Genomic DNA, 53,131 nt, shown 5'->3' on the forward strand with positions numbered 1-53,131 from the left:
CGGGGGCGGTTTTTGTTTGCCCCCACCGGCTGGGTGCCGCCGCACCCTTCCCCCCCCCGCGTGGGGGGGGGGGGGGCCCCCCCCGCGGTGGCGGGGCCGAGACTGGGCCCCGTGCCGGCCGTCGCCCCCTCCGTCACGGCGCCGATGGCGCCGCGCCACCTCCCCCGCACGCTTCGCTACGGGGGAGGAGTTTGGCTCGCAGCCCTTGCTAAGGGCTCGACGGATCGCCGAACCTCGCCTAGGTTTGCGCGGAACAAGAGGGGAACGCGCATGAGCGGCGACATCCGTATCGGCATCGGCGGCTGGACCTTCGAGCCCTGGCGCGGCCACTTCTATCCCTCCGACCTGAAGCAGAAGGAAGAACTGGCCTATGCCAGCCGCCAGCTGACGGCGATCGAGATCAACGGCACCTACTATTCCAGCTTCAAGCCCGACAGCTGGCGGAAATGGCGCGACGAGACGCCCGACGACTTCGTGTTCGCGGTGAAGGCCTCGCGCTTCACCACCAATCGCAAGGTGCTGGCCGAGGGCGGTGAGTCGGTGGGCAAGTTCCTCGACCAGGGCCTGACGGAGCTGGGCGACAAGCTTGGCCCGATCCTCTGGCAATTCATGCCCACCAAGAAGTTCGACGAGGCCGACTTCGGGGCGTTCCTGGCCCTGCTGCCCAAGGAGAAGGACGGCCTGCGCCTGCGCCACGCGGTCGAGGTGCGCAACGACACCTTCATGACCCCAGCCTTTCCGGCGCTTCTGAGGGAGCACGGCGTGGCCGGCGTCTACGCCAAGCACTTCGACTATCCGGAGTTCGCCGACGAGGCCGCCGACTTCGTCTATGCCCGCCTGCAGACGGGCTCTGACGCGGTGGCGACGGCCTATCCTGAGGCCGAGCTCGACCAGTGGGCCGACCGCCTGAAGACCTGGGCCGCCGGCGGCGCCCCGGCCGACCTGCCGCGAATCGACAAGGCCTCGGTTCCTGCCGCCAAGCAGCGCGACGTCTTCGCCTTCATCATCCACGAGGGCAAGGTGAACGCGCCCCACGGGGCGATGGCGCTGATCGATAGGGTCCGCTGATCCTTCTCCCCTTGCGGGAGAAGGTGTCATCCGAAGGATGACGGATGAGGGGTCTCTCAGACGCAAAACGCCGCGACAGATGAACGGCCGTCGCGGCGTTTCTGTGCGTGCAACCCCTCACCCGACCCGCTACGCGGGCCACCCTCTCCCGCAAGGGGAGAGGGGTCACCCCGCAGCAGCCGCCGCCATGTCGCGCCACGGGCGCGCTTCCTTCCTGAACCGCGGGTGGGTCTTGGAGAGGCGCTTATCGAGTTCGGCCAGGGCTTCGCGGGCCTCGGCCTTGCGGCCGGTCTCGCCCAGGAACACCGCATAGCGGGCCATGCCCTCGAAGCCGGGCAGGTGGGCGGCGGCCCAGCGCAGGGAGACGTCGGCCTCTTCGTTGCGGCCCAGCGCCGCCTGGGCGCGGCCGAGCGCCAGGGCGGTCTGCGGCGTGCGGCTCTTTTCGCCCTGCTCGCCCAGGGCCTCCAGCAGCGGCAGGGCCTCGGCCGCGCGGCCCAGTTCGAGCAGGCTGTTGGCGCGCGCCAGCATCAGGGCCGGGTCGTCGGCATAGTGGCCTTGCAGGGCCTGGGCGTAGATCCGCTCGGCCTCCTCGTGCTTGCCAAGGCCGGTGGCGGCGGCGGCCAGGCGCGAGAGGTTGGTGACCGTGGGCGCGTCCTCGGCCTCGCGGCTGGCCTCGCGATATTCCCGCTGCGGGTCCAGCGCCTGGCGGGCGGCGGCCTTCATCTGCTGGGCCTTGGACCCGCCCATGAACTCCGGCGCGATGATGGCCAGCAGGTACACGATCCCGCCCAGCGGCTGGAACATCAGGATGATCAGCAGCCAGTACATCGCCTGGCCCGTGCGCACCACGTGGACGCAGAGGGCGATCGAGAAGATCAGCGACAGGCCGATAGCGGGGAACATCAACAGGGTCTCCGGATACGTCCCGGCTATGTGTGGCCCCCATGGCGGGGCGTCAATCCGCGAGGCCGCCCCAGGGCGAGGTTTCGCCGCCCGCTTCCGAGGGTTCGCGCGACGCCGCCTCTTGCGCGTCAACTCTGCGTCTGCCTAATGTCGTTATATTGCGAGAGTGCAATCCACTATGTGGGATTTCCTCGCGAGGCGCATAAGCAGACCGGGAAAAACCGGCGCTTTGGGTTGGAAACATAAGGGCGGGTCCAGAGAGGCGCCGCCGTCAGGAGGGACCTATGTCGTCGTCGTCCTTGTATGGTTCGCGTGCTCGCAGCCTGCGGACGGGCTGTTCCCTGGCCGTCCTGATGTCGGCGGTCCTGGCGGCCGGCGCGGCCAGCGCCCAGACAACGCCTCCGCCCGCCGGCGAGACCACCGAAAACGCGGTGGAGGAGGTGATCGTCACCGGCTTCCGCGAGAGCCTGAAGAGCGCCCTGAACGTCAAGCGCCAGTCCTCGGGCGTGGTCGACGCCATCAAGGCCGAGGACATCGCCGACTTCCCCGACGCCAACCTGGCCGAGTCGATCCAGCGCGTGCCCGGCGTGTCGATCACCCGCGTGGCCGGCGAGGGCCGCACCATCACCGTCCGCGGCCTGCCGCCGAACTTCACCCGCGTGCGCATCAACGGCATGGAGGCCCAGTCGACCAGCGGCGCCACCACCAGCGACCGCGGCGCCAATCTCGGCCGCGGCTTCGACTTCAACACCTTCGCCTCGGAGCTGTTCAGCGGCATCGCCGTGCGCAAGACCGCCCAGGCCGAGGTGATCGAGGGCTCGCTGGGCGCCACCGTCGACCTCGACATCGCCAAGCCGCTGGACCAGAAGGGCCGCACCTTCGTGGTCGGCGGTTCGCTGGGCTACAACGACCTGTCGAAGAAGAACGACAAGAAGCTCTCGGCCGTGCTCGGCGACCGCTGGGACACCGCCTGGGGCCAGTTCGGCGCCCAGGCCTCGCTGGCCTGGAGCAAGCGCGAGTTCCTCGAGGACCAGTGGGGCTCGGGCGGCTGGAACCCGGCCACGGTCGACGGCGGCTTCTGCACCCCCGTGGGGCGCCCCATACCGAACCCGGTGTTCAACGCCGCCAACGGCACCGATGCGGCCAACTGCGCCACCGGCGTGCCGCGCCCGGCCGCGAACGACACCCTCTACGACCTGGGCAACCGCTCGACCGTGTTCTTCCCGCGCCTGCCGCGCTACGGCCGCTTCCACCACGACCAGGAGCGCACCGGCGCCACCCTGGCCCTGCAGTGGAAGCCCAGCGAGCGCACCTCGTTCGGCTTCGACGCCCTCTATTCGAACTATGACGTGGTGCGCGAGGAGAACTGGCTTGAGGGCTTCTCCTTCGCCCGCTCGATCACCCAGAATGGCAAGCCGCAGACGGCCATCCGCGAACTGATCCTGCGCGAGGCCGGGACCAGCCAGACCGCCGGCGCCAACTTCGGCCTGCCGGTCTACGACGTGGCCTACGCCCGCTTCGACGGCGTCGACGTGCGTTCCGACACCCAGCACGACGAGTTCCAGAACGTCTTCCAGCAGTACACCTTCAACGGCAGGCACGAGCTGACCGACAACATCACCATCTCGGGCCTGGTCGGCTATTCGAAGTCGGACTTCGACCAGCCCAAGACCACGACGATCATGTTCCAGCGTCCCAATACGAGCATGACGATCGACTTCCGCGACGACCGCGACCAGCCCAAGATCACCCACGGCTTCGACGTCACCGACGCCAGCCTCTACAGCTTCGGCGCGCCCAACGCCGAGGTGCGCCTGTCGCAGATCTTCACCACCAACATCTACAAGACGGCCGAGCTGAACCTGGCCTGGGCCGTGGACGACGACCTGACCATCAAGTTCGGCGGCCACTTCCACGAGTTCTCGTTCGACACCTCGGCCCGCCAGCGCCTGAACAACTTCCTGGTGCCCACCCTGACCAGCGACCAGCTGAAGGCGGTGACCAAGGTCATCAGCGGCTTCGGCGGCAGCGGCATCAAGGACGGCGTCTTCCCCAGCAGCTGGGCGACCATCGACTACGACAAGTTCGTCGACAGCCAGAACCTCTACAGCGACAGCGGCATGTACGCGCTCAGCGCCAATGTCGGCGGCATCCGCCGCGTCGAGGAGAAGGTGACGTCCGGCTACTTGCAGGCCGACCTCAGGACGGAGATCGGCGGGCTGCCGGTGCGCGGCGACATCGGCTTCCGCATCGCCAAGACCGAGCTGCAGTCGATCGGCTACCAGATCCCCAGCCTGCCCAACACGCCGCCCGAGCGGGTGGCCGCCGACAACGACTATCTCGACGTGCTGCCGGCCGCCAACCTGGCGGTCGACGTGACCGACGACCTGGTGGTGCGCTTCTCGTGGGCCAAGGTGGTGTCGCGTCCGGACCTGGGCTTCCTGTCGCCCGGCGGCAGCCTGAACCTGACCGGCACGCCGTCGATCGCCTCGGGCAATCCCGACCTCGACCCGATCCGCGCCACCACGGTCGACCTGGGCGCCGAGTGGTACTTCGCGCCGGGTTCGGTGCTGGGCGTGGGCGTGTTCTACAAGGACATCGACACCTACGTGCAGAACCAGAGCCAGCAGATGAGCTTCCGCCAGACCGGCCTGCCGCTCGAACTGCTCAACGGCTCCAACCTCGATCCGGACAATTCGGTGTTCACCGTCACCCGCCCGGTGAACACGCCCGGCGGCCCCCTGAAGGGCTTCGAGGTCAACTACCAGCAGACCTTCACCTTCCTGCCGGGCTTCCTGCGCCACACCGGCGCGCTGGTGAACTACACCTATGTCGACTCCCAGATCGACTACTTCCTGGCGGCCGGCGGGGTGACCACCAACGACCTCGTGGGCCTGTCGAAGAACGCCTACAACGCCACGCTCTACTACGACGACGCCAAGCTCAGCGCCCGCATCTCGGCCTCGTACCGCGACAAGTCGATCGTCGCCCTGCCGGCCAACAACCCGCTGCAGGACGTCGAGGGCTACGACGCCAACCTGACCTTCGACATGGCCGCCTCGTACCAGATCAACGACCGCCTGAAGCTGTCGCTGGAAGGCCTGAACATCTTCGACCGCTTCAACCGGCAGTACATCGACTCCGACCGCGACAGCACCTTCGTCTACACCCATACGGGGCGTCAGTTTAACCTGGGGCTTCAGTACCGGTTCTAGGGTTTGATCCCTCTCTCTTAGGAGAGGGAGGGGCCCGCCGCGCAGCGGTGGGAGGGTGAGAGGTTACAGCCTCTCACCGCTTCCCTCGTCATCCCGGAAAGCGCCTGGTGGGTATCCGGGGCTCAGGGCCGTCGCACCGCGTCGGCCCTTTTCGTTGAGGGTGAGCCGAAGGTCGTTCCGCGCCAGCCAACTGGATAGTCAGCGCTGCGAAAGACGTGGTGTCGGACACCTCGAAGCGGTCGCCGGAAGCTTCCGAGAAGGGTGGCTAGCGGACGTTTGCCTTGGTCGCACCGAGTAGCTAGCTCGCGCCATAAGCCAACATTGGCGTACTTGCGGGAAGCGGACGCTCCCAGACGCCGAGCCTCAGTATAGCGCAGCTGCCCGCCGTTAGCCTCGGCGTTGGAAAAGATGATAGCCGCCCGGCACGCTTCGCACGCTTTCGGTCCGCAGTGGCAGGCACCGCGGGCACCGCAGGACATCAAGGGCCATGTAGTCGGCATCCTGATCGCCGACGGATCGGAGACCAAGGCGATTAACAAGCTGAAGGCCGCGTTCAAGAAGGCCGGCGCGGTAGCCAAGGTCATCGCCCTGATCGAGGCCGAGGGTCGCAAGGCCACGTCGGCCCGACGTCATCAAGGACGAGGCCTTTCGCCTCGGCCGCGTGGCCAAGCCAGTCAAGGACGTGGGCGGGCTGCAGCGCGGGCAGCCCCTCGGCAGCTCGATCGCTATGTCGCCGTCGCCAGGGGATCACTTGGCCGACAGATCACGCCAGCGCTGGGAAGGGATTTCGGCCGAGAGAATCAACTGCTTTGCAAATGTCGCATCCGCGAGCATCCGCCCCTGTGAGGATTCCCACAGGGGCATCCTGACAGACGTTATCGCGGCGATTTGAGTTTTGCGTAGAGCAATACACCCAGCACACCACACACGCCCCCCACGAACATTATGAGAATAAAGTACGGATTCATATGCCGATTACCTATCTCAGAAGGGGGTTGGATTGCCTCCGGAACTGGTCGGATTTCCTGGAGCCGTGATGCCGCCCGCAAACCCAGCAATGCCGCCGGTCACCATACCACCGACCGCGCCGGCAAGAGCTCCGACGCCCACGCCTACCAATACTCCCGGCCCGGTAATTGACGCAGCAACGCCGCCAGTGAGACCTCCGACGAAGGCCCCTCCGACGAGACCAACTCCGATTCCGTAGATCGCGTCTTCGAACTGATCAGTTGGTGTGCGTTCCTGCTGATAGGGTACGTCAATTGAAAGTCCACACCCGCTCAGCCGCACATAGTCGGTCCGGCCATCGCCATTGGTGTCGACTAAGCTCCAATCATTGGTGGGGCATTTGCCGCTTGAGTTGCTATCACCATCAAAATTTATCCAGAACGGCGAGGTTTGGCCCTGCGCGCTCCCGCCCGCAACCAATTCCATATCGTTAATCGACAAGACCCTCATAGGTTGCCTCTCCCTTCAGTCTTAGCCTTGGCGGCTCACTTGAGCCTGAAACCTCCCTCAGTGCGTGTCAAATTTATTCACTATCGCAAAAAGTGTTTTTGGATGAGGGCGCCTTTGGGGCCGATCGCAACGGCGCTGTCCGTGCCGCCGTTGCCGCGCCCTACGGGCTTGAATGCTCCGCGCTAATCTCGCTCACCGCTCTCTCTCTCTCTATTCCAACCTATAGGTCTGATCGCTAGCGAGATTGCGCCAGGCTCGCGCGCTCAGCGATGAAGGCCCGAATGTCCGCCAAGAGTCGTAAGCCGGAAGCAGCGGCTGCTCCGAAAGGGGATATCCTGCGCGCCCCACAGCTTGGCGCGGACTGGCCAAGTCGCGTGGCGTCAGCTTTGGCCGACGGTGAAACCTCTCACCCTCCCGCGCCTTTGGCGCGGGCCCCTCCCTCTCTCTAAGAGAGAGGGTTATTCGCGCGGCTTCTTCGGGTCGGCCTTGGGGGAGGGGGCCAGGCGCAGGACCTCGGCCTGGTAGCGCTCGTCGTCGCCGGCGGCGGCGAAGGGCAGGGCGTCGGTCACCGCGTCCAGCAGCGGGTCCAGCCACTGGTGCTCGACCTTGTGGAAGTCGCCCAGCACGTAGTGCATGACCATGGCCTTGTCGCCCGGGTGGCCCACGCCGATGCGGCCGCGGCGGAAGGCGTCGCCGATCTGGCTGGTCACCGAGCGGATGCCGTTGTTGCCCGCCGCCCCGCCGCCGGCCTTCATCCGGAAGCGGCCGGGGGCCATGTCGATTTCGTCGTGGAAGACGATGACGTCGGCCGGCGACAGCTTGAAGAACTTCATGGCCTCGCCCACGGCGCGGCCGGCCTCGTTGTAGTAGGTCTTGGGCTTGAGCAGCAGCAGCTTGACCGGGCCGTCGGGCGTGTCGACCTGCCCCTCGCAGGCCAGCCCCTGGAAGCGCGCGCGCCAGGGCGCCGTGCCCCATTTGCGGGCGATGGCGTCCACGGCCATGAAGCCGACGTTGTGGCGGTTCTTCTCGTATTTGGCTTCGGGATTGCCGAGGCCGGCGAGGATAAGCATCGCTTTGGTTCTCAGAAGCGCAAACGAAAACGGGCGGACCCGAAGGCCCGCCCGTCTCTATATCGGTTCGATCCGAAGACCGAGCGGATTAGCCTTCGACGGTGGTGTCGCCGGCGTCCGACTGGGCCGAGGCCGAGGCCTTCAGGGTCGCGATCACGAAGTCGCGGTCCACGGCCGGCTTCACGCCTTCCGGCAGCTTCACTTCCGAGATGCGGATGGTGTCGCCCAGGTCGTGCTTGGCCAGGTCGATGACCAGCTCTTCGGGGATCTGGTCGGCCGGGCAGGCCAGCTCGACGGTGTGACGGATCACTTCCAGCGAACCGCCCTTCTTCAGGCCCGGCGAAGTTTCGTGGTTCTTGAAGTGCACCGGCACTTCGATCTTGATCAGCTGGTGCTCGCCGACGCGGTACAGGTCGAAGTGGATCGGCTCGTCGGTGACCGGGTGGAACTGAACCGACTTGGCGATGACCGATTGCTTGTCTTCGCCGTGCTGCAGGGTGACCAGGTGGCCGAGCAGCTTGCCGGTGTAGAGCGCCTTGCGGAATTCGTTGGACTTCACCGCGACGTTCACGGGGTCCTTGTCGCCGCCGTACAGGACGCCCGGGACGAAGCCGGCGCGGCGGGTTTCACGGGCGCCGCCGGTGCCGGCGCGCTCGCGGATTTCGACTTTGAGGATGATCTCGGCCATGTGTGTTCTCTCTTGAGGGCCCATGCCCTCGGAATGCGAAATCGCCGCACAAGGCCGGATTGCCCCGCTCGGTCGACGTTTTCAGGAGGGCGCCCAATACACGAAGAGGGCCGCCGGTGCAATCCGGCGGCCCTCTTGCTGTCAGCCGGGGAGGCTGGATCAGGCTTTCTTCTTCTTGGCGGCCGCGGGCTTGGCGGTCGTCTTCTTCTTGGCGACCGGCTTTTCCGGCGGCGGAGGCGGCAGGGGCTCGACCGGCATCGGCGCGCCCGAGGCCTTGATGACGCAGGCGCCGGTGTCGATCATGATGTGCTGGCCCAGGCAGAAGATGTCTTCGTAGTGGGGCTTGGAGACGGCCAGGCACTGGTAGAGGTTCAGCTTGGCCATGTTCAGGCAGGAGGCGCTGCTGGGCTCGGCCATGATGGCGTCGATGGTGGCCATGTTCTCGTCGCCGGCGGCGCCCAGGGCGGCCAGGGCGGCCACGGCCATGCTGCGGATCACCAGCGGACGGTAGGGCGGCGGGGCCGAGCGCGGACCGGCCGGAGCGGCGGTCGCGTCGATGGCGGCGTCGATGCTGGCCGCGGCCGGCGCCGGCGCGGGCGGCGCGTTGACCGTCGTCAGGGCGGCCTGCTGCAGCTGGGCCACGTCGGCGGTGTCGGCCAGGGCGGGAATGGTCGAGGCGCTCTTGGCGTAGGCCAGGCGGCCGTCGCGATCGGTCACGAAGCCCTTGGACCAGGCCACGCGCTGCACGTCGTAGGCGGCCTGCTTCACCTTCTTGCCGGCCTGGTAGACCTTGAGGCCGTCGGCGCCGAGGGTGTCGATGATGCGGGCGGCGGCGGTGTCGCTGCCCTTGAAGCCCACGGCATAGGCCGGATCGGCGATCAGTTGATGGATCACCTGCTGGCGCTGGGCCGGATCGGCGGCGAAGGCGCGCACCGAGGCCACGAAGGTGGGATCCTGCAGGGCCAGCACCGCGCCGTACGACATGGCGCCGCTGAGGAAGTGCTTTTGCTCATAGCCGACGCCGACCTTCAGCGAGGCCTGGATCTGGTCGCCGTTCTGGAACGCTGCGTCGATGGCCCCGGCGCGCTGCATGTAGCCGCGGAAGGCGCTGGCGCGCTCGACCACCTTGCTCGACAGGGTGATCGGCGGCGGGGCCGGCGGGGCCTTGACGACGGGCGGGGGCGGCGCGGCGGGCGGGGTGGAGCAGCTGGCCAGGACGGTGGCCGCGGCGAGCGCGACGGCCGTGAGAGCGGCGTGCGGACGCAGGTTGAAAAGCATGCTGGCGACATCCCCGTATGACTGGAACCGGCATAACATCGCCGACGGGCGACATTGTGACAGTCAGTCCGTTAACCAGACTTTGACAAGCGGGGCTATGAGGCAATTTCCGCGAGAGCGCGGATTCCGTTGGATATTTCGCCGACAGTAAATGTGGCGGTGATGTGGCGCGGCGCCCGTCGGGGTTAACGGTGGAGCCTGGCTCCCACGCCGTAAAATCCCCGCGAAAGCGCGGACCCAGGCTTTTCTGAAACGCGGGGCGCTCGACGATAAAGCACCTGGGTCCCCGCTTTCGCGGGGATTGGTCGGAACAATAGGTCCCTTAGTCGAACAGCTTCGACACCGACTCTTCGTTGGCGATGCGGCGGATGGCCTCGCCGATCAGGGGGGCGCACGAGACGTAGCGGATCTTGGGGCAGGTCTTGGTGGTGTCGGAGGCCTCGATGGAGTCGGTGACCACCAGCTCGGTCAGAACCGAATTGGCCACGCGCTCGGCGGCCGCGCCCGACAGAACGCCGTGGGTCACATAGGCGCTGACCGAGACGGCGCCGTGGTTGATCAGGGCCTGGGCGGCGTTGCACAGGGTGCCGGCGGAGTCGGCGATGTCGTCGAACAGGATGCAGCGGCGGCCTTCGACGTCGCCGATGATGTTCATCACTTCCGACTGGCCCGGGCCCGAGCGGCGCTTGTCGACGATGGCGAGGTCGGCGTCGTCCAGGCGCTTGGCCAGGGCGCGGGCGCGCACCACGCCGCCGACGTCCGGCGAGACGACCATCAGGTCGTCGCCCAGCGGGTAGTTCTTGATGATGTCGTCGGCCAGCAGGCGCGAGGGCAGCAGGTTGTCGGTCGGGATGTCGAAGAAGCCCTGGATCTGGCCGGCGTGCAGATCCATCGTCAGCACGCGGTCGGCGCCCGAGCGGGTGATCAGGTTGGCCACCAGCTTGGCCGAGATCGGGGTGCGGCCGCCGGTCTTGCGGTCCTGGCGGGCGTAGCCGAAGTAGGGCAGCACCGCGGTGATCCGCTTGCCCGACGCGCGCTTGAGGGCGTCGATGCAGATCAGCAGTTCCATCAGGTTGTCGTTGGCCGGATAGCTCGTCGACTGGATGACGAACACGTCCTCGCCGCGGACGTTCTCGTCGATGGTGACGAACACCTCGAGGTCGGCGAACCGGCGCACCTGGGCGCGGGTCAGCGGCATGTCGAGGTACTCCGCGATGGCCTGGGCCAGCGGACGGTTGGAGTTGCCGGACAGCAGCTTCATTTTGGATTCTCGGGTGGGGGACGCCGTTGCCGGGCCTTCTAGCAGCGATCCGCCCGGGGGCAATCCTCTTAAGGCCCCAGGTTGCGCTTCATGACCATTTCGTGTCGTTCGGGCCGCACAGGCTGGGTCCTTCTCCCCTTGCGGGAGAAGGTGGCGGCCGAAGGCCGACGGATGAGGGGTTGAACGCCCTTTCCGCAAAGTTCTGGGAGACCCCTCACCCGACCCGCTTCGCGGGCCACCCTCTCCCGCAAGGGGAGAGGGAGCCAGATCAAGCTTCCAGCATGATCGCCGACAGCAGCCGGCCATAGTCCTTCTGGCCGTTCAGAACCGCGCGGCGGTTGGAGAAGAAGTGGTCGCCCTCCTCGCAGGTGTCGCGGCCGACCCATTCGCGCTGTTCGATCCCGGCCGTCCCGATGCGGTCGAGCACGAAGGCGGGCAGGTCGAAGTAGCGCTTCTCTTCGGTCTTGCCCGGCTTGAAGAACCGCTTGGAGCCGGGGCAGTCGGCCTCGAACCTGGCGAAGAACTCCAGGCCCACCTCGTAGGATTGCGGGCCGATGCAGGGGCCGACGGCGGCGACCATGCGGTCGGGGCGGCCGCCCAGCTCGACCATGGAGTCGACGGCGGCCTGCACCACCCCGTCCAGCGCCCCGCGCCAGCCGGCGTGGGCGGCGGCCACGACGCGGGCCTCCGGATCGACGATCAGCACCGGGGCGCAGTCGGCGTGCAGGGCGCCGCAGACCACGCCCGGCGTCTTGCTGACCACGGCGTCGCCCTGCGGCCGGGCGTCGCCCCACGAGCCGTCGGCGACGATGGCGATGGTCGAGTGGATCTGGAAGCAGGTGTTGAGGTCTTCGCGCTCGACGCCGAACCAGCGCGCGGCGCGGGCCCGGTTCTCGATCACGTCGGCCGGCTCGTCCTGGCTGCCGCGGCCGACATTGAGGCTGTCGTACAGCCCCTGCGAGACGCCGCCGTTGCGGGTGAAGAAGGCGTGGCGCAGGCCCGGCACGGACGCCAGCAGCGCAGACTGCACGGTGGGGAGCGGTGCTTTGGTCATGCCTCGTCCTCGAAGAGCGGGGGATTGAGCCCCGGCGCGCTCAGGCACGCGACCTTGAAGAGATCGCCCATCTGCGCCGCTCCGGTCAGGCGATCAAGCTGTCTTGCGACGACCTCGGCCCGATCGGGGCGCGCGGCGGCCAGGGCCTGGGCGCGAGCCTCGATGCCGAGGGCGCGCAGGAAGTCGCCCTGGGTGACCACCGGCGGGGCGCTCGCCCCGGCCTGGCGCGCGGCTTCCAGCACCGACGGGAAGTCGGCCCAGACGGTCAGGTCGGCCTGGCCGGGACTGTCCAGCGGGCCTTCCTTCCGGTGGGCGCGGATGGCCTGCAGGGTGTCGCCCGGCTCGCTCGTCGCGCGGCCGTAGTCGATCAGCAGCGCCGCCCCGCCGTCGCGGGCCAGGCGATGGCCGAGTTCCGAGCCCAGCGCGGCCTGGGCCGGCGAGGATTCGAGGATGGCGCCGACAGCAAGGTCCTCCCCCTGTGGGGGAGGTGTCGGCGAAGCCGACGGAGAGGGGGGAATCCTAGGCTCGGCGGCGGCTGAAAACGCCCCCCCTCCGGCCCTGCGGGCCGCCTCCCCCAGGGGGAGAGGATTTAGCGGCTTCAGCCCGAACGCCAGTTCCCCGTTATCGCCGAGGCCCACCACCCGTTCGGCCCAGCCGTCGGGGGTCTTCACGAACTGCCGCGCCGGCAGGCAGTCGAGCAGTTCGTTGGCGACCAGCAGCAGCGGCGCGCCGGCGGGAACCTCTTCCAGCCGGTCGGCCCACCGCACGCTCGCGCCGGCCAGCCGGTCCTTCTGGGCCGCGCGCAGCACCGGCGACACCTCGACCAGCCACAGGTCGGCGGCCTCCAGGAAGGCGGGCAGCAGGCGGCCAGCGCGCAGGATGTCGCTCATCAGCGTCCCGTCGCCGGGGCCCATCTCGACCAGGCGGAACGGCGCGGGCCGGCCCAGGCGGTCCCAGGTCTCCACCAGCCACAGGCCGATGAGCTCGCCGAACATCTGGCTGACGCCCGGCGCGGTGACGAAGTCGCCGTCCGAGCCCCCGGTCATCCCTCCAAGGGCCGGCCGGTTGGCGTAATAGCCGTCGCGCGGGTCGTGCAGGCAGCGGGTGAAGTATTCCGGGACGCTGATCGGGCCGTCCTGGGCGATCTGGGCCTTCAGGCGACCCAGCAGCGCGGGTTCTCGCAGGCTCAAGGCTGGACCGGCTCCGGGGCGGACGAGGGCGGGGCGACCGGCGTCTTCAGCGCCTTCCACAGCAGCCAGCCGCCGACCAGCAGCATCGGCAGCGACAGCATCATGCCCATGGTCAGGCCCAGCGGGAACTCGGGCATGCCCTTGTCGGGATTGCGCACGCCTTCCAGCGCGAAGCGGAACAGGCCGTAGCAGATCAGGAAGGTCGCCACGAGCGCGCCGCGGCGCTGCAGCCATTTGAAGCGCCAGACCAGCACCTGCAGGATGGCGAACAGCAGCACGCCCTCGAGAGCGGCCTCATAGAGCTGGCTGGGATGGCGCGGCAGCTCGCCGGCGGGACAGCCATAGGGATAGTGCGCCTGGCGGATGGTGTCGTTGCAGAAGATCACGCCCAGCGGGGAGTCGGTGACGCGGCCCCACAGCTCGCCGTTGATGAAGTTGGCGCAGCGGCCGAAGAACAGGCCGATCGGGGCCACCGGCGCCACCAGGTCGCCCAGCTTCAGAAGGTCGATGCGGTTGCGGTGGGCGAAATAGATCACCGCCGCGCAGACGCCCAGGAAGCCGCCGTGGAACGACATGCCGCCTTCCCACACCTTGAAGACGTCCAGCGGGCTGGCCGCCAGCGCCATGCGCTGCTCGGGGTTCACCAGCATGTAGAACAGGATGTAGCCGATGCGCCCGCCCAGGATGATGCCCAGGGTGATCCACAGCACCAGGTCGTCGACCTGCTCGCCGGTGGCGGTGGGCTTGTGGCCGCCCCAGGGCGTCGGCGACTTCACCAGCCGGACGGCGTACTGCCAGCCCAGCACGATGCCGGCGACATAGGCCAGGGCGTACCAGCGCAGGGCCAGCGGGCCCAGTTGCATGGCCACCGGGCCGATGTGAACGACGGGGTCGATATCGGGAAAGATCACGCCGTACGGCTCCGTTCGAGACAGATGGTCGCAGGGATACCCGCTTCGTGGTTCGCTTTCATCCCCCGCGCACCATATAAAGAACTGTGGGCGATTTGCGCCCGGCCGGAACCAAGATGCACAGCCAGAACCCCTTCCTCGACGAATTCGCCAAGTTCACCCAGGCCGCCATGGGCATCGCCCAGACCGCCGGCGACGAGGCCAAGACGGCTTTCCGCGCCCAGGCCGACCGCTGGGCCGCCGAGCTGGACCTGGTGCGTCGCGACGATCTGGAAGCCCTGAAGGCCCAGGTGGCCGCCCTGCAAGCCGAGGTCGCCGCCCTGAAGGCTGAAAAGTCCGCCGCCCCGAAAGCGGCGACGAAGAAGGCGACTCCGAAGGGTGACCAACCCGCGCAAAAGGGCGAATAAATCGTTTACCGCTCGCTCCCAGCGTGAACGCTGTTGTGGCCAAACGCGCGAAGCAGCTTAGACTCTCCTTTCGTGGGCGACACCCGGCGGGTCCCACGCCCGTCATCGCCCCCGGGGGCCAAAGGTTCTGATGGACACCCAACCCGACGACGACGTCCTGCTGGCGCTGGATCCCCTCGAGGTGGTCGAGCACGTGCTGGCCGCCGAAAACCTGACCTTCGACCGGACGGAGGATGGCGATCTCGCCTTCGCCCTGACCGGCGACTGGAAGGATTACGAGCTCTGGTTCGCCTGGCGTCCCGAGGCCGACTGCCTGCAGCTGTGCCTCTCGCTGGACCTGCGCGCCTCCAAGACCAAGCGTCCGGGCGCCTACGAGCTGCTGTCGATGATCAACCAGCGCGTCTGGCTGGGCCACTTCGAGGTCTGGACCGACGATGGCGAGGTGGTGTTCCGCCACGCCCTGGCCCTGCCGTCGGGCGAACGCCCGACGATGGCCCAGGCCGCCTCGATGATCGACGCGGCGGTGGAAGCCGCCGACCGCTTCTACCCGGCCTTCGACTTCCTGCTGCACGGCGCCAAGACCCCCGACGAGGCCATGGCCGCCTGCATGTTCGAGACGGTGGGCCAGGCCTGATCTTCCTTCTCCCCTTGCGGGAGAAGGTGTCGGCGAAAGCCGACGGATGAGGGGTGTCTCAGACTTTCGACGCCGCGACAGCTGATCGGCTGCCGCGGCGTTTTTGTGCGTGCGACCCCTCACCCGACCTCCCTCCGGGAGGCCACCCTCTCCCGCAGGGGGAGAGGGATCATTCTGGTGGTGACGCCGTCCCCGTGCCGCGCTAAGCGCCCTGCGACACCAGACACGCGGGAGCTTTGCCCATGACCCCCATCCTTCTGCTCGGCGCGGGCCGCATGGGCGGGGCCCTGATCGAGGGCTGGCGCAAGACCGGGGCGTTCGCGCTGTCCGACCTGATCGTCCGCGATCCGGCCGCCACCGACGAAGCCTTCCCCGGCGCGGTGGTCAATCCGCCGATCGAGGCGCTATCCGCCGCCAAGGTGGTGCTGCTGGCCGTCAAGCCGCAGATCTGGCGCGAGGCGGTCGCGGACGTGGTCCCGCACCTGGCTCCCGACGCCATCATCGTCTCGATCGCCGCCGGGGTGCGCGCGGCCGACATTTCGCAGGCCTTCGGCGGCCGGCGCGTGGCGCGGGTGATGCCGACGACCGCCGTCGCCATCGGCCAGGGCGCGGCCAGCCTCTATGCCGATACGGCCGAGGCGCTGGAGGCGGCCAAGGCCCTGCTGGCCCCGGTCGCCGCCACGGTCGAGCTGGCCGACGAGCAGCTGATGCACGCCGCCACCGCCGTCTCCGGCTCGGCGCCCGCCTATCTCTACGCCTTCATTGAAGCCCTGGAAGCGGCCGGCGCCGGCCAGGGCCTGTCGCCCGAGGACTCGGCGCGCCTGGCCCGCGCCACCATCGCCGGCGCGGCGGCCCTGCTGGCGGCCGGCGGCGAGGAGCCCGCCGAACTGCGCAAGCAGGTGACGTCTCCCGGCGGCACCACGGCCGCGGCGCTGTCGGTGCTGATGGGCGAGGGCGGTTTCGGGGATCTGCTGCCCAAGGCGCTGGCGGCGGCGGTCAAGCGCTCGGAGGAACTGGGAGGCTGATCCCCTCTCCCCTTGCGGGAGAGGGTGGCCCGCGTAGCGGGTCGGGTGAGGGGCCTCTCAAACACAAGATGCCGCGACAGCTGATCAGCCGTCGCGGCGTTTTTCGTGGGTGCGCCCCCTCATCCGTCGGCTTCGCCGCCACCTTCTCCCGCAAGGGGAGAAGGACTTATTTCGTCACGTCCACCAGCGCCTGGGGCGCCTTGCCCCGGGCCTGGGCCACGAACTCCACGGCCCGCACGATGTGGTCGGCGAACTCCCCGCCCAGCAGACGGGTGTGGGTGGCGCCGGCCACGTGGTCGACATAGCCGTGCTGCGAGGCCCGCGCCGGGGCGGCCTGCATGTCCTTCCACTGGGCGCGCTCGCCCACCCGGGCGCCGGCGGTGACCACGGCCACCGGCCATTCGGGCTTGAACGGCGGCTGCGCGCCGGCCTGGGCGGAGGCCTCGGCCCACAGCGTGACCTCCTGCGCCGAGGTGCGGTTGTGGCGGCCGTTGGCGAAGCCCCAGCGCTTTTCGGCCTTGGCGTCCGGCGGCAGGCCGATCTTGTCGCCCAGGCGGGTATAGACCAGCGGCTTGTAGAGCCCGGTCGAGGCGCCCAGCGCCGCCGCCCGCGAGATGAACACGAACGACTTGATGAAGCCCTTGGCGCGGCGGATCTTCGCCGCCTCCGGCGTGGCGGCGTCGACCAGGACGAGCCCGGCGACCTGGCTTGGATTGCGGCCGGCGTATTCGCGCAGGCGCAGGCCCGCCATCGAGTGGCCGACCAGGATGTAGGGACCCGTCTCGCCCGAGGCGGCGACCAGCTTCTCGAAGTCCGCCACGATGGCCAGGCCGTCGCGGGGCTTGGGGCCCTTGGGCGAATAGCCCATGCCGGCGCGGTCATAGGCGCAGGCGCGCCAGCCGGCGGCGGCCAGGGCGTCCTGGGTCGCGCCCCAATCGGCGGCGAAGCCGAAGGCGCCGGCTTCCAGCCAGACGGTCGGGCGATCGGGGTGGGTGGCCTCGCCCTCGCAGACGAGCCGCAGCTTACGGCCCTCGCCGATGTCGACGAAGGTTCCGCGCGGGGCCTTGTGTCCGACCGCGGCCATCACGCCGCCCGCCGCGACGAAGGAAACGAAGAGCAGGGTGAAGGCGGCAAGGGCGCGTCCGGCGTGCTTGAGCATGGGTCTCAATGTAGGGGCGCAGGATCGTTCGTCGAGAGCGCCCGCGACGTCCGGGCGCGGTTTATTTCCGGCGGATCAGTCCCTAGACTCGAAAGTCATGCGTCGCGTGCTGCCTTCCCTGTTGCTGGTCGCCGCCCTGGCCTCGTCGGCCGGGGCCCAGACCCATGCGCGCCGCGCCCTGTCGGCGCCCGCGCCGGAGGCGACGCCGGCCCCCAGCGCCCAGGCCGTGATCCCGCCGCCGATCCCGCTGCAGTCACCCCGGCCCGGCGCCGATCCGGCCGCCTGCAAGGCCGTGTGCGCCAAGACCTACTACTTCTGCCGCGCCAATACCGACGACGACAGCTGCCCCGGCGAATGGGCCCGCTGCGACGCCCGCTGCAAGGCGACGTTCGTCCGGCCGAACGGCAACTAGATCCTCCCCCTCTGGGGGAGGTGGCCCGAAGGGCCGGAGGGGGGACGTTTTCAGCTTTCGGGGCGCCGGCCGTCTCATCAGCCACACCCCCTTCGTCGCCTTTGGCGACACCTCCCCCAGAGGGGGAGGATCTTCTTGCATCCCCTCTTGCTCCGCGCTCGGAACGAGGCTCAAATCCTGACGGGGCGTCATTGACGCCGCCCAACAAAAGAGCCGCGCCTCGATGTCGAACATCGCCTATTTCCCCGCCATGCCGCCGCGCGAGGACAATCGCCCGGGCAAGCGCGAGCGCACCAAGACCGCCAACCGCCAGGCCATTCTCGACGCGGCCCGGCAGGTGTTCGGCGAGCTGGGCTATGACGGGGCCACGGTGCGCGACATCATCCGCCTGACCGGCTTGGCTTCGGGCACCTTCTACAACTACTACAAGTCCAAGGAGGAGGTGTTCGACGCCCTCGCCGACGACGGGGCGCGGCGCTTTCGGCCGCTGCTGCGCGTGGAGTTCGAGAAGGCGACCGACTTCGCCTCGTTCCTGCGCGGGGCCATGCGGGCCTATTTCGACTTCCTGGCCGCCGAGCACGAGACCTGGCGCGTCAACCGCCCGGCCGGCGAGACCCACCCCCAGGTCCGCGCCACGCCCGAGGTCACCGCCGTCTTCGCCGAGGTGCGCGAGGCTTTCGAGCGGGTGCTCGAGCGCGAGCACGCCCCTCCCGTGGATCTCGACTACCTGACCGCCGCCTGTATCGCCGTGGCCCGCGAGGTCGGCGACAAGATGCTGGAGCGCCGGCCGATGGATACGCAGGGCGCCACCGCCTTCGCCGTCGGCCTGATCCTCGGCGGCCTGCCGGCCCTGCCCAGGCCCTGAGAACGAAACCTCGTCCTTCGACAGGCTCAGGATGAGGTTTCTACTGCTGCCGGCCTGCCTGTAGTCCTCCCCCTGAGCTTGTCGAAGGGCGAGGGCGGTCCCACCGAAACCAACCAGAAAGAGCCCCCGAATGGCCGACGTCCAGAAGCTGGTCCTCAAGACGATCCTGTCGCTGCCGACCCCGATCCTGCGGGCGCTGAGCGGCGGGGGCGTCGTCTATCGCGGCGGACGCACCCTGGACCCGCGCTTCCAGTTCTTCGCCCACGCGGCCAAGGGCATGCCGTCGATGACCACCCTGTCGCCGGAAGAGGCGCGGGCGGGCAGCGCCAAGGGCCTGCTGGCGGTCTCGGGTCCGCCCGAGACCGGGGTGCGCAACGAGAGCCTCAGCATCGACGGCTCCGGCGGCCAGATCCCGATCCGCGCCTATCGCCCGGCCGAGCAGGACGCCGCCGCGCCGCTGATCGTCTTCGCCCACTTCGGCGGCGGGGTGATCGGGGATCTGGAGACCTGCCACGCCTTCTGCGGGATCCTGGCGCGCATCGCCAGGACCGCCGTGCTGTCGGTCGACTACCGCCTGGCGCCCGATCATCGCTTCCCCGCCGGTCTGGACGACGTGCTGGCCGCCTATCGCTGGGGCCGCGACAACGCCGCCCGCTTCGGCGCGGCGCCGGGGCAGGCCGCGATCGGCGGCGACAGCATGGGCGGCAACTTCGCCGCCGTGCTGGCCCAGGAGATGCAGCGCGCGGGCGAGGTCCAGCCGGCCTTCCAGCTCTTGATCTATCCCGCCGTCGACGTGGCCAGCGAGACCCCGTCGATGGCGGTCTATGCCGACAGCTATCCGCTGAGCCGCCCGATCATGGAGTGGTTCATGGGCCACTATATGGGCCCCGAGGCCGATCCGGCCGACCCGCGCCTGTCGCCCGACAAGACGCAGGACCTGACGGGCCTCGCCCCCGCCATCGTGATCACCGCCGGCTTCGACCCGCTGGTCGACCAAGGCGAAGCCTACGCCAAGCGCCTGATCGCGGCCGGCGTGCCCACCACCTACCGCTGTTACGACAGCCTGGCCCATGGCTTCACGGCCTTCACCGGCGCGGTGCCGGCGGCCGATGCGGCCTGCCGCGAGATCGCCGGGCTGGTGCGGGCGGAGATCGAGGGGCGGCGCGGCGCGTGAAAGCGCTGGTCGTCGAAAGCCTGGCGCCCGACTTCGCCGGCTGTGCGGTGCGCGAGGTTCCAACGCCCGCGCCCGGTCCCGGCGAGGTGCTGGTCCGCGTCAGGGCGGCCAGCGTCAACTTTCCCGACCTCTTGATGACCCGCGGCGAGTACCAGCTGAAGCCGGACCTGCCGTTCACCCCCGGCCTCGACTTCGCCGGCGAGGTCGCCGCCCTGGGCGAGGGCGCCGAGGGTCTGGAGATCGGCGCGGCGGTGGTCGGCGGCGCGCGCACCGGGGCCTTCGCCGAGTGTATCGCCGTGCCGGCCAGGGCGCTGAAGCCCAAGCCCGCGCGGCTGTCGTTCGGCGAGGCGGCGTCCTATGGCGCGGCCTATCTGACGGCGCGGGTGGCGCTGGTGCGGCGGGCGAACCTTCAGCCTGGCGAGTGGCTGCTGGTGCACGGCGCGGCCGGCGGCGTGGGCCTGGCGGCCGTCGACCTAGCCAAGGCCATGGGCGCGCGGGTGATCGCCGCCTCGGCCTCCGACGACAAGCTGGTGGAGGTCTCGCGGCTCTATGCGCCTGACGCTGTCGTCAACGTCACCGGCGGTTTCCGCGAGCGGGTGAAGGCGATCACCGGCGGGCGCGGCGCAGACGTGGTCTATGACCCGGTCGGCGGCGATGTCTTCGACGAGAGCCTGCGGTGCCTGGCCTTTGACGGGCGGCTGCTGGTGATCGGCTTCACCTCGGGGCGGATCCCGACCGTTTCGGCCAATATTCCCCTGATCAAGGGGGTCTCGGTGATGGGCGTGCGGGCCGGCGAGTACGGCCGCCAGTTTCCCGAGCGCGGGGCGCAGGACCAGGCCGCGGTCTGGGCGATGGCGGATGCGGGGACGATCCGGCCCCATGTCCATGCCGAGGTTCCGCTGGAGCGCTGGCGCGAGGCGTTCGAGCTGCTGGCCCAGCGGCGGGTGGTGGGCAAGGCGGTGGTGGTCTTTTGAACCCTCTCCCAGAGGGAGAGGGAGGGGCCCAGGCGAAGCCTGGGAGGGTGAGGGGTTTAGACGGCGGCCGTTTCGCGCGGCCGTCCTCGCCGTGTCGTCAGGATGGTCCGGAAAGGGCGTACGCCCTCACCCTCCCGCGCTTTCAGCGCGGGCCCCTCCCTCTCCCCACGGGAGAGGGGTTCTCTAGGCCGGCCGCCGCGCTCGCAGGGCCTGGGCGATGGTGCCGTCGTCGAGCCAGTCCAGATCCCCGCCGACGGGCACGCCGCGGGCCAGCATGGTCACCGGCACGTTGGTCTGGGCCAAGCGGTCGGCCAGGTAATGGGCGGTGGTCTGGCCGTCGACCGTGGCCGGCAGGGCCAGGATCACCTCGGCGACCTCGCCGCTGGACGCGCGCTCCAGCAGTTCGCCCACCCGCAGGGTCTCGGGGCCCACGCCGTCCAGCGCCGAGAGCAGGCCGCCCAGCACGTGGTAGCGGCCCTTGAACGAGCCGCCGCGCTCCATGGCCCACACCGAGCCGACCTCCTCGACCACGCACAGCAGGCGCACGTCGCGCGAGCCGTCCGCGCACACCGCGCAGGGATCGGTGGTGTCGAGCGAGCCGCAGGTGGAGCAGGTCTTCACCTTGGCCTGGGCCTCGGCCATCGCCGCCGACAATGGCGCCAGCAGCGTGTCGCGCTTCTTCAACAGGGCCAGGGCCGCCCGCCGGCCCGAGCGCGGTCCAAGGCCCGGCAGCTTCGACAGCAGGGCGATCAGGCGCTCGATCTCGGGTCCGGCGGAGGCGGCCATTTGGTCTTTCTGGGTGCGTCACCCTCGCCCTTCGACAAGCTCAGGGTGAGGGTGATGTTCGGCTCAGTAGACATCCTCACCCTGAGCTTGTCGAAGGGCGGGGATGGCGGTTCCGCCGTTTAGAACTTCATCCCGGGCATGCCGCCCATCAGGCCAGCCATCGGGCCGGCGGCTTCCTGCATCATCTGGGCCTGCTTGGCTTCCAGCTTCTTCTTCGCGTCGGCGTGGGCGGCGACGATCAGGTCGGCGATGACCTCGCCTTCGCCCGGCTCGATCAGGCTTTCGTCCAGCACCACCTTCTTGAGGTCGCCCGCGCCCGACAGGGTGACGGTGACCATGCCGCCGCCGGCGGTGCCTTCGATAAGGGCTTCGCCGAGGCGGGCCTGGGCGTCGGCCAGCTTCTGCTGCATGGCCTGGGCCTGCTTCATCAGGCCGCTGAGGTCTTTCATGGTCTGCTCCAACTGCTGGCCCGAAACCTCGCCCTTCGACAGGCTCAGGGTGAGGTTTCCTACTGACGGGCCTTCAAGGTAGCCCTCATCCTGAGCTTGTCGAAGGACGAGGGCGGTTCAAAGGGAACGGAGGGTTCTGTTAGTCCTCGGCCTCGTCCGGCTCGATCGGCGCGGGTTCGGGAGCCAGGACCTTGCGGATCTCGACGATCTCCGTGCCCGGGAAGGCCGACAGCACCGAGGCCACGAACGGATCGGACTTGATGGCGGCCAGGGCTTCGCGCTCCTCGCGCTTCTGGCGCTCCATCAGGCTTTCGGCCCCGCCGCCGCCCTCGGCGGCGATCAGCCAGGGCTGGCCGGTCCATTCCTTCAGCGCACGCACGAGGCGGCCGGCCAGGTTGCCCGGGGCGCCGGGGGCGGCTTCGAAGGTGATGGCGCCGGGGCGGAAGCTGATCGGGCGGACGAACTGCTCGACGTCGAGGCGAAGACCGATGTCGCGCTTCTCGGCGATCAGCTTCAGCACGTCGTCGAACGAGGCCAGCACAGGGGCGGCCGGGGCGGCGCCGACGGCGGCCATGGCGCGCGGCGCGGCCGAGACGGCTCCGCCCGGAGCGGCGCCGCCGCCCACGGCGACGCCGCCGCCCGGACCACCGGGATTGCCACCGTCGCGCAGGACCTTCAGCGCATCCTCCGGACCCGGCAGGTCGGCGGCGTAGCACAGGCGGATGATCGCCATCTCGGCGGCGGCCATGGCGTCGGGCGCGCGGCGCACCTCGTCATGGGCCTTCAGCAGCATCTGCCACAGGCGGGCCATGGTCCCGGCGCTGGTCTGGGCGCCGACCGAGGTCAGGCGAGCGGCCTGCTCCTTGGGCATCGACAGGGCCTCGGGGCCCAGCGCCTTGGCCACCGAGGCGGCGTGGCAGTGGTCCAGCAGGTCGAGCATCACCACCACCGGGTCGGCGCCGAAGCCCCACAGCTGGCGGAAGGTGGTCAGGGCCTCGCCCGGCTTGCCGCTCATCACCTGTTCGAAGAGAGCGATGGTCTGGCTGCGGTCGGCCAGGCCCAGCATGTCGCGCACGACGGCGGCGGTGACGGTCTGGCCGCGCTCGGTCTGGACGATGGCCTGGTCGAGCAGCGACAGGCCGTCACGGGCCGAGCCCTCGGCGGCGCGGGCGATCAGGGCCAGGGCGTCGGGATCGATCTTCGCGCCTTCGCGCTGCGAGATGCGGTCGAAGTGCCTGGCCAGCACGTCCGGCTCGATGCGGCGCAGGTCGAAGCGCTGGGTCCGCGACAGGATCGTCACCGGAACCTTGCGGATTTCGGTGGTGGCGAAGATGAACTTGGCGTGCGGCGGCGGCTCTTCCAGCGTCTTCAGCAGCGCGTTGAACGCCGCCGTCGACAGCATGTGCACTTCGTCGATGATGTAGACCTTGTAGCGCGCCTCGACCGGGGCGTAGCGCACCCCGTCCAAGAGCTCGCGCATCTCGTCGACCTTGGTGCGCGACGCCGCGTCCAGCTCCAGCACGTCCATGTGCCGGCCCTCGATGATCGCCCGGCAGTGGCGGCCTTCGGTGGAAAGGTCGACCGAGGGGCCGTGGACCGTGTCGCTCTCGTAGTTCAGGGCGCGCGCCAGCAGGCGGGCGGTGGTGGTCTTGCCGACCCCGCGGACGCCGGTGAGCATGAAGGCGTGGGCGATGCGGCCGGTCTGGAAGGCGTTGGCCAGGGTGCGGACCATGGCCTCCTGGCCGATCAGGTCCTCGAAGGTGCGCGGGCGGTACTTGCGGGCCAGCACGGTATAGGCCGCGCCGGCTTCCTCGGCTTCAGGCTCGGGCAGGGGCCTGGCCGCGACCGGAGCGGCTGCGGGGGCGGGCGCCTCGCCGAAGATGTCGGCCGTGTTCTCGTCGCGCTCGGGCGGCGCCTCACGATCGAAGGCGGGCTCGTCCCAGGGGGGAGCGGAATCGGGCGTGAGGTCGTGATCGGCCATGGGCGCAGTCTAGAGCGTCGGGCGGCGCGGCAAAAGGCTCGCGCGATAGTCAATGCTGACTGAATATGGGGAAAGGTGGAGACCGGCGGGCGACCCGAGGGTGATCTCGTTGTGGCTGCTGCCTTCCGGCCCTGACCAGGTTGGCGAGGCCATCGTCCGTCGCCGATCTCCGAGGGGGTATATCGCGACTCATCGCGCGATATGCAAGCGCCAAGCGCTCCGTCTCGTGACGACTCTTTGTCGCCGGGCGTCGCGTGGCGGGCGCCGGACGCCAAAACCCCTTACACTTTGCCCGGCCAGCCTCTACAGAATCGACCCATGCCGCTTTCCGAGATCGTCAACATCTTCGCGGGCAATCCGCTCGACCGCGCCGGCGAGCGCCGAGGCGACGCCAGCTGGCTGGCCGAGAAGCTGGAGGACCCCCAGTCCCTGGCCGTGGCCGTCTGGAACGGCAAGGTGCTGGTCGAGGATTCCCCTTCAGCCGACGACGAGCCGACCGGCGTCCAGATCGCCTATCTGCGCGCCGACATGGCCAAGGAGCTGGCGGGCACCGACGAGCGCCTGCTGTTCATGGGCCTGTGGAAGGACATCGCGGTCTTCGCCGTCGACCTGGAGGGCGCGGCCGATCCGGCCGAGGGCGCCCTGCAGGGGCTTGGCCGCTTCGAGGACCTGCGCGGCGCGGCCGCCACCTTGCCGGCCCCCGACGCCGGCATCCTGGCCACCGCCAAGTCGATGTTCGAATGGCGGCGCAAGCATCCGTTCTGCGCCAACTGCGGCAACAAGAGCGACATCGCCGACGGCGGCTGGAAGCGCATCTGCCCGTCCTGCCACGCCGAGCACTTCCCGCGCACCGACCCGGTGGCGATCATGCTGGCCGTGCATGGGGAAAAGTGCCTGCTGGGCCGCCAGGCGGCCTGGCCCGCCGGCATGTTCTCGGCCCTGGCCGGCTTCGTCGAGCCCGGCGAGACTATCGAGGAGGCCTGCGCCCGCGAGCTCAAGGAAGAGGCCGGCCTGGTGGCCACCAAGGTCCGCTACCATTCCAGCCAGCCCTGGCCGTTCCCCGCCTCGCTGATGATGGGCATGATCGCCGAGGTCGACAGCGACCAGGCCGCCCCCGACCAGACCGAGCTGGAAGCCGTCCGCTGGTTCGACAAGGACGAGGCGAAGGCCCTGATCCGCGGCGAGATCGAGGACGCGTTCGCCCCCCCGACCCTGGCCATCGCGCATCAGCTGATCAAGACCTGGTGCGAGTCTGAAGACTGAGGGGGCTGCGCTTCCTAAACCCTCTCTCTTCGAGAGAGGGAGGGGCCCGCCGCCGCAGGCGGTGGGAGGGTGAGAGGTTACGCCCTTCCAGAACGTAGCGCAGCCAGGATGTCGTCCGTGACGCCGCCCGGATCAGCCAGAATCCGCTCGTTGGGAAATCTCAGGACCACGTATCCGAACAATTCCAGGACCTGCGTGCGGTGCTGGTCGTGGTCCTCGCGCCCTTCATGGGTGGCGCCGTCCAGCTCGACGATCAGCTTTCCAGCCTCGCAGACGAAATCGGCGAAGTAGCGGTCGATCGGAAGCTGCCGCAGGAATTTGAACCCGCCGAGGCGACGGTTGCGAACGAGCTTCCAAAGCGTCTGCTCCGCGAGGGTCTGGCTCTGGCGAAGTCTGCGGGCGTTGGCGGTCTTGTCCATGACGCCAGGGTCGGCTCGGTTGCGAAAGCGGTGCAACGGAAGGAATGGGGATTTCTCCCGCTAGCGGTGAAACCTCTCACCCTCCCACCGCTTCGCGGCGGGCCCCTCCCTCTCTCAAAGAGAGAGGGTTCAGCCTGGCGCCTCACCCCAGCAGCCGCGCCCACTCCCGCACGATCATCACCGCAAGCACGATCGTGCTCAGCGAAAACACCGCGAACCGCGCCATGACGATGTTGACGCTGGCCTGCACCAGGCTGTGCACGATCCGCAGGGCCACATAGGCCCAGGCCAGGGCCACGGCCGTTCCATCGCCATGCCCCGCCACGAAGATCGCCAGGGCCGCCGCGTAGAAGATCGTCGGCTGTTCCATCAGGTGGTTGTAGTTGTGGGCCGCCTGGCGGGCGGCGTCGGGCAGCACGTCCAGCGCGCCGGGAAAGCGGGCGTCCTGCGGCTTGATCCCGGCCTTGGTCATCGCCGGCAGCCGCTGGGCGTACATCCACGCCCACATCACCAGCGTCCAGCTCACCAGCGCCAGCACCGGCGCGATCATCGTGTTCATCTCGTTGCCTCCCCAGGTCGTGTTTCGGGGAGGCTATCGGTCAAGGCGCGCGGCGCGAAGCCTGCCGTTTCGTCAGCGCTTCTTCAGCGTCTCTTCCATGCCGCGGCGGGCCAGTTCGTCGGCGCGTTCGTTGTGCTCGTGGCCGGCGTGGCCCTTGACCCAGCGCCAGTCGACCTCGTGACGCAGACGGGCGGCGTCGAGGCGCTGCCACAGGTCGACGTTCTTGACGGGGCTCTTGTCGGCGGTCTTCCAGCCCTTGGCCTTCCAGCCATGGATCCACTGGGTGACGCCCTTCATCACGTACTGGCTGTCGGTGTGCAGCTCGGCCTTGGTCGGGCGGTTCAGCGCCTCCAGGGCCATGATCGCGCCCATCAGCTCCATGCGGTTGTTGGTCGTCGCCAGCTCGCCGCCGCAGATCTCCTTGCGCTTGTCGCCGTACATCAGCACCGCGCCCCAGCCGCCGGGGCCGGGATTACCGCGGCAGGCGCCGTCGGTGTAGATGATCAGCTTGGGGGTCACGCGCGGCCCCCGAACAGCGACAGGCCCTCGCGGTGGACGGCCAGCTTGCGCTCGTATTCCAGCGGGTCCTTGGGGCGCACCAGCGCGCCGGCCGGCGTGGCGTTCCAGTCGGCCAGGCGCGTCAGGAAGAAGCGCATGGCCGCGCCGCGCGCCAGCATCGGCAGGGCGTCGCGCTCGGCCGGGCTCAACGGGCGGCGGCGCTCGTAGCCGGCGATCAGGGCCTGGGCGGCGGTGACGTTGAAGCTGCCGTCGGCCTCGAAGCACCAGGCGTTCAGGGTCACGGCCACGTCGTAGGCGTAGGCGTCGTCGCAGGCGAAGTAGAAGTCGATGGTCGCCGCGAACTTGCCGTCGGTCCCGAAGAAGACGTTGTCGGGGAAATAGTCGGCGTGGATCGTGCCGGCGGGCAGATTGCGCGGCCAGGCCAGGGCCATTTCGGCCAGGTCCTTGTCGATGGTCGCGGCCAGGCCCGGCTTCAGGTCTTCGGCGGCCTGGCGGTGCTTGGAGAACAGCGGGGCCCAGTGCGGCTGGCCCAGGTCGTTGGCGCGGCGGCCGGCATAGCCTTCGCCGGCCAGGTGCAGCCAGGCCAGGCCCTCGCCGGCCTCGCGGCAGTGGGCGGGGCTGGGCTTGCGCACCGACAGGCCCGGCATGAACCCGACGATGGCGGCCGGCTTGCCGCGCAGGGTCTTGAGCGTCTTGCCCGCCTTGTCGGGAACCGGCCGCGCCGAGGGATAGCCGCGATCGGCCAGCCAGCCCAGCAGGTCGAGGAAATAGGGCAGGTCCTCCGGCCGCGCGCGGCGCTCGTAGACCGTCAGGATGTAGCGGCCGGTCTCCGTCTCGAGCAGGAAGTTGGAGTTCTCCACCCCCTCGGCGATGCCCTTGAACGCCACCGGGGCGCCCAGGTCGTACTCGGCCAGGAAGCCTTCGAGCTCTTGATCGGTGATGTCGGTGTAGACGGCCATGGGCGCGGGATGCGGCGCCGCGCGCTGGCGGTCAAGCGGCGTTCAGGGTATAACGGATGTAAGAACTTCTATCAGGCGTCTCGCATGATCGCGCTTAAGCTCACCCAAGTTGGAAATTCTGTCGGCGTGGTTTTGCCGAAGGAGGCCCTCGTCAAGCTCGGGGTCGAGAAGGGCGATGTGGTCTACCTGACCGAAGCGCCTGGCGGCGCCATGCAGATTTCGCCCTATGATCCTGAGGTCGCCCGCCAGATCGAGCTGGGCGAGGAGATCATGGACGAGTACCGCGATACGTTCCGCGCCCTCGCCAAGTGAGCGGTTCCCAAGAGCCAAGATGGCTTCTCATGCAGGCGCTGGTCGCCTTGCATGAGCGAAGCTTGGCTCTGCATGGCGGACCATCTGGCGTTCGCGATCCTGGCCTGCTTGCTTCCGCGTTGGAGCGCCCCAAGAACCGCTTTCACTATGAGAACGTCGTCGACTTGGTCGAGTTGGCGGCTACCTATGCGGCGGCCGTATCCGGCAACCATCCGTTCGTCGACGGGAACAAGCGTGCCGCCTTCCACGCCATGGCCCTGTTTCTGAGGGTGAACGGACTGCGTCTGGTTGCGGATCAGGCCGATGCCGCGAGAACCATTTTCCGCCTCGCCGCCGGCGAGATCGGCATCCCCGAACTGACCGACTGGCTGCGCCCGCGCGTCATCGACGCGCCCTGATCTCCGATCAGGCCGTCGTCAGCAGGCGCGGCAGCTTGAACGTCACCGTCTCACGGGCCTCGACCAGTTCCTCGATCTCGAGGTCGAAGTGGCCGCTGATGGCGTCGATGACGCCCTGCACCAGGTCTTCCGGGGCCGAGGCGCCGGCCGTCAGGCCGATGCTCGAAACGCCTTCGAACCAGCTCCAGTCCAGGCCCGAGGCGTCGTCGATCAGGTAGGCGGACTTGGCGCCGGCCTTCAGGCCCACTTCCTTCAGGCGCACCGAGTTGGACGAGTTGCGCGAGCCGACCACCAGAATGAGGTCCGACGCCTCGGCCAGCATCTTCACCGCGTCCTGGCGGTTGGTGGTGGCGTAGCAGATGTCTTCCTTGTGCGGCGCGGCGATGCCGGGGAAGCGCTCCTTCAGCATGGCCACGATGTCGGCGGTGTCGTCGACCGACAGGGTGGTCTGGGTCAGGAAGGCCACGTTCGAGGCGTCCTTGGGCTGCCAGGTCCGCGCGTCGTCGATGTCCTCGATCAGGGCCACCGTACCCTCGGGCAGTTGGCCCATGGTGCCGACGACTTCGGGGTGGCCGGCATGGCCGATCAGCACGATCTCGCGGCCGTTGTCGAAGTGCTTCTGGGCCTCGACGTGCACCTTGGAGACCAGCGGGCAGGTGGCGTCGAGATAGATCATCTGCCGCGACTTGGCCTCGGCCGGCACCGATTTGGGCACGCCGTGGGCCGAGAACACCACCGGGCGGTCGTCGGGAGCCTCGTTCAGCTCCTCGATGAAGATCGCGCCCAGGGCTTTCAGCCGGTCGACCACGTGGCGGTTGTGGACGATCTCGTGGCGCACATAGACCGGCGCGCCGAACTTCTCGATGGCCCGCTCGACGATCTGGATGGCCCGGTCGACCCCGGCGCAGAAGCCGCGCGGGCTGGCCAGGAACAGGCGGAGCTTGGGACGGACCGGGGGACGGATCGGCGCGGGCGTGGTCATGGCGCGGAACCTAAGCGTTCGCGCGTCCGTGCGCCAGACGTGCCGCACATGGCGTTTTGAAGACGAAGCTGCAACGTGCGCCCGTTGCGAGGTCACGCATATGCCTTTATCAGGCTGCATGACGCCGGGTGGGGCCTTTCCCTTTCTGGCAATCCTTCTCGAACCGGACGTTTCATGCGCCGCACGCTTTCCGTCGCCTTCAGCGCCCTGATGGCCCTGTCGATCGCCGTCACCGCCACCAGCGCCTACGCCCAAGGCGGCCGCGGCGGCCAGGGCGGCGGCCAGGGCGGCGGCCAGGAAGACGACAGCGGCGCCAAGAAGAAGAAGCGCGACGAGGAGTGGAACCAGCCCAAGGCTCCGCTGGCCCAGCTGCGCAACGCCGGCCCATGCCCCTTCGTGAAGGTGCTGTACGACGCCAGCCGCTATGTCGAGTTCAAGGGCGGCAAGGAAAGCGCCGGGGCCACCGGCTATACCGGCGAGATCCAGGGCGTGTCCTCGGGCTGCGCCTACAAGAGCAACGACCCGATCAAGATGCAGGTCGAGGTGCTGTTCGCCCTGGGCCGCGGTCCCGAAGCCACCGAAAGCCGCAAGACCTACCGCTACTGGGTGGCGGTGACCGAGCGCAACAAGTCGGTGCTGGCCAAGGAATATTTCGACCTGCCCGTCACCTTCCCGGCCAATGGCGACCGCGTCTACGCCACCGAGAAGCTGGAGACCATCACCATCCCGCGCGCCGAAGCCACGACGAGCGGCAGCAATTTCGAGGTCCTGATCGGCTTCGACGTCACCCCGGAAATGGCCGCCTTCAACCGCGACGGCAAGCGCTTCCGCGTCAACGCCGGCCAGGCCGCCCAAGCCCAGCAAGCAGGGACTCCTCCTAAGCAATGAACGATTTGAAGCGGTCCTTGAGCGAGGCGGCCGCGGCCGCTTTCCAGGCCGCCGGACTGTCTCCCGACTTCGGGCGCGTCACGGCGTCCGACCGGCCCGACCTGGCCGACTTCCAGTGCAACGGCGCCCTCGCCGCGGCCAAGAGCGCCAAGCGTAACCCCCGTGAAATCGCCGTCCAGGTGGTCGAGCAGCTGAAGGCCGACCCGCGTCTGGCCTCGGTCGAGATCGCCGGCGTCGGCTTCATCAACATGCGCGTCAGCCCCGCGGCCCTGGCCGCCCGCGCCGACGAGATCGCCGCCGACGAACGCGCCGGCGCCAGCCTGCTGGCGCAGCCGCGCCGCGTGCTGGTCGACTATGCCGGCCCGAACGTCGCCAAGCCGATGCACGTGGGCCACCTGCGCGCCTCGATCATCGGCGAGTCGATCAAGCGCCTGTACCGCTTCCGCGGCGACCAGGTGGTGGGCGACGCCCACTTCGGCGACTGGGGCTTCCAGATGGGCCTGCTCATCACCGCGGTGATGGACGAGGACGCCTTCATCGCGGCCCTGATGGACAAGCTGCCGGACGCCCCGCGCGACTTCTCCGACGCCGACGCCGCCAAGGTGCGCGCCGAGTTCGCCGGCCGGGTGACCCTGGTCGACCTCGACCGCCTGTATCCGGCCGCCGCCGCGCGCGCCAAGGAAGACGCCGACTATCGCGACCGCGCCCGCAAGGCGACCGCCGACCTGCAGAACGGCCGCTTCGGCTACCGTCTGCTGTGGAAGCACTTCGTCGACGTCAGCCGCGTGGCCCTGGAGCGCGAGTTCCACGCCCTGGGCGTCGACTTCGACCTGTGGAAGGGCGAGAGCGACGCCGACCCGCTGATCGCGCCGATGGTGCGCCAGCTGGAGGACAAGGGGCTGCTGGTCGAGGACCAGGGCGCCCGCATCGTCCGCGTGGCCCGTCCGGGCGAGACCAAGAAGAAGAAGCTGCCTGACGGCTCGGTGATCGAGGTCGAAAGCCCCGATCCGCTGCTGGTGGTCTCGTCGGAAGGCTCGGCCATGTACGGCACGACCGACCTGGCCACGATCCTGGATCGCCGCCAGTCGTTCGACCCGCACCTGATCCTCTACTGCGTCGACCAGCGTCAGGCCGACCACTTCGAGCAGGTATTCCGCGCCGCCTATCTGGCCGGCTACGCCCAGCAAGGCGGCCTGGAGCACATCGGCTTCGGCACCATGAACGGCGCCGACGGCAAGCCGTTCAAGACCCGCGCCGGCGGCGTGCTGAAGCTGCACGACCTGATCGAGATGGCCCGCGAAAAGGCCCGCGAGCGCCTGCGCGAAGCCGGTCTCGGCGCCGAGCTGTCGCCGGAAGCCTTCGAGGAGACCGCGCACAAGGTCGGCGTCGCCGCCCTGAAGTTCGCCGACCTGCAGAACTTCCGCGGCACCTCCTACGTCTTCGACCTTGACCGCTTCACCAGCTTCGAGGGCAAGACCGGTCCGTACCTGCTGTACCAGACCGTCCGTATCAAGAGCATCCTGCGCAAGGCCGCCGAGCAGGGCGCGCAAGGCGGCCCGGTGATCGTCGCCGAGCAGGCCGAGCGGGATCTCACCCTGCTGCTGGACGCCTTCGAGGGCGCGCTGAGCGAGGCCTACGACAAGAAGGCCCCCAACTTCGTGGCCGAGCACGCCTACAAGCTGGCCCAGGGCTTCTCGAAGTTCTACGCCGCCTGTCCGATCCTCAGCGCCGAAGAGCCGGCCGTGCGCGCCTCGCGCCTGACCCTGGCCCAGACGGCGCTGAAGCAGCTGGAGCTGGCGCTCGACCTGCTGGGCGTGGAAACGCCGGAACGGATGTAAGGCAATGATCCTCCCCCTCTGGGGGAGGTGGCCCGAAGGGCCGGAGGGGGGACGTTTTCAGCCGCCGCGGAATTGGCCGGCCTGGAAGCCTCTCCCCTCTCCGTCGGCTTCGCCGACACCTCTCCACAGGGAGAGGATCTCCCGCTCTCGCTTGCATATCGCCGTTCTCTGGCGTTCCCTGCCCGCGCCACCGGGAGGACCGCCATGGACGACGTCGCGACCCTGACCCCCGCCATCGAGCTCGCCCGCGCCAATCCGGTGCGGATTCCCAACGAAAGCGCCGAGTACCGCGCCGCCCGCACGGCGCTGCTGGCCGAGGAGATCGAGCTGCGCCGCCATATCGAGCGGGTCGCCGCCCAGCGCCGGGCCCTGCCGCCGGGCGGGCCGGTCATCGGCGACTACCGCTTCGAGGGCGAGGAGGGCGAGGTCGACCTGGCCGGGCTGTTCCGCGACAAGCCGACCCTGGTCGTCTACTCCTACATGTTCGGGCCGCAGCGCGAGCGCCCATGCCCGATGTGCACCAACCTTTTGGGCGCCTGGGAAGGCAACGCCCTCGACATCGATCAGCGGCTGTCGCTGGCGGTGGTGGCCCGCTCGCCGCTCGACAAGCTGCTGGCCTGGAAGCGCGAGCGCGGCTGGAAGAACCTGCGGCTCTACACCGACCTGACCGGCGACTATTCGCGCGACTATTTCGGCGTGCTGCCCGACGGTTCGGAGGTCTCGGCCTTCAACGTCTTCTCCCGGCGCGACGGAACGATCCGCCATTTCTGGTCCGCCGAGATGGCCGACGAGACCGTCGACCCCGGCCAGGACCCCCGCGGCGCCCCCGATCCCGCCCCGCTGTGGATGGTGCTCGACAGCACGCCGGAGGGCCGTCCGCCGGACTGGTATCCGAAGCTGGATTATTGAAGGAGGCGGTGGATCGAAATCCGACGTCTGAGACGAAACCTCGTCCTTCGACAAGCTCAGGATGAGGTTTTCCTATGGTCCGAGCCTGTAAATGGTCCTCATCCTGAGCTTGTCGAAGGACGAGGGCCACGCACCAAGCTCTCCTAGGCCGACACGAACCCCTCGACGTTCTCGGTCTTCACCGGCCCGGCCACCTTATCCACCGCCACCTTGCTCAGGCGCACGTCGCGCACCGGCAGGTCCTTCTCGCCCTTGATGCTGCACACCGAGCCGGCCTGGGCCACGCGCACGTCGCTGACCCGCAGGCCCTCGATCGCGGTGAGCCGCCGCTCGTAGGTCGGGACCAGGGTGCGCCACTGGTAGAGCACGTCGGTGTCGATCGCGAGCACGCTGCCGGCGATCTTCGTGGCGCTGACATTGCGCATGTGGATGTTGCGCACGAACCCGCCGCGCCGCTCGTTGGTCTTGACGAACAGCAGGTTGGCGATCGGCACGGCCCAGCCGTCCTCGCCTTTCCCGTCGCCGGTGAAATGGCAGTTGTCGACGAAGACGTTCTCGATCCCCGCCGACAGCTCGCTGCCCACGGCCATCAACTGGTGGCCGTTGCGAATCTGGCAGTCGCGCATGATGACGTTGCGGGTGGGAACGCCCAGGCGCCAGGCGTCCTGGTCGCGGCCCGACTTCACCGACACCGCGTCGTCGCCCTGGTCGAACACGCAGTCCTCGATCAGCACGTTCCGGCTCATCTCTGGATCGACGCCGTCGTTGTTGTGGCCGTGGGCGCGGATCTTCACCCGGCGGATGACCACGTCGGCGCAGAGGAACGGGTGGATCACCCAGAACGGGCTGTCCTCGATGCTGACGTCCTCGATCAATACGTGGCGGCAGCGGTTGAACTGGATGAACTGCGGGCGAAGATTGGCCTCGCCGACCGTCATCCGGCGCTGCTCGACCGGCTCGCCCTTGGCGGCCTGGTGATAGAGCGCCACCAGGGCGTCCATGTGCGGCTTGGGCCGCTTGTACCATTCGCGCCAGACGTCCAGCTTGGCCTTCAATCGGCCGGGCCCGGTGATCGCCACGTTCTCGCAGTCGAAGGCGTAGACCAGCGGCGAATAGTTCCAGCACTCCAGCCCCTCCCAGGTGGTCTGGACGGGCGGCAGGTAGTCGGCGGGCTTTTCCGAGAACAGCAGGGTGGCGCCCTTGGCCAGGTGCAGGGCGACGTTGCTCTTCAGATGCACCTTGCCGGTCGGCCAGATCCCTTCGGGGATCACCACCACGCCCGCGCCGGCGGCGTTGGCGGCGCTGATCGCAGCCGTGATGGCGGCGCTCGTCTTGCCCTGGTCGCCCTGGTCGGCCCCGAAGTCGGTGATGGGGAAGCGCCTGGCGCCCGAGAAGTCCGGAACGCCGATCGAGGGCATGTCGAACGGCGCGGTCGGCGCGACCAGCTTGCGGGGAAAGGGCTTGGCGATGGCCAGGCCGGGGATCAGCGGGGTCAGCAGGCCGACGCCGAGCGCCGTCCGCCGGGTGGTCTTGATGATGGCCATGCCGCGTCTCCCGATGCCGGGCCTTCGTCGCCCTTGTCGGGGTGCATTGCTCGCATGATGGGATGCGAAGTCAATATTTGAGAACTGATCCTTCTCCCCTTGCGGGAGAAGGTGGCGGCCGAAGGCCGGCGGATGAGGGGTCTCTCAGACGCGAGACGCCTCATCCGGCCTTACCACCGTCCCAGCGGACAGGATTTTCGACCCCTCACCCGACCTCCTTCGGAGGCCACCCTCTCCCGCAAGGGGAGAGGGATCTAGACGAGCCGCTCCAGCCCCGCCCGCGCGGCCTTCAGGAATACGCTGGGCAGGGCGGTCAGGCCCTCGTGCGGGGTCCAGACGAAGTCGCCGGCGACGTCGGCCTCGGCGACCATCACCCGCAGGGTCAGGGAGAAGTGGGTGAAGACGTGCTCCACCGCGCCCAGGTCGCGCCAGGGGGCCAGGATCGGGGCGGCGCGGGCGGCCTCGTCGTCGCTCCACGGGCGGTCGCGCCAGTCCGAGGTCGGCAGGCCCAGCATGCCGCCCAGGAGGCCCTTGTCCGGACGTCGCACCAGGGCCGTCTCGCCCCGGCGGCTGACGATGTAGGCCACGCCGTGGCGGCGCGGCCGGTCGGCCTTTCTGGTGCGGCGCGGATAGGTCTCCGGCGCGCCCTTGGCCCGGGCCTCGCAGAAGGTTTCGACGGGGCAGAGGCCGCACAGCGGCGCCTTGGGCTTGCAGACCGTGGCCCCGAGATCCATCAGCGCCTGGGCCCAGTCGCCCGGCCGCTCGTCGGTGACGAGGCCGGCGGCCAGGCGCTTCAGTTCGGGCTTGGCGTCGGGCAGCGGCGTCTCCACCGCGAACAGCCGGGCCATCACCCGCTCGACATTGCCGTCGACCACATTGGCCGCCTGGTCGAAGGCGATGGCCGCCACGGCCGCGGCCGTGTAGGCGCCCACGCCGGGCAGGGCCAGCAGGCCCTCTTCTGTATTGGGGAACTCGCCGCCGTGCTGGCTGGCCACCGCGCGGGCGCAGGCCAGCAGGTTGCGGGCCCGGGCGTAGTAGCCGAGCCCCGCCCAGGCGGCCATCAGCTCGCCGTCCTGCTCGGCCGCCAGGGCCTCGACGGTGGGCCAGCGCTGGGTGAAGGCCAGGAAGTAGGGGGTGGCGTGCGGCACGGTGGTCTGCTGCAGCATCACCTCCGACAGCCACACCCGGTAGGGGTCGCTGCGCAGGCCCATGGCGCCGGCGGCGGGGCCGGTTCGCCACGGCAGCACCCGCGCCTCGCGGTCGTACCAGGAAAGCAGTGCGGAGCGGATCGCGGCGACGTCGGTCATTGTCCGCCTCCTATCGCAAATCCGCGCGCGCGAGGGGAGAGGGGCGTGCTAGCATTATGCGCAATGTATCGCCGCACGCTGCCCACGGCCGACGAGGCCCTGACGATCCTGTCGCGCCGCCGCACGCGGCCGCCGATGCGCGTGCCCCCGCCCGCCGGCAAGAGCCTGGCCAAGTTCATTCGCGAGCTCGACAAAAAGTACGGCCAGGGTCCCGGCGCGCTGCAGGCCCGCTGGAAGGAGATCGTCGGCGAGACCCTGGCCCGCCGCACCGAGCCCGTCCGCATCATCAAGAGCCGCACCGGCGAGGGCGGCACGCTGGAGCTGCGCGTCGACGGACCCGTGGCCTCGCTGATCCAGCACCAGGCCCCGCAGATCACCCAGCGGCTGGACCTGCTGCTGGGCAAGGGCGCGGTGACGCGGCTGCGGATCGTCCAGGGCCCCGTCCGGGTGGCCGCCGCCGCCTCGGCCCCGCCACGTCCGCGCCGCCGCCCGCCGCTGGACGCGGCCAAGGAGCGCGACCTGGCCCAGGGCCTGGCCGACCAGCCCGACGGTCCGCTGAAGGAGGCCCTGCTGAAACTGGGCCGCGGCGTCCTGCGCAACGAAAGTTGACAACCTGCGCGGGTTGCCGCTCATGCGACCACAGCCTCAAGCGCGCCATTTTCATGCCGAAAAAGAATCGCGCTTAACTTCACCGTTCACGTTCGAGGAAGACCCGACCATGCGCTCGCCCCTCCGCCGGATCCTGCTGGCCGCAGCCCTCGTCGCCGGCGTGGCCGGCCTGTCCGCCTGCAACAAGACCGGCGCGACGGTCACCGCCGACGACATGAGCCTGGGCGATCCGAACGCCAAGGTCACCGTCATCGAGTACGCCTCGGCCAGTTGCGTCCACTGCGCCAAGTGGAACGAGGAGGTCTTCCCGGCCTTCAAGTCCAAGTACATCGACACCGGCAAGGTGCGGTACGTCTACCGCGAGTTCCTGACCGCCCCGCCGCAGGTGGCCGCCGCCTCGTTCCTGCTGGCCCGCTGCGCCGGTAAGGACAAGTATTTCTCGGTCCTGGACTCGGTCTACCGCTCGCAGGAAGAGATGTTCACCACCGGCCAGTACCGCGACGTGCTGCTTCGCATCGGCCAGTCGGCCGGCCTGAACGAGCAGCAGTTCGACGCATGCGTCAGCGACGAGAAGGCGCTGAAGGCCCTCAACGACCGTATCGAGCGCTACTCGAAGGAAACCGACATCAAGGGCACCCCGACCTTCGTCATCAACGGCAAGAAGCTGAACGAAGAAGGCGGCGAGGCCCCGCTGGCTCAGCTGGACGCCGCCATCGCCGCGGCGAGCAAGTAGGCATGACCCTGGACCGGCGCGCGCTGATCGTAACGGGCCTGGCGGCCGCGACCGCCATGCCTGCGCTGGCGCGCGCCGCGCCCTTGCCGGCCCAGCCGGGCGACCACGTCCTGGGCTCGGCCAAGGCCAAGGTGCAGATCGTCGAGTACGCCTCGATGAGCTGCGGCCACTGCGCCCACACGGCGTTGGAGGTCATGCCGGCGATCAAGAAGCGCTACATCGACACGGGCAAGGCCCGGCTGGTGTTCCGCGAGTTCCTGACCCCGCCCTACGACCTGGCCGGCGCCGGCTTCCTGCTGGCCAACCGCGTGCCGCCGGCCCGCTATTTCGAGGCGGTCGACGCGATCTTCGCGGCGCAGGCGGGCATGTACAAGACCGGCGACTACTGGGGCGGCCTCCTCGCCGTGGCCAAGCGCTTCGGCCTGACCGAAGCCCAGCTGGAAGCCGCGCTGAACGACAAGGCGGCCCTGGCCGCTCTCAACGCCCGCGTCGAGGCCGCCGCCAAGCGCGACAAGATCGAAGGCACGCCCACCTTCTTCGCCAACGGCGCCGAACTGGTCGGCGACGTGACGGTGGACGACCTGGCCCAGGCCATCGACAAGGCCCTGAAGGCCTAGCGGGCGGGCGCGGCCGTGCAGTTCCAGCGCCTGCGCCTGTCCGGCTTCAAGTCCTTCGTCGAGCCGACGGAGTTCAGGATCGAGCCTGGCCTGACGGGCATCGTCGGGCCCAACGGCTGCGGCAAGTCCAACCTGCTGGAAGCCCTGCGCTGGGTGATGGGCGCCAACTCCGCCAAGGCCATGCGGGCCGGCGGCATGGACGACGTGATCTTCGCAGGCAGCGGCAACCGCCCGCCGCGCAACCACGCCGACGTCACCCTGACCATCGACAACAGCGACCGCACCGCGCCGGCCAGTTTCAACGACGACCCGGTGCTGGAGGTCGTGCGCCGCATCGACCGCGGGGCCGGCTCGACCTACCGCATCAACGGCCGCGAGGTGCGCGCCCGCGACGTCCAGCTCCTGTTCGCCGACGCCTCGACCGGGGCCAACTCGCCGGCCCTGGTGCGCCAGGGCCAGATCAGCGAGCTGATCGGCGCCAAGCCGCAGAACCGCCGCCGCATCCTGGAAGAGGCCGCGGGGGTGTCGGGCCTGCACACCCGCCGCCACGAGGCCGAGCTGCGCCTGCGGGCCGCCGAGAGCAACCTGACCCGCCTGGAAGACGTGGCCCGCGAGCTCGAGACGGCCCTGAACCGCCTCAAGCGCGAGGCCCGCCAGGCCGAGAAGTACCGCCGCCTGTCGGCCGAGATCCGCGCCGTGCAGGGCGCGGTGCTGTTCGCCCGCTGGACCGAGGCCCGCGACACGCTGGAGCGCACCCAGTCGGAGGCCACCCAGTCGGCCCGCGACGTCGAGGAGACCGCCCGCGCTTCGGCCGCCGGCCAGGGAGCCATCGTCACGGCCGAGGCCGCCATGCCGCCGCTGCGCGAAGAGGCGGCCATCGCCCAGGCGGTGCTGGGCCAGCTGGCCATCCAGAAGGACCGCGCCGAGCGCGACGCCGCCGCCGCCGCCGCCGAGTTCCAACGCCTGTCGGCCGACCTTTCGCGCATCGACGACGACCGCGCCCGCGAGCAGCAGGCGGCGGAAGACGCCGGCCGCTCGCTCGCGCGGATCGAGCCGGAACTGGCCGAGGTGCGCGGCCTGATCGCCGCCGCCCCCGAGCGCGGCCCCGAGCTGGAGACCGCCGCCAAGGCCGCCGAGGCCGCGCGCGCCGAGGCCGACAGCGCCGTCGAGCGGCTGGCCGCCCAGGCTGCGGCGGAAGAGGCCCGCGCCCGCGCCGCCGCCCAGCGCCTGGCCGAGGCCGAGAGCCGCCTGGCCCGCACCGTCCGCGCGCTGGACCAGGCCAAGGCTGAGCGCGCCGCCGTCGGTCCGGCCGTCGATCCCGCCGCCGCCGAGGCGCGCCAGCGTTTCGCCAACGCCGAGGCGCAACTTGCGGCGGCCCGCGCCGCCCTGGAGGCCGCCGAGGCCGAGCGCGCCGCCGCCGCCCAGGCCGAGGGCGTGGCCCGCGATCAGGCCCGCACGGTCGAGGACCAGCTGGGCCGCCTGCGCACCGAGGCCCGGGGCCTGGCCCAGCTGACCGCGCCGCGCGCCAAGAGCGGCTTCTCGCCCGCCCTCGACGCGGTGACGCCCGACAAGGGTTACGGCGCGGCCCTGGCCGCCGCCCTGGGCGACGACCTGGAAGCCGCGCTCGACGCTCGCGCGCCCTCGCACTGGGCCGGCGCCGACGCGCCCGCGACGTCGTGGCCCGAGGGCGTCCAGCCCCTGGCCCCGCTGGTCAAGGCCCCGGCGGAACTGGCCGCGCGCCTGGCCATGGTCGGCCTCGTGGAGCGCGCCGACGGCGAACGCCTGGCCAAGGGGCTGCCGGTCGGCGCGCGCCTGGTTTCCAAGGAAGGCGACCTGTGGCGCTGGGACGGCTTCGTGGCCAAGGCCGATGCGCCCAAGCCCGCCGCCGTTCGGCTGGAGCAGCGGACCCGCCTGGCCGAGGTCGAGGCCGAGATCGACGCGGTCGCGCCCCAGGCCGAGGTCGCGACCGCCGCCCTGAAGACCGCCGCCGACCGCCTGCGCGCCGCCGAGGACGCCCTGCGCGACAAGCGCCGGGGTCCGCCCGACGCCGAACGCCTGCTGAACGTGGCCCGCGAGACCGTGGCCCGCTACGAGCGCGAGGCCGCCCAGCGCGAGGCCCGCGCCCAGTCGCTGGACGACACCATCGCCCGCTTCGAGGCCGAACGCGCCGAGGCCGACGAAGCGCTTGCGGGCGTCCGCGCCGAGCATGAGGCGGCCGGTTCGGTCGGCGACCTGGCCCCGCAACTGGCCGCCGCCCGCCAGGCCGCCGCCGCCGCCCGCGAAGCCGCTTCAGCCGCTCGCTCGGCGCTGGAACTGGAGAATCGCGAGCGCGCCGGCCGCCAGCGCCGGCTGGAAAGCCTGGAGCGCGATCTGGGCGACTGGACCCGCCGCCGCGACGCCGCCGCCAAGCGCGCCGAGGCCCTGGAGGCCGACCGCGCCAAGGCCGCCGCCGCCCTGGAGGCCGCCCGCGCCGCCCCGGCCGAGCTGGAAGAGAAGCTGCTGGTCCTCGTCGACCAGTTCGACGCCGCCGAGCAGCGCCGGGCCAAGGCCAGCGACGCCCTGGAGGCGGCCGAGACCGCCCGCATCACCGCCGACCGCACCGCCCGCGCCGCCGACCAGGCCGCCGGCGAGGCCCGCGAGCGCCGCGCCGCCCTGGTCGCCCGCCTGGACGCCGCCCGCGAGCGCTTCGCCGAGATTGCCAGCAACATCCGCGAAAGCGCCCGCATGGAGCCCGAGGCCCTGGGCCGCCACCTGGCCGGCGAGGCCGTGGCCGTTCCCAAGGACGCCGCCGGCGTCGAGGCCCACCTCTTCGCCCTGGAACGCGAGCGCGACTCCATCGGCCCGGTGAACCTGCGCGCCGAGGAAGAGGCCCAGGAATATGCCGGGCGCCTCGAGACCATGCGCATCGAGCGCGCCGACCTGTCGGGCGCGGTGGCCAAGCTGCGCGACGGCATCGAGGAGCTGAACGCCGAGGGGCGGGAGCGTCTGCTGGCGGCCTTTGACGTCATCAACAACCACTTCCAGACCCTGTTCCAGGCGCTGTTCGGCGGCGGCCAGGCCGAGCTGCGGCTGATCGAGAGCGACGATCCCCTCGAAGCGGGCCTGGAGATCTTCGCCTGCCCGCCCGGCAAGCGCCTGGCCAGCATGAGCCTGATGAGCGGCGGCGAGCAGGCCCTGACCGCCAGCGCCCTGATCTTCGGCGTGTTCCTGGCCAATCCGGCCCCGATCTGCGTGCTGGACGAAGTCGACGCGCCGCTCGATGACGCCAATGTCGACCGCTATTGCAACATGCTCGACGAGATGCGCCGCCGCACCCTGACGCGCTTCATCGCCATCACCCACAACCCGGTGACCATGAGCCGCATGGACCGCCTGTTCGGCGTGACCATGTCCGAGCGCGGGGTCAGCCAGCTGGTGAGTGTGGACCTGTCGACCGCCGAGGAGCTGGTGGCGGCGCAGTAAAAGATGCTCCCCCTGAAGGGGGAGCTGTCGCGGAGCGACTGAGGGGGAAGTGATAGCGGCAGATCAGAAGCCGCTTCCCCCTCCGGCCCTTCGGGCCACCTCCCCCTTCGGGGGGAGGATCTCAATGTCCGAACAACCCCGCCGCCATCTGCCGCAGCGGATTGCTCGGATCGGCCAGCAGCTTCACGGCCATGGCGCAGGAGATCGTCACCAGCAGCGGGCGGATCAGCCTGGCGCCGAACCGCACGGCCAGGCGCGAGCCCAGCTGCGCGCCCAGGAACGCGCCGGCGGCCATGGCCAGGCCCACGGGCAGCAGGATCGCGCCCTTGACGGCGAACAGCACCAGGGCGCCGACATTGCTGGCGGCGTTGGCCAGCTTGGTGTGGGCGGTGGCCTTCAGCACGCCGTAGCCGAGCAGGGTGACGATCGCCACCATGTAGAAGGCCCCCGCGCCCGGGCCGAAGATGCCGTCATAGAAGCCGACGATCGGCGCGATGAAGCCGGCGAAGACGGGCAGGGCCAGGCGCGGGGCGTCGTCCTCGGTCTTCAGGGCCTTGGACAGGCCGAAATAGACGGCGATGACGATCAGCAGGATCGGCACCAGCGTCGCCAGCACCCGCGGCGACAGCAGGCTGGCGCACAGCGCGCCGGCCAGACCCGCCAGGCCGGCGGCGGCCGCGATCGGCCAGGCGGTCTTCCAGTCGATCAGGCCGCGCTTGGCGAAGGCCCGGGTGGCCGAGACCGAGCCGAAGCTGCTCTGCAGCTTGTTGGTGCCCAGCGCCGTGGCCGGGTCCAGCCCCGCCAGCAGCAGGGCCGGCACGGTGATCAGCCCGCCGCCGCCGGCGATGGCGTCGAAGGCGCCGGCGATCAGGGCGACCAGGAACAGCAGGCCGAGGATCTCGAAGCTCAGATGTTCCATGGCGATGGGGCCTTACAAACGACGAAAGCCGCCCGGAGGCCGGGCGGCGCAGAGAGCGGCGAGGAACGGGGAGGAGGCCAAGAGGCGCTCCTCCACACGATCCCGGATCAGCCGATCAGGTGGGCCCACTGGTGGGCGCGCGAGGCCTTGCTGTTGCGGCCCAGGGCCTTCAGCTCTTCGCGGGCCGCGGCCTTTTCTTCCTTGCGGACGCGCTGCTCGGCCACTTCGGCGGCCTTGCGTTCCTTGCGTTCGGCGCGCTTGACGGCCGCGATCTCTTCCTGGCGGGCCAGGGCTTCGAGGCGGGCGGCTTCCTTGGCTTCGGCGCGGGCGGCGCGGACGGCTTCCAGTTCGGCGGCGCGCTGCTCGTCGCGCTTGTCGAAATCAGGATCCTGAACGGCGGCCTTCGGCTTGAACTTGGCCAGCATCGCCTTCTTGGCTTCCTGCTGGGCGGTGATGCGATCGGCGAATCCGGTGTTCTTCAGATAGGACATGAAGCTTCGTGCTGTTGGAGAGGCGCGTCTCTAAACCCCAAAACGCTCCAAAAAGCAATTGGAGTGGCCGCATTCGCCGACGGACGGAATGTCGCGCGCGAACGAGCGGCCATCTGAAAGACCCGGATTCCGCGGTCCGGTTGACCGTGGGGAAATTCCCTCGCGAAAACAGCGCCTTGCGTAGTTTCTCCACAATCTTGACGCACCGCAGCGCGCCCTATAGGTTCCGCCGCGATCAAGCCGGCCGAAAAAGCGCCTTCTTCAGGCGCGTCTGCGGGCGCTTTCGGACCTGACCGCTTCCCATGCCCAAGGCCGACGAACCGAACGACAAGGCTTTCCAAAGCCTCGACGCTCGGCTCGCCGCCATCGAGGCGCGGAAGGCGGCGGAACAGCCCGTCAAGGCTGCGGGCGAGAAGGCTTCCCAGGACGGCTATCGCCTCCTGGCGGATTTGATCGGGGGCGTTCTGGTGGGGCTCGGCTTCGGCTGGCTGCTCGACCGTTACGTCGGCACGGCGCCCTGGGGCATGGTCGGCGGTCTGCTGATCGGCACGGGCGTCGCGATATTCTCCGTCGTCCGCAAGGCGACGAAACTGAGCGCGCAGGCGTCCAAGGCTCCGGCCGAGGATGTACACAACGGGGACGGGCCAACCGCCCCCAAGCAGAAGAGAGACTAGGGCCGATGGCCGATCCGATGCACCAGTTCCAGATCCAGACGCTCGTGCCTGGTCCGAAGGTGCCCGTGCCTGGTCTTGGCGTGATCGATCTTTCGATCACCAATTCGGTGGCCGCCATGCTGCTGGCCGCGACGCTGATCGTGGTGTTCTACGCGCTGGCCGCCAAGAAGGCCGTGGTTCCGGGCCGTCTGCAGACCATCGGAGAGATGCTCTACGGACTTGTCGACGGATTGGCCGCATCAATCATCGGCCATGACGGCAAGAAGTACCTGCCCTTCGTCTTCACCCTGTTCGCGTTCGTGCTGTTCATGAACCTGCAGGGCATGTTCCTGGTGTTCACCGCCACCTCGCAGCTGGCCGTGACCCTGACCCTGGGCCTGATGGTCATCCTGACCGTGGTCGGCGTCGGCTTCGCCAAGAACGGCCTGAAGTTCTTCAAGCTGTTCGCCCCGTCGGGCGTGCCGTGGCCGCTGTACTTCCTGCTGGTGCCGATCGAGATCCTGTCGTTCCTGATCCGCCCGGTCACCCTGGCGCTGCGTCTGTTCGGCAACATGCTGGGCGGCCACGTCGTTCTGAAGATCTTCGCCGGCTTCGTCGTCGCCCTGGGCGGCCTGGGCCTGCTGGGCTGGGCCGGCGCGCTGGTCGCCCTTCTTTCGGTCACCGCCCTGACCGCCCTCGAGTTCATGGTGGCCTTCCTTCAGGCCTTCGTGTTCGCGGTGCTCACCTGCGTCTATCTCAACGACGTCGTGCACCTCGACAGCCACTGATCACCCTTTTCTCTTCAACCTATCTCTGAATTCTCAAGGAGCCTCACAATGGAAGCGGAAGCCGCTAAGTACATCGGCGCTGGCCTGGCCATGCTCGGCATGATCGGCGCTGGTATCGGCCTGGGCGTCATGTTCGGCAACTATTTCCAAGGCGCGCTGCGTAACCCGACCGCCGCCGCTCAAGAGCGTCCGATGCTGTTCCTCGGCATGGCGCTGACCGAAGCCCTGGGCATCTTCGCCCTGGTCGTCGCCATCCTGATCCTCAACGGCTAATCACAAGGCGTCTTCGCCCATGGCGACGGAAACCCACGGCACGGTCGCGACGACTGAAGCCCCCGGACACGAGAGCGGCGGTCTTCCGCAGCTCCAGTTCCAGCACTGGGGCGGTCAGATCGTCTGGCTGCTGCTCATCTTCGCCGTTCTCTACGTCGTGCTGTCGAAGGGTCTTCTGCCCCGCGTCAGCGGCGCGATCGATGAACGCGGCGCCAAGATCGCCGGCGACATCGCCGACGCCCGTCGTCTGAAGGACGAAGCCGAGGTCCAGGCCCGCGCGGCCGCCGCCGAGGTCGCCGAGGCTCGCGCCAAGGCCCAGAAGACCGCGGCGGACGCCAAGGCCAAGGCCACGGCGCAAGCCGCCGAGCGTCAGGCCAAGGAAGAAGCCGTGCTGGCTGAAAAGCTGGCCGCGGCGGAAGCCTCGATCACCACCGCCCGCGACGAGGCCATGAGCCACGTCCGGACGGTGGCCGAGGAGACGGCCGGCGCGATCGTCGAGAAGCTGACGGGCAAGACGGCTTCGGCCGCCGAGCTCAAAGCGGCTCTGGCCTAAGGAGTAGCCGATCATGGAACACGAATCCCTGTTCAGCTTCTCCAACCCGGAATTCTGGGTTCTGGCGGCCTTGGTGATCTTCTTCGGCCTGCTGGTCGTTCTGAAGGTCCTGCCCGGCGCCCTGTTCGGCGCGCTTGACGGCTACGCCGCCAAGATCCAGGCCGAGCTCAACGAGGCCCAGCAGCTCCGCGAGGAGGCGCAAGCCCTGCTCGCCGAGGTCAAGGCCCAGCGCGAAGAGGCCGAGCGCCAGGCTTCGGCCATGCTCGAGGCGGCCAAGGCGGACGCGATCCGCCTGGAAGCCGAGGCCAAGGAGAAGCTCGAGGAGCAGATCAAGCGCCGCGCCGAAATGGCCGAGCGCAAGATCGCCCAGGCCGAGGCCCAGGCCGCCGCGGACGTCAAGGCCGCGGCCGTCGACCTCGCCGCCCAGGCGGCCGAGGCGGTCCTGCTGGCCCGCGTCGCGACCGGCTCGGACCCGCTGGTCGATGCGGCCATCGGCCAGATCGGCGGCAAGCTGCAGTAGTCCTCATCGGACGGCTGAAAGATCGAAGGCGCGGCTCGCAAGGGCCGCGCCTTTTTCTTTGGTCCCGAGTACCGCCATTGGTGGCGGTGTCGCGTACGCTTATCCTGGATTGCGCTTCCCGTCCGTCTCTGGGCAGATGTCGGTGACAGCGGAGGGGCTCCTTGCGACAGCGCGTTTCACAGATCGCCGCCACGATGTTGGTCCTGGCGATTGCCGCCGCCTGGCCCGCCGCCGCCGAGCCAGGCCATGGGGGCGGCCTCGCCGATGGCCGTGCGGTCCACGTGTTCGGCGACCTCCTGCTCGACTACAAGGTCAAGGCCGAGATCGGCACGGCCCCGAGGGGCGCGGCCCTGACCGACTGCTCCAACGCCGAACTGTTCTGCTCGCGCGGCAAGGTGTTCCGCTTCGTGCTGCCCAAGGCTTGCGCCGCGGCCGACAAGGCCAAGCCGGGCGACGTCTGGACGCTGGGCGACCTCAGCACGACGGTGCTCGGCCGCCGGACCGTCGCCGTGTCGTCGCACGACACGCCTGGACCCCGCCTGCTGCTCGGCGATGAGAAGCGGCCCAACGTGGTGTTCGAGTACGTGCCGGCGGCCGGGATCGTCGGCGTCTATGTCGATCTGGTCGACGGGCGCGACCTAGTGGCGGCCGCCAAGGGCGCCGAGGGCGAGCGGTTTTCGCAGCTGGCGGGCCGCACCGACTATCGGCCGCGCAAGAGCTTCGACAGCCTGGGCGCCTGCGTTCCCTGATCAGGAAGCCCTGCGCCGTATCCACTGGCGCAGGGCCTTTCTGCCCCGCTTGAGCACCCGCCAGGCCGGCCGGCGCAGGAGCAGCTTCTCGCTGCGCAGAAGCTGCTGCCAGGCCACCAGCAGGATCTCCGGCTCGCGGCGCATCAGGCGGCGGATGGGGAAGATCAGCTTGGGGTGCCGGCGCTGCCAGCGGATGAAGCGGCGCTTGGCCTGGAACGAGTTGCGCAGGACCACCATCAGCCCGATGACCAGCAGCGGCAGGCCCACATGGCCGGGCAGGGGGGTGAGCACCGCGCCGGCCAGCAGGATCAGCACCCCCAGCGCGATCAGCAGCAGCCGCGCCACCCGGGCCAGGGTTTCGCGCACGGCGAAGGCCAGCCGGCGGCGACGGAGGCTGGAAAGGCGGCGGACGACCCTGGGGTCGCGCCGGGTCACTGGAACGGGCTCACGGGGCCTCTAGACCGCGCGCTGGCCCCGGCGCTTGAGCGCCTTGCGCCAGCGCTTGGCCACGCGCCAGCGGCGCGGGATGACCAGCTTCTCGATCCGCAGGGCCTGCTGCCAGGCCACCAGCACCACCTCGGGCTCGCGGCGCAGCAGGCGGCGCAGCGGGAAGACCAGCTTGGGGTGGGCGTGCTGGAAGCGGACGAACTGCTTGCGGGCCTTGAACGAGTTGCGCAGCACCAGCATCAGGCCGATGACCGTCAGCGGCACGCCCATGGGGCCGGGCAGGGGCGCGATCAGAAAGCCCGCGGCGATGAACACCAGGCCCAGCGCTACCAGCAGGCCGCGAATGATCCGCCCGAGAAGCTCGCGGGCGAGTTCGTCGGCTGCGGAAAGGCGCACGGGCGGCATGGCGATGGCGAGGTTCATGGGGGGCTGAACGGGGCTTGTGGTCCGCCGGTTTCCGGAAAAAGACCGGCCCCCTCGTCTCACAAGCTGCATATGGAAACGGGGCGCCCTTCCGTAAAGGCGCCCCGTTCCGCATTCGTGCTGCTGTTGCAGCTATTCCGCGGCGAGTGGCGCGGCGGCCACAGGTTTCCACTTCAGCTTAGGCTTGCGGGCCGCCTGCGTCTCGTCCAGGCGCTTGAGCGGCGCCAGGTGCGGGGCGTTCTTGAAGCGGTCGGTCTCGCCGGCCTTGGCGGCCCCCGCGAGCAGGCGCAGGGCCTCGATGAAGCGGTCCAGCTCGGCCTTCGACTCGGTCTCGGTCGGCTCGATCAGCATCGCGCCATGCACCACCAGCGGGAAGTACATGGTCATCGGGTGGAAGCCCTCGTCGATCATCGCCTTGGCGAAGTCGAGCGTGGTCACGCCGGTGTCTTCCAGCCAGGCGTCGTCGAACAGCGCCTCGTGCATGCACGGGCCTTCCGGGAAGGCCGGGCTCATCAGGTCCGACAGGCGGGCCTTGATGTAGTTGGCGTTCAGCACCGCGTCCTCGGCCACCTGCTTGAGGCCGTCGGCGCCGTGGCTGAGCATGTAGGCGTAGGCGCGCACGTACATGCCCATCTGGCCGTGGAAGGCGCTCATCCGGCCGAAGGCCTGGGCGGCGACGCCTTCGGCTTCCTCGATCAGCTTGTAGCCGCCTTCGTCATGCACCACCCACGGGGTGGGGGCGAACGGCGCCAGGGCCTCGCTCAGCACCACCGGACCCGCGCCCGGACCACCGCCGCCGTGGGGCGTCGAGAAGGTCTTGTGCAGGTTGATGTGCATGGCGTCGACGCCCAGGTCGCCCGGGCGCACCCGGCCGACGATGGCGTTGAAGTTGGCGCCGTCGCAGTAGAAGTACGCGCCCGCCGCATGGGTCAGGCGGGCGATCTCGACCACGTCGCGCTCGAACAGGCCGCAGGTGTTGGGGTTGGTGACCATGATCGCGGCCACGTGGTCGCCGAGCTTGGCTTCCAGGTCGGCCAGGTCGACGCGGCCGTCGTCGGTCTGGGCGATTTCAACGACCGTGTAGCCGCAGAAGGCCGCCGTGGCCGGGTTGGTGCCGTGGGCGCTGGTCGGGGCCAGCACGGTCTTGCGGTGGCCCTGTCCATTAGCTTCGTGGGCGGCGCGGATCGCCAGCAGGCCGCACAGCTCGCCGTGGGCGCCGGCCTTGGGCGACAGGGCGACCGCGGGCATGCCGGTCAGGGTCTTCAGCCAGTGGGCCAGGCGGTCCATCAGCTCGATCGCGCCCTGCACCGTCGACTGCGGCTGCAGCGGGTGGATGTCCGACAGGCCCGGCAGGCGCGCCATCTTCTCGTTCAGGCGCGGGTTGTGCTTCATCGTGCACGAGCCCAGCGGATAGAGCGCCAGATCGATGGCGTGGTTCTTCTGGGACAGGCGCACGTAGTGGCGCACGGCTTCCGGCTCCGACAGGCCCGGCAGGCCGATGGCGTCGTCGCGGGTCAGGCCGGCGAGAGCGCTGTCGGCGGCGACGGCGTCCGGCAGGTCGACGCCGGTCTTGCTCCAGCCGCCCAGTTCGAAGATCAGCGGCTCGTCCTGCAGCAGGCCGCGGCCGCCCGACAGCGAGGCGAAACCTTCGGCTTCTTCATTGGCGGCTTCGGGACGGGTGGGACGTCCGACATTGTTCATGCTCATTGGACGGCTCCGGCCAGCAGCTTGGCGAAGAAGGTGATGTCGGTGTCGAGCGTGGTCTCGGTCGTAGCGACCAGCAGCACGTCGTCCAGGCCCGCGCCCGGCTCCAGGCGCGAATAGGGCACGCCGGCGATGACGCCTTGGGCGGCCAGGGTCTCGACGACCTCGGCGGCGTCCTTGGGCAGGCGCACGGCGAACTCGTTGAAGAAGCGCGGGGTGAGGATCTCGACGCCCGGGATGGCCGCCAGGGCCTTGGCGGTCGCCAGAGCCTTCTGGTGGTTCAGCGAGGCCAGCTGGCGCAGGCCCTGCTCGCCCAGCAGGCTCATGTGGATCGAGAAGGCGAGAGCGCACAGGCCGCTGTTGGTGCAGATGTTGCTCGTGGCCTTGTCGCGGCGGATGTGCTGCTCGCGGGTCGACAGGGTCAGCACGAAGCCGCGCTTGCCGTCGGCGTCCACCGTCTCGCCGCAAAGACGGCCGGGGGCCTGGCGAACGAACTTTTCGCGGCAGGCGAAGAGGCCGACATACGGACCGCCGAAGTTCAGGCCGTTGCCGATCGACTGGCCCTCGGCCACGGCGATGTCGGCGCCCATGGCGCCCGGCGACTTCAGCAGGCCGTACGAGACGGCCTCGGTGGTGACCACGATCAGCAGGGCGCCGGCGGCGTGGGCCGCCTCGGCGATCTTCGTCACGTCGGTGGCCGTACCGAACACGTTGGGGGTCTGAACGACGACGCAGGCGGTGTCGGCGTCGATGGCGGCGATCACCGCGTCCTCGGCGTCGATGGCGGCCGGCAGGCGCTGGGTGGTCACGCCGGCGGCGTGGGCCAGGGTCTCGACCGCGCCGACATACTGCGGGTGGACGCCGCCCGACAGCACGGCCTTGTTCTTGCGGGTGACGCGCTGGGCCATCATCACGGCCTCGGCCGTGGCGGTCGAGCCGTCATAGAGCGAGGCGTTGGCCACATCCATGCCGGTCAGGGCGGCGACCTGGCTCTGGAACTCGAACAGCACCTGCAGGGTGCCCTGGGCGATTTCCGGCTGATAGGGCGTGTAGCTGGTCAGGAATTCCGACCGCTGGATGATGTGGTCGACCGTGGCCGGCACGTGGTGGCGATAGGCCCCGGCCCCGACGAAGAACGGCCCCTCGGCCGCCGAGCGGTTGCGGCGCGACAGGCGCAAGAGCTCGCGCTCGACCTCGATCTCGCCGGCGTGATGGGGCAGGTCCACAGGCTCGCTGCGGCGGGCGACGGCCGGCACGTCGACGAACAGCTCGTCGATCGAGCCCGCGCCGATCACGCCGAGCATGTCGGCGCGGTCTTCGGGGGTCAGGGGGAGGTAGCGCATGAAAAGCTTCCGCAGCGAACTCCCTTCCCCCTTGATGGGGGAAGGGCCGGGGATGGGGGTGGTAACGGCGGTGAGAGAAACCTCGTCCTTCGACAAGCTCAGGATGAGGTTTCTCTACTGCCCGGCCTGTACTTGATCCTCACCCTGAGCTTGTCGAAGGGCGGGGATCACGCACTGCCTTAGAGCGTCGCCAGGAACGCCTCGTAGGCGTCGCGGTCCATCAGGGCGTCCAACTCGGCCGGGTTGGAGAGCTTCAGCTTGGCGAACCAGCCGCCGGCTTCCGGCGCGGCGTTGACGGTTTCCGGCGCATCGCCCAGTTCGGCGTTGGCTTCCACGACCTCGCCCGACACCGGGGCGTAGACGTCCGAGGCGGCCTTGACGCTCTCGACGACGGCCAGGCCTTCGCCCTGGGCCACGGTCTTGCCGACTTCCGGAACCTCGACGAACACCACGTCGCCCAGCTGCTCGGCGGCGTAGGCGGTGATGCCGACGGTGGCGATGTCGCCTTCGACGGCGACCCATTCATGGTCTTTGGTGAAGCGCATTGTCGGGCCCTTTCTCTATGTTTGCGACGCGACGGACGCCAAAACCGGCGTCCACTTTTGGCTGTCGCGTCGGCTAAAGTTTGCGAACGTAACGGGTGGGAACGAACGGGGAGGCGACGACCTCTGCGGCCGCCGGCTTGCCCCGGACGATGACTTTCAGGGTCTCGCCGACCACGGCGAAGGCCGGGGGCACGAAACCAATCGCAATGGCGCCGCCGAAGCTGGGGCCGAAGCCGCCGCTGGTGACCTTGCCGATGACGTTCCCGTCGGCGTCGGCGATGTCGGCGCCTTCGCGGGCCGGGGCGCCTTCCAGCACCTTCAGGTTCACGCGCACGCGGGCCAGCTCGCCGGCCAGTTCCTTGGTGATGCGCGTCGCGCCGAGGAAGTCGCCGGCCTCGCGGCGGCTCTTGCCGACGGCGAAGTTTAGGCCCGCCTCGATGGGGGAGACGGTCTCGTCCAGGTCGTGGCCATAGAGCGGCAGGCCCGCTTCCAGGCGCAGGCTGTCGCGGGCGCCCAGGCCGATCGGCTTGACGCGCTCGTCTTCCAGCAGGGTGTTCCAGATGCGGGCGGCGTCCGAAGCCGGGACCGAGATCTCATAGCCGTCCTCGCCGGTGTAGCCCGAGCGCGAGATGATCGCATCGACGCCGAAGGCGGTCAGGGCCTTGGCGTCCATGAACACCATGGTCGCGGCTTCCGGCACGTGGGCGGCCAGCACGGCGGCGGCTTCCGGACCTTGCAGCGCCAGCAGGGCGCGGTCTTCCAGGCGTTCGACGCTGGCTTCGCCGGCCAGGGTCTCGGCGATGATCCTGTAGTCGTTGTCCTTGCAGGCGCCGTTGACCACGACGAACAGGCCGTCGTCGTCGGGACGGGCGGTCATCAGATCATCGATGATCCCGCCCTCGGCGTTCAGCAGCACGCCGTAGCGCTGCTTGCCGGCCTTCAGGCCCTGATAGTCGGCCGAGACCACCTTCTCGAAGCTCTTGGCGGGGTTTTCGCCGCGGATGCGGGCCTGGCCCATGTGCGAGACGTCGAACAGGCCCGCGTGCTCGCGGGTCCACAGGTGCTCTTTCAGCACGCCGTCCTTGTACTGCACGGGCATGGAATAGCCCGCGAACGGCACCATGCGGGCGCCTGCCGCCACGTGGGCGTCGAACAGCGGGGTCTTCTTGAGGTCGTCGGTGGACACGCGGCGGGCTCCGAAACGGGGTCGGCGACGGTCCGGCTCTCGCCGGTTGGTCGCGCCCCCGCTGTCCCTTTGGCCTGAGAGATTCCGGCCTCTTCTTTAAGAAGAGAAGCCTTGCTCCTTCGGCGAGCCGCCCTTTCGGGAGGCTTCTTTCCAGCGTTCCTAAACCCGCGCGGTCCTTTTGCCTGAGCGTTTCCGGGGCGGTTGCGCCTTCGGCCTCGGGACGAATCCCGACGTCTCCCGCGAGGGTCAGGGGCTCAATGAGCGACGGTCGGCGGCGAGTCAAGCGCGGTGGGGGGCGAGCCGGTCGGGATCCGTCGCTTGGCGTTTTGGACGCCATCCTCTTCTTCCGTGCATCCCCGCGAAGGCGGGGATCCAAGCCGAGGCGGCGGATGGTGCACGGCCGCGCCATGTCTCCAAGCTCAGCTTGGGTCCCCGCCTTCGCGGGGAAAGTCGGATTTTTGGAGGTGTCAGCCCTTCTTCACCGCGCCGCCCTGGCCGACGAAGCCCAGCACCAGGAACTGCAGCGTCGCGCCCATGGCCACGCCCAGCAGGGTGACGCCCAGCCAGGCGGCGGGTCCGGGCGTCGGGCCCATGCCCGAGCTCGCCGTCCACAGATAGACGCCCCAGACGAGGGCCGCGCCGACCACCGGGCCGATGAAGGCCAGGTTGGCCTTTTCGCCCAGCCGGCGGCGGCCGATGATCACCAGCACCGCGCAGCCGACGATCTGCACCAGCGAGCCCACCAGGTTCAGCGGAAAGCTCGCCTTGTCGGGCAGGGCCGAGGTGCACAGCATGGTCAGCACGATGGCCAGGCAGCCGATCGTCCAGTAGCGGCGAACGCCGATGGGGCCTTCTTTCACTTGAAGGCGATCAGGCGTGCGGCATGGCCGCGCGCACCTGGGCGCGCAGCACGTCGATGGGGGCCAGACCCGCGTCGGTCTTGAAGTGCCAGTAGGTCCAGCCGTTGCAGGCCGGGGCCGACTGCACCATGGCGCCGATCTTGTGGATCGAGCCGGTCAGGTCGCCGACCGCGATCGAGCCGTCGGGGCGCACCTTGGCCGCGTGGGCGCCCTTGGCGCAGTAGAGGGTGTCGCCCGGGTGCAGCAGGCCGTTCTCGACGATGGCGCCGAACGGCACGCGCGGCTCGGCGCGCTTGGAGCCGGTCATCTCCAGGTCCTGCGGCGCGATCGGCGTCACCTGGGCGATGCGGGTCCTGGCGTGCTCGATATATTCGGCCTCGCGCTCGATGCCGATGAA

Annotated in this window: 56 protein-coding genes, 1 other RNA gene, 1 pseudogene and 1 riboswitch (1 of these 59 cut by a window edge); of the genes and pseudogenes, 26 read left to right on the forward strand and 32 right to left on the reverse strand. The window is 69.4% G+C overall.

Annotation, left to right across the window (positions count from 1 at the left end):
- Positions 1 to 270: 270 nt before the first annotated feature.
- Positions 271 to 1,068, forward strand: coding sequence for a DUF72 domain-containing protein (locus P7A99_RS17030; protein ID WP_277794964.1), 798 nt, complete (start codon positions 271 to 273; stop codon positions 1,066 to 1,068).
- Between the two features lie 165 nt (positions 1,069 to 1,233).
- Here P7A99_RS17030 and P7A99_RS17035 read toward each other — a convergent pair whose 3' ends face one another.
- On the reverse strand, positions 1,234 to 1,971 hold the full coding sequence (locus tag P7A99_RS17035) for a hypothetical protein (RefSeq protein WP_277794965.1): 738 nt from the start codon (positions 1,969 to 1,971) through the stop codon (positions 1,234 to 1,236).
- Between the two features lie 284 nt (positions 1,972 to 2,255).
- On the opposite strand from P7A99_RS17035, the gene P7A99_RS17040 reads away from it, so the two are divergent.
- The gene (locus P7A99_RS17040; RefSeq protein ID WP_277794966.1) at positions 2,256 to 5,186 is read left to right on the forward strand and encodes a TonB-dependent receptor; all 2,931 of its coding nucleotides are present in this window, start codon (positions 2,256 to 2,258) and stop codon (positions 5,184 to 5,186) included.
- A 408-nt stretch (positions 5,187 to 5,594) separates the two neighbouring features.
- Positions 5,595 to 6,032, forward strand: a complete 438-nt coding sequence (locus P7A99_RS17045; RefSeq protein WP_277794967.1) for a hypothetical protein — start codon at positions 5,595 to 5,597, stop codon at positions 6,030 to 6,032.
- Positions 6,033 to 6,170: 138 nt separating this feature from the next.
- Here the strand turns inward: P7A99_RS17045 and P7A99_RS17050 are convergent, their stop codons facing one another.
- The 8 genes from P7A99_RS17050 to lgt form a co-directional block, all read right to left on the reverse strand.
- Positions 6,171 to 6,644 carry a hypothetical protein gene (locus tag P7A99_RS17050; protein WP_277794968.1) on the reverse strand — a complete coding sequence of 158 codons (474 nt, stop codon included), beginning with the start codon at positions 6,642 to 6,644 and terminating at the stop codon, positions 6,171 to 6,173.
- 458 nt (positions 6,645 to 7,102) lie between these two features.
- A complete protein-coding gene (gene pth / locus P7A99_RS17055; RefSeq protein ID WP_277794969.1) occupies positions 7,103 to 7,714 on the reverse strand; it encodes an aminoacyl-tRNA hydrolase in 612 nt (203 codons plus the stop codon).
- Positions 7,715 to 7,802: 88 nt separating this feature from the next.
- On the reverse strand, positions 7,803 to 8,402 hold the full coding sequence (locus tag P7A99_RS17060) for a 50S ribosomal protein L25/general stress protein Ctc (protein WP_277794970.1): 600 nt from the start codon (positions 8,400 to 8,402) through the stop codon (positions 7,803 to 7,805).
- Positions 8,403 to 8,561: 159 nt separating this feature from the next.
- Positions 8,562 to 9,680, reverse strand: coding sequence for a hypothetical protein (locus tag P7A99_RS17065; protein WP_277794971.1), 1,119 nt, complete (start codon positions 9,678 to 9,680; stop codon positions 8,562 to 8,564).
- Positions 9,681 to 10,002: 322 nt separating this feature from the next.
- Entirely contained in the window at positions 10,003 to 10,941 is a 939-nt protein-coding gene (locus P7A99_RS17070) for a ribose-phosphate pyrophosphokinase (RefSeq protein WP_277794972.1), read from the reverse strand.
- Between the two features lie 268 nt (positions 10,942 to 11,209).
- Positions 11,210 to 11,995: a peptidoglycan editing factor PgeF gene (gene pgeF, locus P7A99_RS17075; protein ID WP_277794973.1), complete on the reverse strand. Its 786-nt coding sequence runs from the start codon at positions 11,993 to 11,995 to the stop codon at positions 11,210 to 11,212.
- The gene (locus tag P7A99_RS17080; RefSeq protein ID WP_277794974.1) at positions 11,992 to 13,185 is read right to left on the reverse strand and encodes a class I SAM-dependent methyltransferase; all 1,194 of its coding nucleotides are present in this window, start codon (positions 13,183 to 13,185) and stop codon (positions 11,992 to 11,994) included. The genes pgeF and P7A99_RS17080 overlap by 4 nt, the downstream gene beginning before the upstream one ends.
- Complete coding sequence (gene lgt / locus P7A99_RS17085; RefSeq protein WP_277794975.1) at positions 13,182 to 14,096, reverse strand: prolipoprotein diacylglyceryl transferase; 915 nt, start codon at positions 14,094 to 14,096, stop codon at positions 13,182 to 13,184. Before lgt ends, P7A99_RS17080 begins: the two co-directional genes overlap by 4 nt.
- A 116-nt stretch (positions 14,097 to 14,212) precedes the next feature.
- On the opposite strand from lgt, the gene P7A99_RS17090 reads away from it, so the two are divergent.
- The 3 genes from P7A99_RS17090 (at position 14,213) to proC (ending at position 16,162) form a co-directional block, all read left to right on the forward strand.
- Positions 14,213 to 14,503, forward strand: a complete 291-nt coding sequence (locus P7A99_RS17090) for an accessory factor UbiK family protein (RefSeq protein WP_277794976.1) — start codon at positions 14,213 to 14,215, stop codon at positions 14,501 to 14,503.
- 130 nt (positions 14,504 to 14,633) lie between these two features.
- Positions 14,634 to 15,137 carry a YbjN domain-containing protein gene (locus P7A99_RS17095; RefSeq protein WP_277794977.1) on the forward strand — a complete coding sequence of 168 codons (504 nt, stop codon included), beginning with the start codon at positions 14,634 to 14,636 and terminating at the stop codon, positions 15,135 to 15,137.
- Between the two features lie 242 nt (positions 15,138 to 15,379).
- Positions 15,380 to 16,162, forward strand: coding sequence for a pyrroline-5-carboxylate reductase (gene proC / locus P7A99_RS17100; protein ID WP_277794978.1), 783 nt, complete (start codon positions 15,380 to 15,382; stop codon positions 16,160 to 16,162).
- Between the two features lie 166 nt (positions 16,163 to 16,328).
- On the opposite strand, the gene P7A99_RS17105 is transcribed toward proC, so the two are convergent.
- Entirely contained in the window at positions 16,329 to 17,321 is a 993-nt protein-coding gene (locus tag P7A99_RS17105) for an alpha/beta fold hydrolase (RefSeq protein ID WP_277794979.1), read from the reverse strand.
- Between the two features lie 97 nt (positions 17,322 to 17,418).
- Between P7A99_RS17105 and P7A99_RS17110 the strand changes: the two genes are divergently transcribed.
- Together P7A99_RS17110 and P7A99_RS17115 are read left to right on the forward strand one after the other, a co-directional pair.
- On the forward strand, positions 17,419 to 17,733 hold the full coding sequence (locus tag P7A99_RS17110; RefSeq protein WP_277794980.1) for a hypothetical protein: 315 nt from the start codon (positions 17,419 to 17,421) through the stop codon (positions 17,731 to 17,733).
- 223 nt (positions 17,734 to 17,956) lie between these two features.
- Complete coding sequence (locus tag P7A99_RS17115) at positions 17,957 to 18,598, forward strand: TetR/AcrR family transcriptional regulator (RefSeq protein WP_277794981.1); 642 nt, start codon at positions 17,957 to 17,959, stop codon at positions 18,596 to 18,598.
- Between the two features lie 9 nt (positions 18,599 to 18,607).
- Here P7A99_RS17115 and P7A99_RS25240 read toward each other — a convergent pair.
- Positions 18,608 to 18,696 (reverse strand): annotated as a pseudogene (locus P7A99_RS25240) (hypothetical protein); the annotation flags it as partial.
- A 32-nt stretch (positions 18,697 to 18,728) separates the two neighbouring features.
- Here P7A99_RS25240 and P7A99_RS17120 point away from each other — a divergent pair.
- Both P7A99_RS17120 and P7A99_RS17125 read left to right on the forward strand, forming a co-directional pair.
- On the forward strand, positions 18,729 to 19,772 hold the full coding sequence (locus tag P7A99_RS17120; RefSeq protein WP_277794982.1) for an alpha/beta hydrolase: 1,044 nt from the start codon (positions 18,729 to 18,731) through the stop codon (positions 19,770 to 19,772).
- Positions 19,769 to 20,746, forward strand: a complete 978-nt coding sequence (locus P7A99_RS17125; RefSeq protein ID WP_277794983.1) for an NADPH:quinone oxidoreductase family protein — start codon at positions 19,769 to 19,771, stop codon at positions 20,744 to 20,746. Before P7A99_RS17120 ends, P7A99_RS17125 begins: the two co-directional genes overlap by 4 nt.
- A 183-nt stretch (positions 20,747 to 20,929) precedes the next feature.
- On the opposite strand, the gene recR is transcribed toward P7A99_RS17125, so the two are convergent.
- The 4 genes from recR to ffs all read right to left on the reverse strand — a co-directional run bounded on the left by recR (position 20,930) and on the right by ffs (position 24,134).
- Entirely contained in the window at positions 20,930 to 21,532 is a 603-nt protein-coding gene (gene recR / locus P7A99_RS17130) for a recombination mediator RecR (RefSeq protein WP_277794984.1), read from the reverse strand.
- A gap of 119 nt (positions 21,533 to 21,651) precedes the next feature.
- Entirely contained in the window at positions 21,652 to 21,981 is a 330-nt protein-coding gene (locus P7A99_RS17135; protein ID WP_277794985.1) for a YbaB/EbfC family nucleoid-associated protein, read from the reverse strand.
- Between the two features lie 139 nt (positions 21,982 to 22,120).
- The gene (locus P7A99_RS17140) at positions 22,121 to 23,962 is read right to left on the reverse strand and encodes a DNA polymerase III subunit gamma/tau (protein ID WP_277794986.1); all 1,842 of its coding nucleotides are present in this window, start codon (positions 23,960 to 23,962) and stop codon (positions 22,121 to 22,123) included.
- A 73-nt stretch (positions 23,963 to 24,035) separates the two neighbouring features.
- An RNA gene (ffs, locus tag P7A99_RS17145) (signal recognition particle sRNA small type) lies at positions 24,036 to 24,134 on the reverse strand.
- 146 nt (positions 24,135 to 24,280) lie between these two features.
- Between ffs and nudC the strand changes: the two genes are divergently transcribed.
- Positions 24,281 to 25,225 (forward strand): NAD(+) diphosphatase, encoded by a 945-nt coding sequence (gene nudC / locus P7A99_RS17150; protein WP_277794987.1) that lies wholly within the window; start codon positions 24,281 to 24,283, stop codon positions 25,223 to 25,225.
- Between the two features lie 77 nt (positions 25,226 to 25,302).
- Here the strand turns inward: nudC and P7A99_RS17155 are convergent, their stop codons facing one another.
- The 4 genes from P7A99_RS17155 to thrB form a co-directional block, all read right to left on the reverse strand.
- Positions 25,303 to 25,644 carry an endonuclease domain-containing protein gene (locus P7A99_RS17155; RefSeq protein WP_277794988.1) on the reverse strand — a complete coding sequence of 114 codons (342 nt, stop codon included), beginning with the start codon at positions 25,642 to 25,644 and terminating at the stop codon, positions 25,303 to 25,305.
- Between the two features lie 142 nt (positions 25,645 to 25,786).
- Positions 25,787 to 26,203, reverse strand: coding sequence for an MAPEG family protein (locus P7A99_RS17160; protein ID WP_277794989.1), 417 nt, complete (start codon positions 26,201 to 26,203; stop codon positions 25,787 to 25,789).
- Positions 26,204 to 26,275: 72 nt separating this feature from the next.
- Positions 26,276 to 26,722 (reverse strand): ribonuclease HI, encoded by a 447-nt coding sequence (rnhA, locus tag P7A99_RS17165; RefSeq protein WP_058348612.1) that lies wholly within the window; start codon positions 26,720 to 26,722, stop codon positions 26,276 to 26,278.
- On the reverse strand, positions 26,719 to 27,681 hold the full coding sequence (gene thrB, locus P7A99_RS17170) for a homoserine kinase (protein WP_277794990.1): 963 nt from the start codon (positions 27,679 to 27,681) through the stop codon (positions 26,719 to 26,721). The genes rnhA and thrB overlap by 4 nt, the downstream gene beginning before the upstream one ends.
- 84 nt (positions 27,682 to 27,765) lie before the next feature.
- Here thrB and P7A99_RS17175 point away from each other — a divergent pair, with 84 nt between their 5' ends.
- Both P7A99_RS17175 and P7A99_RS17180 read left to right on the forward strand, forming a co-directional pair.
- Positions 27,766 to 27,993, forward strand: coding sequence for an AbrB/MazE/SpoVT family DNA-binding domain-containing protein (locus P7A99_RS17175; protein ID WP_110120059.1), 228 nt, complete (start codon positions 27,766 to 27,768; stop codon positions 27,991 to 27,993).
- A complete protein-coding gene (locus tag P7A99_RS17180) occupies positions 27,990 to 28,391 on the forward strand; it encodes a type II toxin-antitoxin system death-on-curing family toxin (RefSeq protein ID WP_277794991.1) in 402 nt (133 codons plus the stop codon). Before P7A99_RS17175 ends, P7A99_RS17180 begins: the two co-directional genes overlap by 4 nt.
- A gap of 7 nt (positions 28,392 to 28,398) precedes the next feature.
- On the opposite strand, the gene ispH is transcribed toward P7A99_RS17180, so the two are convergent.
- Positions 28,399 to 29,373, reverse strand: a complete 975-nt coding sequence (gene ispH, locus P7A99_RS17185; protein WP_277794992.1) for a 4-hydroxy-3-methylbut-2-enyl diphosphate reductase — start codon at positions 29,371 to 29,373, stop codon at positions 28,399 to 28,401.
- A 174-nt stretch (positions 29,374 to 29,547) separates the two neighbouring features.
- On the opposite strand from ispH, the gene P7A99_RS17190 reads away from it, so the two are divergent.
- The 3 genes from P7A99_RS17190 to P7A99_RS17200 all read left to right on the forward strand — a co-directional run bounded on the left by P7A99_RS17190 (position 29,548) and on the right by P7A99_RS17200 (position 33,008).
- Positions 29,548 to 30,261, forward strand: coding sequence for a Tat pathway signal sequence domain protein (locus P7A99_RS17190; protein WP_277794993.1), 714 nt, complete (start codon positions 29,548 to 29,550; stop codon positions 30,259 to 30,261).
- A complete protein-coding gene (locus P7A99_RS17195; RefSeq protein ID WP_277794994.1) occupies positions 30,258 to 32,099 on the forward strand; it encodes an arginine--tRNA ligase in 1,842 nt (613 codons plus the stop codon). Before P7A99_RS17190 ends, P7A99_RS17195 begins: the two co-directional genes overlap by 4 nt.
- A 204-nt stretch (positions 32,100 to 32,303) precedes the next feature.
- Entirely contained in the window at positions 32,304 to 33,008 is a 705-nt protein-coding gene (locus P7A99_RS17200) for a DUF899 family protein (RefSeq protein WP_277794995.1), read from the forward strand.
- Between the two features lie 143 nt (positions 33,009 to 33,151).
- Here the strand turns inward: P7A99_RS17200 and P7A99_RS17205 are convergent, their stop codons facing one another.
- Together P7A99_RS17205 and mutY are read right to left on the reverse strand one after the other, a co-directional pair.
- Positions 33,152 to 34,552 (reverse strand): glycoside hydrolase family 28 protein, encoded by a 1,401-nt coding sequence (locus P7A99_RS17205; protein ID WP_277794996.1) that lies wholly within the window; start codon positions 34,550 to 34,552, stop codon positions 33,152 to 33,154.
- A 254-nt stretch (positions 34,553 to 34,806) separates the two neighbouring features.
- Entirely contained in the window at positions 34,807 to 35,859 is a 1,053-nt protein-coding gene (mutY, locus tag P7A99_RS17210; RefSeq protein WP_277794997.1) for an A/G-specific adenine glycosylase, read from the reverse strand.
- 63 nt (positions 35,860 to 35,922) lie between these two features.
- On the opposite strand from mutY, the gene P7A99_RS17215 reads away from it, so the two are divergent.
- The 4 genes from P7A99_RS17215 (at position 35,923) to smc (ending at position 41,280) form a co-directional block, all read left to right on the forward strand.
- Positions 35,923 to 36,468 carry a DUF721 domain-containing protein gene (locus P7A99_RS17215; protein WP_277794998.1) on the forward strand — a complete coding sequence of 182 codons (546 nt, stop codon included), beginning with the start codon at positions 35,923 to 35,925 and terminating at the stop codon, positions 36,466 to 36,468.
- Positions 36,469 to 36,577: 109 nt separating this feature from the next.
- Positions 36,578 to 37,201 (forward strand): DsbA family protein, encoded by a 624-nt coding sequence (locus tag P7A99_RS17220; protein WP_277794999.1) that lies wholly within the window; start codon positions 36,578 to 36,580, stop codon positions 37,199 to 37,201.
- A 2-nt stretch (positions 37,202 to 37,203) separates the two neighbouring features.
- The gene (locus tag P7A99_RS17225) at positions 37,204 to 37,818 is read left to right on the forward strand and encodes a thioredoxin domain-containing protein (protein WP_277795000.1); all 615 of its coding nucleotides are present in this window, start codon (positions 37,204 to 37,206) and stop codon (positions 37,816 to 37,818) included.
- A 15-nt stretch (positions 37,819 to 37,833) separates the two neighbouring features.
- Positions 37,834 to 41,280 (forward strand): chromosome segregation protein SMC, encoded by a 3,447-nt coding sequence (smc, locus tag P7A99_RS17230; RefSeq protein WP_277795001.1) that lies wholly within the window; start codon positions 37,834 to 37,836, stop codon positions 41,278 to 41,280.
- 121 nt (positions 41,281 to 41,401) lie between these two features.
- Here the strand turns inward: smc and P7A99_RS17235 are convergent, their stop codons facing one another.
- Both P7A99_RS17235 and P7A99_RS17240 read right to left on the reverse strand, forming a co-directional pair.
- Positions 41,402 to 42,199, reverse strand: a complete 798-nt coding sequence (locus P7A99_RS17235) for a TSUP family transporter (protein ID WP_277795002.1) — start codon at positions 42,197 to 42,199, stop codon at positions 41,402 to 41,404.
- Positions 42,200 to 42,306: 107 nt separating this feature from the next.
- Positions 42,307 to 42,690, reverse strand: a complete 384-nt coding sequence (locus tag P7A99_RS17240) for a DUF6481 family protein (protein WP_277795003.1) — start codon at positions 42,688 to 42,690, stop codon at positions 42,307 to 42,309.
- Between the two features lie 302 nt (positions 42,691 to 42,992).
- On the opposite strand from P7A99_RS17240, the gene P7A99_RS17245 reads away from it, so the two are divergent.
- The 6 genes from P7A99_RS17245 to P7A99_RS17270 all read left to right on the forward strand — a co-directional run bounded on the left by P7A99_RS17245 (position 42,993) and on the right by P7A99_RS17270 (position 46,226).
- Entirely contained in the window at positions 42,993 to 43,364 is a 372-nt protein-coding gene (locus P7A99_RS17245; RefSeq protein ID WP_277795004.1) for an AtpZ/AtpI family protein, read from the forward strand.
- A gap of 5 nt (positions 43,365 to 43,369) precedes the next feature.
- The gene (locus tag P7A99_RS17250) at positions 43,370 to 44,131 is read left to right on the forward strand and encodes a F0F1 ATP synthase subunit A (RefSeq protein ID WP_277795005.1); all 762 of its coding nucleotides are present in this window, start codon (positions 43,370 to 43,372) and stop codon (positions 44,129 to 44,131) included.
- A gap of 48 nt (positions 44,132 to 44,179) precedes the next feature.
- Positions 44,180 to 44,404, forward strand: a complete 225-nt coding sequence (locus P7A99_RS17255; protein WP_277795006.1) for a F0F1 ATP synthase subunit C — start codon at positions 44,180 to 44,182, stop codon at positions 44,402 to 44,404.
- A 19-nt stretch (positions 44,405 to 44,423) separates the two neighbouring features.
- Positions 44,424 to 44,957: a hypothetical protein gene (locus P7A99_RS17260; RefSeq protein WP_277795007.1), complete on the forward strand. Its 534-nt coding sequence runs from the start codon at positions 44,424 to 44,426 to the stop codon at positions 44,955 to 44,957.
- Positions 44,958 to 44,970: 13 nt separating this feature from the next.
- Positions 44,971 to 45,477, forward strand: coding sequence for a F0F1 ATP synthase subunit B (locus P7A99_RS17265; protein WP_277795008.1), 507 nt, complete (start codon positions 44,971 to 44,973; stop codon positions 45,475 to 45,477).
- A gap of 161 nt (positions 45,478 to 45,638) precedes the next feature.
- Complete coding sequence (locus P7A99_RS17270) at positions 45,639 to 46,226, forward strand: hypothetical protein (protein WP_277795009.1); 588 nt, start codon at positions 45,639 to 45,641, stop codon at positions 46,224 to 46,226.
- Here the strand turns inward: P7A99_RS17270 and P7A99_RS17275 are convergent, their stop codons facing one another.
- From P7A99_RS17275 to P7A99_RS17310, 8 genes are all read right to left on the reverse strand, one after another.
- A complete protein-coding gene (locus tag P7A99_RS17275) occupies positions 46,227 to 46,661 on the reverse strand; it encodes a hypothetical protein (protein ID WP_277795010.1) in 435 nt (144 codons plus the stop codon).
- Between the two features lie 21 nt (positions 46,662 to 46,682).
- The gene (locus P7A99_RS17280) at positions 46,683 to 47,096 is read right to left on the reverse strand and encodes a hypothetical protein (RefSeq protein ID WP_101713760.1); all 414 of its coding nucleotides are present in this window, start codon (positions 47,094 to 47,096) and stop codon (positions 46,683 to 46,685) included.
- A gap of 132 nt (positions 47,097 to 47,228) precedes the next feature.
- Complete coding sequence (gene gcvPB, locus P7A99_RS17285; RefSeq protein WP_277795011.1) at positions 47,229 to 48,803, reverse strand: aminomethyl-transferring glycine dehydrogenase subunit GcvPB; 1,575 nt, start codon at positions 48,801 to 48,803, stop codon at positions 47,229 to 47,231.
- A complete protein-coding gene (gene gcvPA / locus P7A99_RS17290) occupies positions 48,800 to 50,143 on the reverse strand; it encodes an aminomethyl-transferring glycine dehydrogenase subunit GcvPA (RefSeq protein WP_277795012.1) in 1,344 nt (447 codons plus the stop codon). Before gcvPA ends, gcvPB begins: the two co-directional genes overlap by 4 nt.
- Positions 50,144 to 50,322: 179 nt before the next feature.
- Complete coding sequence (gene gcvH / locus P7A99_RS17295; RefSeq protein WP_277795013.1) at positions 50,323 to 50,688, reverse strand: glycine cleavage system protein GcvH; 366 nt, start codon at positions 50,686 to 50,688, stop codon at positions 50,323 to 50,325.
- A gap of 73 nt (positions 50,689 to 50,761) precedes the next feature.
- Positions 50,762 to 51,874: a glycine cleavage system aminomethyltransferase GcvT gene (gene gcvT, locus P7A99_RS17300; protein ID WP_277795014.1), complete on the reverse strand. Its 1,113-nt coding sequence runs from the start codon at positions 51,872 to 51,874 to the stop codon at positions 50,762 to 50,764.
- 160 nt (positions 51,875 to 52,034) lie between these two features.
- Positions 52,035 to 52,124: riboswitch (glycine riboswitch) on the reverse strand.
- 217 nt (positions 52,125 to 52,341) lie between these two features.
- Entirely contained in the window at positions 52,342 to 52,734 is a 393-nt protein-coding gene (locus P7A99_RS17305) for a hypothetical protein (RefSeq protein ID WP_277795015.1), read from the reverse strand.
- A 10-nt stretch (positions 52,735 to 52,744) separates the two neighbouring features.
- Positions 52,745 to 53,131, reverse strand: partial view of a site-specific DNA-methyltransferase gene (locus P7A99_RS17310; RefSeq protein WP_277795016.1) — the 3' portion only. It continues 696 nt past the right edge of the window; only the last 387 of its 1,083 coding nucleotides appear in the window; the start codon falls outside the window, past its right edge; its stop codon occupies positions 52,745 to 52,747.

This window comes from Caulobacter endophyticus (assembly GCF_029543245.1).
GTDB lineage: Bacteria > Pseudomonadota > Alphaproteobacteria > Caulobacterales > Caulobacteraceae > Caulobacter > Caulobacter endophyticus_A.

What these genes read in the sequence shown, in the direction of transcription:
- P7A99_RS17030 (WP_277794964.1), top strand. Translation starts at nt 271, where the DNA reads ATGAGCGGCGACATCCGTATCGGCATCGGCGGCTGGACCTTCGAGCCC.
- P7A99_RS17035 (WP_277794965.1), bottom strand. Translation starts at nt 1,971, where the DNA reads ATGTTCCCCGCTATCGGCCTGTCGCTGATCTTCTCGATCGCCCTCTGC.
- P7A99_RS17040 (WP_277794966.1), top strand. Translation starts at nt 2,256, where the DNA reads ATGTCGTCGTCGTCCTTGTATGGTTCGCGTGCTCGCAGCCTGCGGACG.
- P7A99_RS17045 (WP_277794967.1), top strand. Translation starts at nt 5,595, where the DNA reads ATGATAGCCGCCCGGCACGCTTCGCACGCTTTCGGTCCGCAGTGGCAG.
- P7A99_RS17050 (WP_277794968.1), bottom strand. Translation starts at nt 6,644, where the DNA reads ATGAGGGTCTTGTCGATTAACGATATGGAATTGGTTGCGGGCGGGAGC.
- pth (WP_277794969.1), bottom strand. Translation starts at nt 7,714, where the DNA reads ATGCTTATCCTCGCCGGCCTCGGCAATCCCGAAGCCAAATACGAGAAG.
- P7A99_RS17060 (WP_277794970.1), bottom strand. Translation starts at nt 8,402, where the DNA reads ATGGCCGAGATCATCCTCAAAGTCGAAATCCGCGAGCGCGCCGGCACC.
- P7A99_RS17065 (WP_277794971.1), bottom strand. Translation starts at nt 9,680, where the DNA reads ATGCTTTTCAACCTGCGTCCGCACGCCGCTCTCACGGCCGTCGCGCTC.
- P7A99_RS17070 (WP_277794972.1), bottom strand. Translation starts at nt 10,941, where the DNA reads ATGAAGCTGCTGTCCGGCAACTCCAACCGTCCGCTGGCCCAGGCCATC.
- pgeF (WP_277794973.1), bottom strand. Translation starts at nt 11,995, where the DNA reads ATGACCAAAGCACCGCTCCCCACCGTGCAGTCTGCGCTGCTGGCGTCC.
- P7A99_RS17090 (WP_277794976.1), top strand. Translation starts at nt 14,213, where the DNA reads ATGCACAGCCAGAACCCCTTCCTCGACGAATTCGCCAAGTTCACCCAG.
- P7A99_RS17095 (WP_277794977.1), top strand. Translation starts at nt 14,634, where the DNA reads ATGGACACCCAACCCGACGACGACGTCCTGCTGGCGCTGGATCCCCTC.
- proC (WP_277794978.1), top strand. Translation starts at nt 15,380, where the DNA reads ATGACCCCCATCCTTCTGCTCGGCGCGGGCCGCATGGGCGGGGCCCTG.
- P7A99_RS17105 (WP_277794979.1), bottom strand. Translation starts at nt 17,321, where the DNA reads ATGCTCAAGCACGCCGGACGCGCCCTTGCCGCCTTCACCCTGCTCTTC.
- P7A99_RS17110 (WP_277794980.1), top strand. Translation starts at nt 17,419, where the DNA reads ATGCGTCGCGTGCTGCCTTCCCTGTTGCTGGTCGCCGCCCTGGCCTCG.
- P7A99_RS17115 (WP_277794981.1), top strand. Translation starts at nt 17,957, where the DNA reads ATGTCGAACATCGCCTATTTCCCCGCCATGCCGCCGCGCGAGGACAAT.
- P7A99_RS17120 (WP_277794982.1), top strand. Translation starts at nt 18,729, where the DNA reads ATGGCCGACGTCCAGAAGCTGGTCCTCAAGACGATCCTGTCGCTGCCG.
- recR (WP_277794984.1), bottom strand. Translation starts at nt 21,532, where the DNA reads ATGGCCGCCTCCGCCGGACCCGAGATCGAGCGCCTGATCGCCCTGCTG.
- P7A99_RS17135 (WP_277794985.1), bottom strand. Translation starts at nt 21,981, where the DNA reads ATGAAAGACCTCAGCGGCCTGATGAAGCAGGCCCAGGCCATGCAGCAG.
- P7A99_RS17140 (WP_277794986.1), bottom strand. Translation starts at nt 23,962, where the DNA reads ATGGCCGATCACGACCTCACGCCCGATTCCGCTCCCCCCTGGGACGAG.
- nudC (WP_277794987.1), top strand. Translation starts at nt 24,281, where the DNA reads ATGCCGCTTTCCGAGATCGTCAACATCTTCGCGGGCAATCCGCTCGAC.
- P7A99_RS17155 (WP_277794988.1), bottom strand. Translation starts at nt 25,644, where the DNA reads ATGGACAAGACCGCCAACGCCCGCAGACTTCGCCAGAGCCAGACCCTC.
- P7A99_RS17160 (WP_277794989.1), bottom strand. Translation starts at nt 26,203, where the DNA reads ATGAACACGATGATCGCGCCGGTGCTGGCGCTGGTGAGCTGGACGCTG.
- thrB (WP_277794990.1), bottom strand. Translation starts at nt 27,681, where the DNA reads ATGGCCGTCTACACCGACATCACCGATCAAGAGCTCGAAGGCTTCCTG.
- P7A99_RS17175 (WP_110120059.1), top strand. Translation starts at nt 27,766, where the DNA reads ATGATCGCGCTTAAGCTCACCCAAGTTGGAAATTCTGTCGGCGTGGTT.
- ispH (WP_277794992.1), bottom strand. Translation starts at nt 29,373, where the DNA reads ATGACCACGCCCGCGCCGATCCGTCCCCCGGTCCGTCCCAAGCTCCGC.
- P7A99_RS17190 (WP_277794993.1), top strand. Translation starts at nt 29,548, where the DNA reads ATGCGCCGCACGCTTTCCGTCGCCTTCAGCGCCCTGATGGCCCTGTCG.
- P7A99_RS17195 (WP_277794994.1), top strand. Translation starts at nt 30,258, where the DNA reads ATGAACGATTTGAAGCGGTCCTTGAGCGAGGCGGCCGCGGCCGCTTTC.
- P7A99_RS17200 (WP_277794995.1), top strand. Translation starts at nt 32,304, where the DNA reads ATGGACGACGTCGCGACCCTGACCCCCGCCATCGAGCTCGCCCGCGCC.
- P7A99_RS17205 (WP_277794996.1), bottom strand. Translation starts at nt 34,552, where the DNA reads ATGGCCATCATCAAGACCACCCGGCGGACGGCGCTCGGCGTCGGCCTG.
- mutY (WP_277794997.1), bottom strand. Translation starts at nt 35,859, where the DNA reads ATGACCGACGTCGCCGCGATCCGCTCCGCACTGCTTTCCTGGTACGAC.
- P7A99_RS17215 (WP_277794998.1), top strand. Translation starts at nt 35,923, where the DNA reads ATGTATCGCCGCACGCTGCCCACGGCCGACGAGGCCCTGACGATCCTG.
- P7A99_RS17220 (WP_277794999.1), top strand. Translation starts at nt 36,578, where the DNA reads ATGCGCTCGCCCCTCCGCCGGATCCTGCTGGCCGCAGCCCTCGTCGCC.
- P7A99_RS17225 (WP_277795000.1), top strand. Translation starts at nt 37,204, where the DNA reads ATGACCCTGGACCGGCGCGCGCTGATCGTAACGGGCCTGGCGGCCGCG.
- P7A99_RS17235 (WP_277795002.1), bottom strand. Translation starts at nt 42,199, where the DNA reads ATGGAACATCTGAGCTTCGAGATCCTCGGCCTGCTGTTCCTGGTCGCC.
- P7A99_RS17240 (WP_277795003.1), bottom strand. Translation starts at nt 42,690, where the DNA reads ATGTCCTATCTGAAGAACACCGGATTCGCCGATCGCATCACCGCCCAG.
- P7A99_RS17245 (WP_277795004.1), top strand. Translation starts at nt 42,993, where the DNA reads ATGCCCAAGGCCGACGAACCGAACGACAAGGCTTTCCAAAGCCTCGAC.
- P7A99_RS17250 (WP_277795005.1), top strand. Translation starts at nt 43,370, where the DNA reads ATGGCCGATCCGATGCACCAGTTCCAGATCCAGACGCTCGTGCCTGGT.
- P7A99_RS17255 (WP_277795006.1), top strand. Translation starts at nt 44,180, where the DNA reads ATGGAAGCGGAAGCCGCTAAGTACATCGGCGCTGGCCTGGCCATGCTC.
- P7A99_RS17260 (WP_277795007.1), top strand. Translation starts at nt 44,424, where the DNA reads ATGGCGACGGAAACCCACGGCACGGTCGCGACGACTGAAGCCCCCGGA.
- P7A99_RS17265 (WP_277795008.1), top strand. Translation starts at nt 44,971, where the DNA reads ATGGAACACGAATCCCTGTTCAGCTTCTCCAACCCGGAATTCTGGGTT.
- P7A99_RS17280 (WP_101713760.1), bottom strand. Translation starts at nt 47,096, where the DNA reads ATGAACCTCGCCATCGCCATGCCGCCCGTGCGCCTTTCCGCAGCCGAC.
- gcvPB (WP_277795011.1), bottom strand. Translation starts at nt 48,803, where the DNA reads ATGAGCATGAACAATGTCGGACGTCCCACCCGTCCCGAAGCCGCCAAT.
- gcvPA (WP_277795012.1), bottom strand. Translation starts at nt 50,143, where the DNA reads ATGCGCTACCTCCCCCTGACCCCCGAAGACCGCGCCGACATGCTCGGC.
- gcvH (WP_277795013.1), bottom strand. Translation starts at nt 50,688, where the DNA reads ATGCGCTTCACCAAAGACCATGAATGGGTCGCCGTCGAAGGCGACATC.